Source organism: Zestomonas ipomoeae (assembly GCF_057128665.1).
On the sequence record NZ_JBSKHQ010000016.1, the window covers coordinates 57345 to 114317 of the forward strand.

Consider the following 56973-nt stretch of genomic DNA (forward strand, 5'->3'; position numbering starts at 1 on the left):
CGCTGTCCCGCCTGCAACGGACGCGGCACCGCACGCGCCAGCAGCGCCTGCTGCAAGGCCGGCGGCAGCGCGGCATACCAATGGCCGGCCAACAGGCGTTCGTGCATTTGCGCTGTATTCATCGCCACCCTTCATCGTCGCCACAGAGTTTGTCGGCTAGCCGACAGAGCCGCGGCCGGCGGGCCGTCGATCATGACCGGGCCTGCGTGCTCATTCCAAGGACCCTTCCATGAAGAATCTAGTCGACCACCTTAGCCAATATGCCGCCTACCATCGCGACCGGCGCAATATCGCCACGCACTTTGTCGGTATCCCCCTGATTGTGCTGGCCGTCGCCGTGCTGCTGTCGCGCCCCGGCCTGCCAGTGGCCGGGCTGTGGCTGTCGCCGGCGGCACTGGTCGCGGCGGCCAGCGCCGTGTTTTACCTGCGCCTGGATCTGTGCCTGGGCCTGGCGATGGCGGTGCTGCTCTGGCTCAGCCTGTGGTGCGGCGCGGTGCTGGCGGTGCAGGCCACGCCGGTATGGCTGAGTGGCGGGTTGGCGTTGTTCGTGATCGGCTGGGTCATCCAGTTCGTCGGCCACTACTACGAGGGGCGCAAGCCGGCGTTCGTCGACGATCTGATGGGCCTGCTGGTCGGCCCGCTGTTCGTGGTCGCCGAGCTGGGCTTTGCACTCGGCCTGCGCGGCGAGCTGCGACAGGCCATCGAAGCACGGGTCGGCCCGACCTGCATTCGCCAGAAAAACGCGACCGTCTGAGTAGCGACATGAACGTGTCGATCTGCGACAAGCCCCACCGCAAGACTGTCTAGTCGGCCAACTTTCTGGCGAAAAGTCCCTGAATTGCCGCTGGTCGGCCGCTACACTCAGCGGCCGACCATCAGCCAGCGCCGTTCCCGCCATGCCGCACGCCGCCCCGCAGATCCTGATTGCCACGCCCGACCCGCAGTTGGCCGCGTTGCTCGCCCGCCAGGTCGGCGAAGTGCGTGGCGACGTGCAAGTGCTCAACGCCAGCGACTGTCCGGCGGCCTTGGCGCAGTGCCGCCAGCGCCTGCCGGAACTGCTGATCGCTGACGAGCAGTTGCCCGGCCACGGCGGTCTGGAATTGCTCCGCCTGCTGCGCCGAGAAGACGGCGGCGACGCGTTGCCCTTCATCCTGATCAACGCACCGATGGACGCCGCCAGCGTGCGCGCCGCGGTGGCGTTGTCCCCGGCCGCCTACCTGGGCAAGCCATTGGGGCTGAACAAGCTGCGCCACCACCTGACACGCCTGCTCGGCGCGACCCCGAAAAACCCGGGCGCCGCCCCCTCCACCAGCCTGGCCGACTACCTGGATGCGCTGCGCGAGCGCGGCTTTTCCGGCGCGCCATTGCTGGCCGACGTCGCCAGCGCCATCCAGCAGTGCCTGGATGCCAAGCAGAACCACCTCGGCGACCTGCAACGGCTGCCGGTGGCCGACGAGAAAAGCGATGCGCGCCTGGCATCGGCACGTACCGCCAACCTGCTGCTGAGCCTGACCCTGGAACGCCAGACCAAGCTGGCCGACCCGCGCCTGGCCAGCCTCGCCGTCGCCGCCTGGCGCCAGGCGCAGCGCACCGCCGAGTTGGCCGCCTGGCTGGCCGACGAACTGGCCATCGATGCCCGCCGCTGCTACACCGCCGGGCTGTTGCACAACATCGGCGAACTGGCGCTGCTGCGCTGCCTGCAACGCTGGCAGGATGCCGGCGGCACGCTCGGCGAAAGCGAACTGCACCAGGTCATGCAGGAACGCGCCGCCGCCTTTGGCTCGGCACTGCGCCTGCACTGGCGCCTGCCGATCGCCCTGCGCGAGCAGATCGCCGCCGCCTACACCCTCGGCAGCGGGGTCTACTCCCGCGAGGCGCTGGTGCTCAACCTCACCCGCCAGGTGCTGACCCTGCCCAGCCATCGCGCGCCGCTGTCGCTGCAGGACGAACGCGCCCCGCGCCTGCTGCGCATTCGCCCCGACCTGCTCGACCGCCTGCCGCTGGACAGCCTGCCCGCGGCCAGCTGAGCCGTGCCCGTGGGTTGCGGTTGAGCGACGCGAAGCCCAACGGCCTCTCGGCTCTCAATGCCGCACCAGCATCAGATGAGCGAAGATCAAGGTGCCCACGCCCCAGGCACCATTGAGCATGAAGCCGATGAGAAAACGCCCCGGCAAGGCCGTCAGGTCGAAGCCCAGGCCCTTGAGCGGGAACACCACCAGCAGCGCCACGCTGGTCAGGGCGATACCGCCGAACAGCAAGCCCTTGAGCCAGGGTAGCGGGCGCCCGCCGTGCCAGCGCAAGGCAGCCACCAGCACCATGCCCCAGACGCCACCCCAGAAACAGGCGGACAGCCAGGCCGGCACCTTCAGCGGGGCAGTGGCAGCGATGGAAAAGGGCGCGAACGGCACCACGCCATAGGCGTGCAACAGGCCGAGCAGCGGTTGATGAAAGAAGATCACCGCGAGAAAACCGGCGACGAACGCCAAGAGCCAACGTTGCATGGCAGTCCCTCCTGCAAAGACCCGACTATAGACCCGCCGGCGCCGGGCCTCGGCGTGCTGACCGCGCATCGCCATGGAGATTTTGCGCCAGCCGTTGTAACGCCAGGTGGCTATCGTCACTCTAGTGGGACACGCACCGCCAGAGGAGACCTGCTGTGCACGCCATGCTGCCGCTGCTCGACCGGCTCGCATTCCCCGCCCTGCGCCGGGGCCCGCTGGAAGCCCTGCAGATCAACCTCACCTACCGCTGCAACCAGCGCTGCCTGCACTGCCACGTCAACGCCGGGCCGACTCGCACCGAGGCGATGACCGACGAGAGCCTGGCGCTGCTGCATCAGGTGATCGATGCCCACCCGGTGCATACCCTGGACCTGACCGGCGGCGCGCCGGAGATGCACCCGCGCTTTCGCGAACTCGTCCGGCACGCGCGGCGCGAGGGGTTGCGGGTGATCGACCGCTGCAACCTGACCATCCTCAGCGAACCTGGCCAGGAGGATCTCGCCGCCTTTCTCGCCGAGCAGGGCGTGGAGGTCACCGCCTCGCTGCCCTGCTACTCCCGCGACAATGTCGACCGCCAGCGCGGCGACGGCGTGTTCGACGCCAGCATCGCCGGCCTGCGCCAGCTCAACGCCCTGGGCTACGGCCGGGAGGGCAGCGGCCTGCTGCTCAACCTGGTGTACAACCCCCAGGGACCCAGCCTGCCACCGCCGCAGGAGAAGCTGGAGGCCGACTACAAGGCACACCTGGCCGAGGACTTCGGCATCGTCTTCAATCACCTGCTGTGCATCACCAACCAGCCGATCGCCCGCTTCGGCAGCACCCTGGTGAGCAAGGGCCAGTTCAACGACTACATGCAACTGCTGCGCGACAGCTACCGCCCGGAGAACCTCGCCGGCGTGATGTGCCGCTCGCTGCTCAGCGTGGACTGGCAGGGCTACCTGTACGACTGCGACTTCAACCAGATGCTCGACCTGCCGCTCGAGCTGCCGGACCGGCTGATCGGCCGCGAACGCGCGCACCTGCGCGACCTGCTCAACGCGAGCCTGAACGGCAACCCCATCGTCACCCGCGACCACTGCTTCGCCTGCACCGCCGGACAGGGCTCCAGTTGCGGCGGTGCGTTGGGCTGAAGAACACAAATGCATGCCGCCACGGCGCGGTCCCATGGCGGCGGACTCATCCGCCAACGGAGCCTGACCAGGCGAATAAATTCGCCCCTACACGGGATTACGACCATGCACGACGATGTGAAGACCTACTACGGCCAGACCCTGCAATCCTCGGCCGACCTCAAGACTAGCGCCTGCTGCACCAGCGCGGCGCCGCCGGAGCATCTGCGCCGGGTGCTGGCCAAGCTGCACCCGGAGGTGCTGGCGCGCTACTACGGCTGCGGGCTGATCGCCCCGGCGGCGCTGGACGGCTGCCAGGTGCTCGACCTCGGCTGCGGCGCCGGGCGCGACCTGTACTGTCTGTCGGCACTGGTCGGCGAGCATGGTGGCGTCACCGGCATCGACATGACCCCAGAGCAGCTCGACGTCGCCCGCCGTCACCAGCGGTTCCATGCCGAGGCCTTCGGCCATGAGCGCTCCAACGTACGCCTGATCGAGGGCGAGATCGAACGTCTGGACGAGCTGGGCCTGGCCGCAGACAGCTTCGACGTGCTGGTCTCCAACTGCGTGATCAACCTGGTGCCGGACAAGGCGCGGGTATTGCGCGAGGCCTGGCGAGTGCTCAAGCCGGGCGGCGAGCTGTACTTCTCCGACGTCTACGCCGACCGTCGGGTGCCCGCCGAGCTGGCGGCCGATCCCGAGCTGTACGGCGAGTGCCTGTCCGGCGCGCTGTACTGGAACGACTTCCTCGACCTGGCCAAGGCCGCCGGCTTCGCCGATCCGCGGCTGGTGGAGGATGCGCCGATCGAGATCAGCGACCCACGCATTGCCGCACGCATCGGCCATATCCGCTTCTTCTCCGCCACCTACCGATTGTTCAAGCTGGACGGCCTGGAAAGCGCCTGCGAGGACTACGGCCAGGCGGTGGTCTACCAGGGCGGCGTGGCCCACCAGGAACAGGCCTTCCTGCTCGACAAGCACCACCGCATCGAGCGCGGCCGGGTGTTTCCGGTGTGCGGCAACACCTGGCGCATGCTCAAGCACACCCGCTTCGCCCCTTACTTCCAGTTCATCGGCGACTTCTCCACCCATTACGGCATCTTCGAAGGCTGCGGCAGTTCGCTGCCGTTCGACACGGTGGTGCAAGGCGGTGCGGGAACCTGCTGTTGAACCGTGCGGGAGCAGCGCTGCGGGCTCTTTGTTGGGCTTCGCTGCGCTCGACGCCAACCTACACTGCCGGGCGGATATGCAGCCCGACCACGAGCGCCGCGACGCGGCCCCTTTTGTTGAGGAACCGAGAACGCCCATGAACCCGCGCAAACTGCTTCTGTTTGGCCTGATCGCGCTGCTGGTCGGTGCCTTCTTCGTCTTCGACCTCGGCCAGTACCTGAACCTGCAAGCGCTCAAGGCACAACAGGCCGCGCTGGATGCCCAGGTCGCCGCGCACCCCTGGCTGGCGGCCGGGGCGTTCTTCCTCGCCTATGTCGCGGTCACCGCGCTGTCGCTGCCCGGTGCGGCGCTGATGACCCTGCTGGCCGGCGCGCTGTTCGGCCTGTTCGAAGGCTTCGTGCTGGTTTCGTTTGCCTCCACCCTGGGTGCGACCCTGGCCATGCTCAGCAGCCGCTTCCTGTTGCGCGACTGGGTGCAGGCGCGCTTCGGCCAGCGCCTGGCGGGGATCGACGCCGGCGTCGAGCGCGAAGGCGCGTTCTACCTGTTTGCCCTGCGCCTGGTGCCGGTGTTTCCGTTCTTCCTGATCAACCTGGCGATGGGCCTGACCCGCCTGCCGCTGCGCACCTACTGGTGGGTCAGCCAGCTCGGCATGCTGCCGGGCACCCTGGTCTACGTAAATGCCGGCCGTGAGCTGGGCCAGCTCGATTCGCTTGGCGGCATCCTGTCACCCGGTCTGCTCGGCGCCTTCGTCCTGCTCGGGGTGTTCCCGCTGATTGCGCGCAAGCTGCTGGACCTGATCAAGGCGCGGCGGGTGTATGCCGGCTGGCACAAGCCCAGGAGGTTCGATCGCAATTTGCTGGTGATCGGCGCCGGCGCTGGCGGCCTGGTCAGCGCGTATATCGCGGCGGCGGTCAAGGCCAAGGTCAGCCTGATCGAGAAGCACCGCATGGGTGGCGACTGCCTGAACACCGGCTGCGTGCCGTCCAAGGCGCTGCTGCGTTCGGCCAAGCTGGCCAACGAATTGAAGAAGGGCCCGGCCCTGGGTTTCACCGGCGTGCGTGGCGAGGTGGATTTCCCTGCGGTGATGCGGCGCATCCAGCAGGTGATCGCCGATATCGAGCCGCATGACTCGGTCGAGCGCTATACCGATCTGGGCGTCGAGGTGATCCAGGGCGAGGCGAGAATCCTTTCGCCCTGGACCGTGGAGGTGAACGGCCAGGCGCTGACCAGCCGCAATCTGATCATCGCCGCCGGGGCGCGCCCGCTGGTGCCGAAGATCCCCGGCCTGGAGCTGGTGCGCAGTTTCACCTCGGACGATATCTGGAGCCTGCGCGAGCAGCCGCGCTGGCTGCTGGTGCTCGGCGGCGGGCCGATCGGCTGCGAGCTGGCCCAGGCGTTCCAGCGCCTCGGCAGCCAGGTGATCCAGGTCGAGCTGGCCGAGCGCCTGCTGCCCCGCGAGGACGCCGACGCCAGTGAGCTGGTGCTCGCCAGCCTGCGCGCCGATGGCGTGGATGTGCGCCTGCGGCACAGGGCCGAGCGCTTCGAGTTGATCGACGGCGAGCAGCGCATGGTGGCGCGCCGTGTCGATAGCGGCGAAGAGGTGACCATCGCCTTCGATTGCCTGCTGCTGGCGCTCGGCCGGGTGGCCAACGTCAGCGGCTACGGTATCGAGGAACTGGGCCTGGCCCTGCGCGCCAACGGCACCCTGGACACCGACGAATACCTGGCCACGCGCTTCCCCAATATCTATGCCGTCGGCGATGTCACCGGCCCCTACCAGTTCACCCACGTCGCCGCGCACCAGGCCTGGTACGCCGCGGTCAACGCGCTATTCGCACCGTTCAAGCGCTTCAAGGTCGACTACCGGGTGATCCCTGCCTGCACCTTCACCGACCCCGAGGTGGCGCGGGTCGGCCTGTCCGAAGGCGAAGCCCAGGCGCAGGGCATCGCCTATGAAGTGACTCGCTACGGCATCGACGACCTCGACCGGGCGATTGCCGACGAGGCCGCCCACGGCCATGTGAAGGTGCTGACCGTGCCGGGTAAGGACCGCATTCTCGGCGCGACCATCGTTGGCGAACACGCCGGCGAACTGCTCGCCGAATACGTGCTGGCGATGAAGCATGGGCTGGGCCTGAACAAGATCCTCGGCACCATTCACAGCTACCCGACTATGGCCGAGGCAAACAAGTACGCGGCCGGCGAATGGAAGCGCGCCCATGCACCGCAGGGCTTGCTGCGCCTGGTCGAGCGCTTCCACGCCTGGCGGCGCGGCTGATGCGCGGCCTGTCGCTTGCACTGCTGCTGATGGCGCTGGCCCACGGCGCCCAAGCGGACAACCAGCTGGCACCCTGGACATTCGGCTCGCCCACCGGGCAGTGGTCGATACCCTGGCGGCCGGTGGATATCGCCAAGATCGATCCGCCGGTACGCAGCCTGGCCGAGCAGGACGGCCGCAAGGTGCTGCATATCGAAGCCGACGCGGCGGCCGGCGGCCTGCTGCATCCGCTCGATCTACCGGGTGACCGGCCCTGGCGGTTTAGCTGGCAATGGCGCACCGAACGCGCACTCGACAAGGCGCGCTTCGCCACCCGCGAGGGCGACGACTATGCCGCACGGGTCTATGTGCTGCTCGACTATCCGCTCGATACGCTGCCCTTCGTCACCCGGCAGAAGCTGCGCCTGGCGCGCGCCTTCTTCGACCCGGACCTGCCGGCGGCGACTCTCAGCTACGTCTGGGACAACCGCCAGCCACCCGGCAGCCACGCCCGCAGCGCCTATACCGAAACCGTGGAGATGCATGTGCTGCGCGGCCCGGAGGCACCGCTCGGGCAATGGCTCGGCGAGGATCGCGACCTGCGCGCGGACGCCATCGCCGCCTTCGGCAGCGCGCCGCGGCGCATTCTCGGCGTGGTCTTCGCCGCCGACAGCGACAACACCGGCGAATCGGTCGACAGCTCTTTCGCGGCGCCGCGCCTGCAGCTGGCCCAGCCCTAGCCAGCCGGACTCAGGCGACCTGGGCGCCGTCCAGCCGCCGCCTCGGGCTCGCCACGGGACCAGCGATTGGCACGGGCGAAGGTGCCGAAGTCGTTGAAGCGCACGCCCATCTCGCGCATTACCCGGTGTGCCAGCGGCGCGGTCAGCTGGCGAATGTAGAACGGCTCCTTGACCACGAAGTGATGGATCGCATGGGTGCTGCCGAAGTTGAAGCAGAACGCCTGCAGCGGCCATAGCCACCAGGGGTTGAGCACCTGGGTCTGCTGGATCACGTTGCCCGGCTCGACGTCGCCGTAGTAGTGCATGTTGGAACTGACGAAGTGCAGGCAGAAGGTGCGCAGCACGTTGGGGCCGACCAACACCACCACGGCGATGTCCACCAGCTGCATGACCTGCAGCGTGGTCGCCGACCAGGCAATCGGCGCACCCATGGCACCGGCGACGACGTCGAGCAGGTGAAAGCCGAGGAACAGGTACCAGGTGCTCCAGTTGAGTAGCGCCAGCGGCGCGTAGACCCGCAGGGTGCGCCGGAGGATGGCGCGCTTGTGCGCCCAGCTTTTCGCCCGCAGCAGGCGGATCAGCGCGGACATCACGTTGTCGCCGACCATCAGCAGGCGCGCCAGGCCCCAGGGCTCGCCGTTGGTGATGGCGCGCTCCTCCATGTCCGCCTCGGTGCCGGACACCTTGTGGTGGTTGAGGTGCAGGTGGCGGCGAATCCACGGGTTGATGGTGCTCGGTCGCGCCAGCCAGACCAGCGCCAGCATCAGGTTGTGCGGCACCCGGCGTTTGCGGAAGTACATTGAGTGCAGCAGGTCGTGCTCCAGCTCGTGGGTCAGCGAGGCGAAGAAGGCATTGGCCAGCAGGCAGGCCCACCAGGCGATCACGCCGTTCAGGTAGAGCGCGGCGGCGCCGCCCATGCCGGCCAGGGCAAAGGCCAGGATGCCGGCGCCGAGGGCGTCCTGGTGCCGCAGCAGCGGGTAGCGACGACGCAGTTCCTCGCCGTGGGCCATCACCACCTGGCGAATATGCGCCGATCGCTGCTGGTCATTCAGTGGCTCGCGACTTGCGGGGGGTTGGGTCATGCTCGCATCCTCTTGTGGTCGTCGTGCACCGCCGGGTCCCGTTACTGTGCATGGCCACGCCCCAGGCGGCCCGACCCAGGACGCCAACCTGTTGACCGGACACGCCAAGATCATGAGCGCCGAACCGACCACCCTCGCCAGCTGGACCCGCGCCCTGCGCCGGCAGCTCGATGCCCTCGGCCTGGACAGCAGCGCGCTGTGCCGGGACGCCGGACTCGACCCGGCACTGATGGACGACCCCAACGCGCGCTACCCGCTGTCGGCCACCACCCGCCTGTGGCAACTGGCGGTGCAGGCCAGCGGCGACCCGGCGCTGGGGCTGAAGGTCTCGCACTACGTCGGCCCGACCACCTTCCACGCCCTCGGCTATGCCCTGAGCGCCAGCGCCAGCCTGCGCGAGGTGTTCGAGCGCACGGTGCGCTACTACCGGGTGGTCAGCGATGCCTCCGAACTGGCGCTGTGCCGGGTCGGCGAGTACTACGAGTTCCACCTGCGCGTACCGCCGGGCGGGTTGGCGCTGGCCCCGGAGGCGGTGGATGCTTTCGCCGCGATCTACGTGCGCACCTGTCGCAACCGCCTGGGTCGCGACTACGCGCCGCTGGCGGTGCACCTGGGGCGACCGCCGCCGGCCGACCCCGAACCCTGGCACCAGGTGTTCCGCGCGCCGCTGCACTTCGGCGCCGAGGAGACACTGCTGCGGTTCGCCCGCGCCGATTTCGACCGTCCGCTGGAAGATGCCAACCCGGAACTGGCCCGGCACAACGAAGCGGTGCTGCAGCGCACCCTCGAACAGCTGCAACCGCCGACCTGGCAACGCCGGGTACGCGCCTACCTGGAGGCCCGGTTGCCCAACGGCGAGCCCAGCGCCGCAGGGGTCGCCAGCGCGCTGCACCTGAGCCTGCGCAGCCTGCAGCGGCACCTCGCCGACGAGGGCACCCGCTACGAGGAATTGCTCAACGACACCCGCCAGACCCTGGCCCTGCGGCACATGGGCGACCCCCACTGTTCGATCAGCGAGATCGCCTACCTGCTCGGCTTTGCCGACACCAGCAGCTTCAGCCGCGCCTTCAAGCGCTGGACCGGGCAGACGCCCAGCCAGTACCGCGAAACGCTGCGGCGCGGCTGAGGGCTCAGCTCGCCTCCAGTTCGGCGCAGACGCTGAGCAACTGCTCGCGCAGCCAGATGTTCGCCGGGTCCTGGTCGAACGGCAGGCCCCAGAGCATGTCCAGGGTGAAGGCCGGCAGGCCCGGCGGCGGCACCGGGCAGGCACGGGTACGCTCATCGCCGAGCAGCGCATGCACGCGGGTGGGCAGCATCAGCAGCAGGTCGCTGCCGGGAATCAGTTGCAACGCCGCCACATAGCTGTTGGCCCGCGCCGCCAGGCGCCGCGAACGACCCTGCTGCTGCAGCCAACCGTCGATCATGTTGCGTTCGGAGTCCCAGGGCGTGGGGAACACATGGCGGCGCGCGCAGAACGCATCGAGGTCGGCCAGCGGCGGTTGCGCCGCATCCTGCACGCAGAGCAGCTCGTCATGCAGCAGCGTCTGGCTGTGCAGCTCGACGGAGGCGCGGTGCAGGTGCGGGCCGAACCCCAGGGCCAGGTCCAGCTCGCCATCGAGCAACGCCTGCAACGGGATGTCGCGGCCGAGGCGGCTGACCTCCAGGCCGATGGCGTGGCCGTCGCGCTGCAGCCGGCGCAGCAGCGTCGGCAGGATCAGCAGCTCGAAATACTCCGGCGCGCAGATCCTGAAGCTGCGCTGGAGACAGCCTGGATCGAACTCGCTGGCCACCTCCAGGCAGGCATTCAGGCGCTCCAGCGCCTCGCGCACCAGCGGCCGCATGGCCAGGGCCTTTCGCGTCGGCTGCATGCCCTGGCGGGTGACGATGAACAACTCGTCGGCGAAGGCCGTGCGCAGCTTCTTCAGGCAGTAGCTGAGGGTCGACGGGCTGAGGTTGAGCGCCTCGCCGGCGTCGCCGAGGTTCTGCCGCTCGAACACCTCGAGAAACACCAGCAGGTCCTGGAGATCGACTTTGCGCAAGGCGTTGGCAAGCAGCATGGGGAGGTTCCGCGGCGAGTGACCGCGCCGACTATGCCGGATCGTCCGGTGACCGCGCAAAACTTGCCAGACACCTGGCAGCAATCCACGAAGGGCGGATGGAACCCGCCGCTTCCGCAGCAAGGTCCGCGCCATTCTCGGCGCGAAAGCAGACACCTAGGCGTTGTTCAACGCCGTGCGCGGGGTCGCGCGCCAGGCCAGCCAGAGCAGGCCGGCGACGATGGCCGCGGCGCCCGGCCAGCTGTGGGCCGGCGGCAATTGGTGGCTCAGGCCGGCCTGGATCAGCAGCGCGAACAGGGTGCTCAGGTAGCTGTAGGCGAGCAGCGTGGCCGGGGCGATGCGCCGTGCCGCGCGATGCAGCAGCCAGAAGGTGGCCAGGGTGCCAAACAGCGCGAGGAAGCCGAGCCAGGCCAGGTCCCTCGCCTCCAGCAGGCCAAGGCTGCGCCAGCGGCCGCCAGGCAGGCTGAACAGGCCGAGGAACAGCGCGCCGAACAGCAGGTTGCAGCAGGTCGCCCGCGCAGGCTCGCGGGCGACGCCCCAATGCTCGCCGAACCAGTGGCTGAGCGGCGTGTATAGCGCCATCGCCAGGCAGCCGCCGATGAAGATCAGCAGCGGGTAGGCCTCCAGCGAAGCGTCTCCGGCCGGTCGCTGCAGCACCAGCCAGAGCGCACCGCCGGCCGCCAGCAGCGTCGGCAGCAACCGCGCCAGGGCATCGCCGCGACGCAGCAGGCCGGCCTCGAAGGCCAGGCTGAGCAACGGCACGCTGAGGAACAGCAGCGCGGTATTCAGTGCCGAGGTGTACTTCAGCGCCTCGAACAGGCTGGCGAAGTACAGCGCCAGCAGCAGGCCGAGCAGCGCATGCCCGGCCAGCGCCCGGCCGCGCGGCAGGCCCTCGGCACGCCCCAGCAGCAGAGGCAGGAACAGCAGCGCCGAGAGCAGCAGGCGCACGCCGCTGAGCGGCAATGCGTCGACCGCCGGGTCGATCTCGGCGGCGGCGAAGAACGCGGCGGCCACCAGCCAGGCCCAGAGCAGCATGGACAGGTGCGCACGCAGCCCCGACAGGCGACTGCGGGTATTCGACAGGGATTGATCGAGCGAGGACATGAACGACTCCAGACAACGGGATTGACTCCATTAGCGCGCAGCCCTGGGACGGCGGCCAAATCAAAAACCCCAGGGGCCCTTCGAAAAAATGCGAATCGCCACGCCGCGCGAACGCTGCCCTCGACAGCCGCCCGGCGCCACGGCATGGTTACGCCTTCGCGGCCCGCCGTGTGGCCGCCTTCGCGAGTGCCTGCATGACTCTTCGCTCCCGGCCCGCTTGCCGATGCCCGCAATGACCGCCTTCGACCTGTTGCTGGTCGGCGCCGGCCATAGCCATCTCGGCGTCTTGCGCCGCTGGGCTGTCGGCAAACGCCCGCCGGGACGCATCGGCCTGCTCAGCCCAGGCCCTGCGGCCTGGTACTCCGGCATGCTGCCGGGCCTGCTGGCCGGCCGTTACGCCTCCGCCCAATGCCGCATCGACCTGGCCCCGCTGTGCCGCGCGGCCGGCGTCGAACTCTCGATCGGCACGGTGCAATCGCTGGACGCCGATGCCGGCCAGCTGCGCCTGGCCGATGGCAGCGAGCGGCGCGCCACCTGGCTGTCGCTGAATGTCGGCGCGCGGGTTGCCGCTCCCGAGCGCCGCGGCGAGGCCATGCAGGTTTTGGCGGTCAAACCCTTCGCCGAGTTCCTCGCCGGCTGGCAAGGCTGGCGCGAGCAGCCCAAGCGCCTGGCGATCCTCGGCGGCGGGCCGGCGGGCGTCGAACTGGCCCTGGCGCTGGCCGGCCAGGTGCCGCAGCTATCCCTGTTCTGCGCCGGCCCGCTGCTCGTCGGGCAAGCCCCGGGCCTGCGCCTGCGCGCCCTCGGCCATCTGGCCCGGCGCGGGGTCCAGGTTCGCGAGCATTGCCCGATAACCCGCATCGACGAAGACCGCTTGCTCAGCGACAACGAGGCGGTCTGGCATGGCCAACGGCTGCTGCTGGCCAGCGGCGCAGCGGCCTGGCCGTGGCTGGCCGACAGCGGCCTGGCAGGTGATGCCGCAGGCTTCGTGCGCATCGACGCGCAGTTGCGCAGCCACACCCATCCGCAGGTATTCGCCAGCGGCGATTGCGCCAGCCTGCCAGGTACGGCGAAGAGCGGCGTCTATGCTGTCCGCCAGGGTCCGGTGTTGGCCGCCAACCTGGAGGCGGCACTGCGCGACCGGCCACTGCAGGCCTATCGCCCGCAGCGGCGCAGCCTGGCCTTGCTGGCCACCGGCGACGGCGGCGCGCTGCTCGCCTGGGGCCACTGGACGGCCGGTGGGCGCGTATTCGGCTACTGGAAGGACTACCTTGACCGCAGCTTCGTACATCGCCACCAACGGCCGGCTTAGCCCAGCGAAACCAACACACTGCCGCTCCGTTGGGCTTCGCTGCGCCCAACCACAACCTACCGGAACCCGGCAAGCACCGCACCGCCTGCCCCAGGCCCGCGTAGGTTGCGGTTGAGGAGCGCAGCGACGAAGCCCAACGAATTCGCACGGGACAAGCCTCGTCTTCCCGCCTCATCTTGTGCCGACCCGGCAGCGGCATCGGTGCCTGACTATCGCCGATAGAGCAACGCTCTTCCCCAGGCCGCCTAGTCGATGTGCTCGCCGGCTTCTTCCGGCAGGTGCGGGTCCAGCGTGAGCCAGGGCAAGCGGTTGGCGATCCAGATATGGCGGTCCGCCGGCGCCTGCTCCGGGTGGTCCAGGGTGGCCACGGTGACATCCAGGCTGTCCGGGCTCAGGCGGGTGAGCAGCGCCAGTTGTGCGCCGCAATCGCCACAGAAATAGCGCGTGCAACTGGCCGACGAGGCATGCTCGCGCGGCGTGCCGGCGGTCCACTGGAAGGCCTGGCGCGGCACGGTGATCCAGGTGACGACGATGCCGCCGCTGGTACGCCGGCAGATCGAGCAGTGGCAATGGGCGATGTCCCGCAACGGCGCACGGAACTGGTAGCGCAGGCGGCCGCAGTGGCAACCGCCAGTATGGGTATCGGGCATTGGACTTTCCTCTCGGCGACCCCGAACACGGTAGCAACGTCTCTCCCTTTACGCCGCACTTGCGCGACCGCACGGGACTGCCGAAGATGGCCCGTCCCCGCCTGTTCGAGTACCCCCGTGACCGTGCTGTTGCTGGCCCTCTGGCCGTTGTTCGCCCTGATCGTCGGCGGCTACCTGCTGCGCCGCTGGGCCTTTCCCAGCGAGGCTTTCTGGCCCGGCGCCGAGCGCCTGAACTACTTCGTCCTGTTCCCGGCCCTGCTGTTCAGCAGCCTGGCCCAGGCGCCGCTGGACAACCCCGCGCTGCCGCGCCTGGCCCTGGCAGTGCTGCTCGGCCTAGGCCTGGCGTGGGCTGCCCTGCTCCTCGCCAGGCGCCTGTGCGGCTGGTCGGCGGCCCGCTTCGGCGCCATCACCCAGGGCCTGCTGCGCTTCAACACCTACCTCGGCCTGGCCGCCGTCGGCAGCCTGTTCGGCCAGCAGGGCCTGACCCTGGCGGCACTGATGCTGGCGCTGATGGTGCCGACGGTGAACGTGATGTCGGTCTGGGCGTTGACCGCCGAGCGCGGGGTGAACGCCCGCTCGCTGCTGCTGCCGATTGCCCGGAACCCGCTGATCCTGGCCTGCCTGGCCGGCGCGCTGGTGAACCTATCCGGCCTCGGCCTGCCCGGCGGCACGGATCGCCTGCTCGGCCTGCTGGCCGCCGCCAGCCTGCCGCTGGGCCTGCTCTGCGTCGGCGCCGCGCTGCGCCCGCAGGAGCTGTCCGGCGAGGTCGGTGCGCTCGCCTGGAACTGCGCCCTGCGCCTGCTGGCCATGCCGGCGCTGGCTGTCGCCGTAGCCTGGGCGCTGCATCTGCCGGCGCTGGAAAGCAGCCTGCTGGTGCTGTTCTTCGCCCTGCCGACGGCACCCACCGCCTATGTGCTGACCCGCCAGCTCGGCGGCGACAGCCACCTGATGGCGGGCATCATCACGCTGCAGACGTTGCTGGCGGCGGCCAGCCTGCCGCTGGTCATGGGGCTGCTGGGCGCCGCATAGACCCAGGTCAATGCCCGCCCGCCAGGGGCTGCCTAGAATCGCGCGCACGTCCCATTGCCCCGAGCGCGCCATGCACCGCCCCGAACTGCTTTCTCCCTCCGGCACCCTCAAGTCCATGCGCTATGCCTTCGCCTACGGCGCAGACGCCGTCTATGCCGGGCAGCCGCGCTACAGCCTGCGGGTGCGCAACAACGAGTTCGACCACGCCAACCTCGCCCAGGGCATCGCCGAGGCCCATGCCCAGGGCAAGCAGTTCTACGTGGTGGCCAACATCGCGCCGCACAATGCCAAGCTGAGGACCTTCGTCGACGATCTGGCGCCGGTGGTGGAGATGCGCCCGGACGCGCTGATCATGTCCGATCCCGGGCTGATCATGCTGGTGCGCGAGCATTTCCCGCAGATGCCGATCCACCTGTCGGTACAGGCCAACGCGGTGAACTGGGCCAGCGTCGAGTTCTGGCGACGCCAGGGGCTGAGCCGGGTGATCCTCTCCCGCGAGCTGTCGCTGGAGGAGATCGAGGAAATCCGCCAGCGCGTGCCGGGCATGGAGCTGGAGGTGTTCGTCCACGGCGCACTGTGCATGGCCTACTCCGGGCGTTGCCTGCTGTCTGGCTACATCAACCGCCGCGACCCCAACCAGGGCACCTGCACCAACGCCTGCCGCTGGCAGTACCAGGCCCACGGCGCGCAGGAGAACGAGTTGGGCGAGATCGTGCGCCAGGTCGAGCCGACCCTCGGCCTGGGCGCGCCGACCGACGAAGTGTTCCTGCTGGAAGACGGCAGTCGCCCCGGCGACTACCTGGCCGCCCACGAGGACGAGCACGGCACCTACATCATGAATTCCAAGGACCTGCGCGCCGTGCAGCACGTGCCGCGGCTGGTGGCCATGGGCGTGCACTCGCTGAAGATCGAGGGCCGCACCAAGTCCCACTACTACGTGGCGCGCACCGCCCAGGTCTACCGCCGGGCCATCGACGATGCACTGGCCGGCAAGCCGTTCGACCGCGGCCTGATGGACGTGCTCGAGTCCCTGGCCAACCGCGGCTACACCGAGGGCTTCCTGCGCCGCCACGTGCACGACGAGTACCAGAACTACCAGCACGGCAGCTCGCAGATCGAACGCCAGCAGTTCGTCGGCGAACTGACCGGCGAACGACGCAACGGCCTGGCCGAAGTGCGGGTGAAGAACCGCTTCGCGGTCGGCGACCGCCTGGAGCTGATGACCCCGCAGGGCAACCTCGACCTGCGCCTGGAGGCCCTGGAAGACCGCCAGGGCCGGCGCCTCGACGTGGCGCCGGGCGACGGTCATGTGGTCTACCTGCCGCTGCCGGAAATGCCGCTGGACTATGGGCTGCTGATGCGCGACGTCATCGCGGGGTAAGCAGGCAGGCAAGCAGGCCGCCGGTCTAACGGGCTTGCTTCTGCAAGCCCAGCGGTCCTCCATAAGGGCCCGATGCGTGACCCAGGAGGCCCGCCGTAATGGCCCATCCGACCCTCTTCGTCCCCCTGCGGGTGCTTCTTTCCCACACCCCTAGGTTGCGGTTGAGGAGCGTAGCGACGAAGCCCAACGAAACCACCACGCCACATGGCACGCCGCTGCGGGCGCTGCTGTTGCTTTTCCTGCTGGCGCTTGGCGCCTGTCAGCATCGGCCGGTCGCTTTTCACCAGGCCGGTGCGGAGCAGCCGCGTGGCGGGCCGATCGCGGCGTTGCGGGCCACCGCCTGCCCGCGCCCGCTAGACCGCCGCCTGCTCCTTGAGCAGCTCGGCGAAGTGATGCGCCTGCACCGGCGGGCTGATCAGATAGCCCTGGATTTCGTCGCAGCGCTGCGCCTTGAGGAAGTCCATCTGCGCCTGGGTCTCGACACCCTCGGCGACCACCTTGAGCTCCAGGCTATGGGCCATGGCGATAATCGCACGGGTGATGGCGGCGTCCTCGCCGCCGGCCGAGACATCGCGAATGAACGACTGGTCGATCTTCACGTAGTCCACCGGAAAGCGCTTGAGGTAGCTGAGCGAGGAATAGCCGGTGCCGAAATCGTCGATCGCCAGCTTGACGCCCAGCGCGCGCAGTTGGTGGAAGGTGCTGATCACGCTCTCGACGTTGTCCAGCAACTGGCTCTCGGTCAGCTCCAGTTCCAGCAGGCGCGGCGACAGCCCGGTTTCCTCCAGCACCTGGCGCACCAGGCTGGTGAGGTTGCCCTGCCGCAGCTGGTGTACCGACAGGTTGACCGATACGCGAATCTCCGCCAGTCCCTCGCGCTGCCAGTCGCACGCCTGTTGGCAGGCCTGGCGCAGGACGAACTCGCCAATCGGGCCGATCAGACCGGTTTCCTCGGCCAGGCCGATGAAGTCGCCCGGCGGCACCAGGCCGAGCACCGGGTGGCGCCAGCGCACCAGCGCCTCGGCCGCGTCCAGGCTGTCGTCGGCCAGGCGCAGCTTAGGCTGGTAATAGACCTCCAGTTGGCCCTCGTCGATCGCCTTGCGCAGCTGGTTCTCCAGTTGCAGGCGCTCCAGGGTGCAGGCCTGCAGGTTGTCGGTGAAGAACTGGAAGGTGTTCCCTCCGAGGTGCTTGGCATGCTGGGTGGCCATGTTGGCCTGGATGATCAGGGTGGATATCTCGCGGGCGTTGTCCGGCAGCAGGCTGATGCCCAGCGAGGCGCTGACCACCAGTTCATGGCCGCCGACCGTCATCGGCACGCGCAGCTTGGCGAGCAGGCGGCTGGCCAGACGTGCCAGGCTGGAAAGGCTGCCGTAGCCATCGAGGATCACCGCGAACTCGTCGCCGGAGAGCCGTGCCAGGGTGTCGGCCTCCGGCACCGCCTGGGTCATGCGGCGCGCCATCTGCCGCAGCAACTGATCCGCCACCTCGTGCCCGAGGCTGTCGTTGAGCAGCTTGAAGCGATCCAGGTCGATGTGCAGCAGGGCCATGCTGCGGCCGCTCTGCCGCGAGCGCTGGCTGGCCTCGTGCAGGCGCTCCTTGAACAGTACGCGATTGGCCAGGCCGGTCAGTTCATCGTAGTGGGAGAGGTAGCGCAGGCGCTCCTCGGCCTCCCGGCGTGCCGAGAGGTCGGCGAAGAACCCCACGATGTGGCTGACCTGTCCGCGTGAATTGCGCACCACGTTGAGTTGCAGCCACTGGGGGTAGAGTTCGCCGTTCTTGCGCGTCTCCATCAGCTCGCCCTGCCAGCGGTCGTGCTGCTCCAGCTCCTGGCGGATCAGCTGGTACTGGCGGCGCGCCTCGCGGCTGCCGATGAGGGTGGCGACGCTGCGGCCGATGACGTCTTCCTGGCGATAGCCGGTCACCTGGCTGAACGCCTCGTTGACGGCCAGCAGCAGGTAGTCCGGGTCGAGGATGACGATGCCCTCGCTGGCCGCCTCGAACACCGTGGCGGCCAGCCGCTGTTCCTCCTCGCGACGCTTCCAGGCGCTGATATCGCGCCGCGTGCCGAGCATGCGCAGCACGCGGCCCTGTTCGTCGCGCTCCACCGCGCGGCCACGGTCCTCGACCCATACCCAGTGGCCGTCGGTGTGGCGGATGCGGTACTCGACCTGGTAGCCGTCGCTCTTGCCCTTCATGTGCTCGACCAGTGCCCGGCGCAGCAACGGCAGGTCTTCCGGGTGCAGGCGCGGTTTGAGGTGGGTGAGCACGCCGCGCACCTGCGCCTGCTCGAGGCCGAAGATTTCCTGCAGATGGCTGTGGTGCACCTCGTCGGTCACCAGGTCCCAGTCCCATAGCCCCAGCTCGCTGGCCTCCAGGGCCAGGGCCAGGCGCGCCTCGCTCTTGCTCAGGGCGTGGCTGGCGGCATCCAGCTCCAGGGTGCGCTGGGCCACGCGCATCTCCAGCTCGTCATGGGCCTGGCGCAGCTCGCGTTCGGCACGGCGGCGCTGCTCCACCTCGCGCGCCAGTTCCTGGTTGAGGCCCTCGGCCTGGGCCTTGGCGTGCTCCAGGTGTTCGATCAGCGCCTGGTTCTGGAAGCGTTGCAGCAGGCTGCGCTGCACCAGCCGGTTGACCTGCCAGGCCACCACCAGCAGCGCGACGAACAGGATCAGCCCGAGCACGCCCCAGCCACGCTGCAAGGGCTGCTCGCTGGCCAACAGGTAGCCGAGGGTCGGCAGCAGGCAGGGCAGCGCGAAGGACAGGAAGGCCGCGCGACTGACCGCGTAGGCGACGCTGGCCGACAGGATCGCCGCGGCGATCAGCCCGTAGAGCAGGGCCTGCTGCAGGAAGGCATCGGCCGGCACCAGCGCGATGGCGGCGAAGGCCAGGGTCAGGCCCGACGCGCCGGAGCCCAGCAGGAAGGCATGCCGCCAGCGTGGATTGGCCTGTTGCGAGGGCCGCGCGGCATGGAAGGCCGCCACCTGGATCAGGCGCAACACCGCCAGCAGCACCAGCCAGACCATCCAGACGCTCAGCAGCAGGCGATGTTGCGGGCCCCATAGCAGCACGGTGCAGGCCAGGCCGTTGAGCAACATCAGCAGGGTGGGCAGACGCGAGCCCTGGTAGAGCAGCCGGGTGCGCTCGGCGGCGATGTCCGTGGCATAGCGCTCGACGGTCTGCCGAGCGTCGGCGGCCTGCGCGGAAGAATCGGCGGCGGGGGCGGTGGTCATGCGTCGTTGGCTGTTCTTGTATGTGAGCGACTTCACGTTGACGCAGCTTAACCGCCGGCGCGCAGTCGCTCCAAGCCTGGATCATGGCCAATTGCCCAGTGGTCACCCGTTCTTTCGGTGGGAAAAGCCGGCAAAGAGCCTGCCGGCAAGGGTTGCGCAGTAACCGGGGACGCCCCCGGATCAACGCGCCTGATGGGCCGCTAGCAGGCGGCGCTATCGCGGCGGGCGGTATATCGCCGCCGCGCCGTCCTGGTGCGGCGGTCAGCCGCCGGTCTTCATGGTGACGCGGGCATCCACCTTGCCGTTCTCGCCGCGGTCGAGGCTGACTTCGCTCAGGCGCACGCCCTGACTCTGCAGCTCGCTGAACCAGCGCAGCAGGTTGGCGAACGGCGCCTGGGTGAGGCTCACCAGCAGGCCCTCGCCGTCGCTGTCGAAACGCTCGACGGTCAGGCCATGCTCCTTGGCGCTCTGGGTGACCAGGCCCTGCAACTGTTCCGGGGCGAGGTTGACCTGCGGCTGGGCCGCCTGCTGGCGGGCCAGGTCGGCATTGGCCTGGAGATAGGCGTGCAGCTCGCGTTGCTGCTGGTAATAGGCGCGGGCGTCGCCGACGTGGCGGGCGACCGGCTGCCAGAGCATCAGGTAAAGCAGCGCGAGCAGCACGAAGGCGCCAAGCAGGCCGAGGGCCAGACGGTCGCGCGGCGGCAGTTGCTGCCAGCGCTGGCCCAGCGGCGAGCCGGCGGCGCGGGTGAGGACTTGCTGTTTGAGGGTCATCAGGGCCGACATGGCTTAGCTTCCTATCACGACACGGGCGGTCACGCCGTCTTCTTCCCGGTTGGCCGAGCCAAGCTGGACCGCCAGCCCGGCTTCGCTGAGGCGCTTGCGCAGCTGCTCCAGTTCGGCGAAGTCGGACGCGCGCACCTGCATGGCCAGGTCGCCGCGACTCTCGCTGTAGTCCAGCTGCAGCACCGACAGCGTCGGCGTGGCGCCCAGCGCGCCGGCGGCCTGGTCGAGCAATTGCAGGAAGCGCCCGCTGTCGGCGCTGGCCCCCTGGGACAGGTGCTCGTCGAACTGCGCGCGCAGGTTGACGATGCGGGTGTCCTGGGGGAACAGCTCCTTGTACAGCGCCTCGCTGGCGGCGGCGTACTGGTCGCCCTGGAATTGCAGGTACCAACCCTGGGCCAGGTTGAAGCCGAACTGCAGCAGCAGCCACAGGCCGGCCACCGCCAGCAGCGGCTTCCAGGCGGACCAGCCGCCCCCTTCGCTCTGCACGGCGAACTCGCCCTGGGCCAGGTCCACGGCGTGGCTGCGGCCCTCGGCCAGCAATCGGCGCGGTTCGTCCAGTTGCTGGTAGCCATCGAGCGACACCGGCGCCCGGGCACTGCGGCCATGGCCGTGGACCGGCGCTGGGCACTGGCTGGCCAGTTCCGGCCAGGCGGCGGCGGCGAAGGCCATGCGCGTCTCGTCGGCGCCGCCGAGCAGGCCGCGCTCTTCCAGGATCAATAACTGGGTGTCCTCGCGCGGCAGCAGGTCGGCGTCCATATGGATGGCGCCGACCGCCAGCCCGGCCGCCTGCAACTGGCGCAGCCAGCCGGCCAGCAGGTCGCGGCGCACGGCGATGACCCGGTAGCGGCCGTCCTCCAGGCGCTCGCCCAGAGCCAGATGCAGTTGTTCGACGTCCTCGGCCAGCAGTTCTTCCACCGCGTAAGGCAACGCCTGACGCAGCCAGCGCTCCTTCTGCGTCGGCAGGGCGACGGCGAAAGCGCTGCAGACTTCGGCTGGCAGCACCAGGGCAATCTCGCGACCGTGGGCGGCGGCGGCGCAATCGGCCAGCGTCAGCCAGGCCCCCGGGCCTTCGCTCGGCAGCCAGTACAGCGGGCGCTCGGTGTCGAGGGCGGGGCCGCCGTCAGGCGGTAGGAACAGGCAGTCCATGGAGGTCATCCTTCTTTATTTTTCGTTGCCGCAGGTCGTAGCGCCGGCTGGCCGAGGTTGCGCTGCACGATGTGCACCGTGCCCTTGCTGTCGCGTTGCAGGGTGCTGGTCAGCACCTGGTGGCGGTCGACCACCTGCACGTCGCTGACGACCTGGAAATACTGGCTGCCGACGGCCAGGCCGTCGCTCTTCATGCCGGTGCCGGCCAGCGCCGGCTGGCTCATGAAGGTCTGCACGTCCTTGTAGCCTTCCTTGCCGCGCCCGGCCACCAGTGCCTGCGCCGATCCCGGCGTGAGCCCCTCGGCGAGGGTGGCGAGCACCATGGCGCTGGCGGTGTTCACATTGAGCTTGGCGTCGGCCGGCAGGGCGCTGACGTAGGGCAGCAGCTTGCGGTAATCCTCGTCGCGCATGCCGAGCAGCAGGCGCAGCTCGGAAACGTCGGTCATCGGCCCGTTGGCCGGGCGATAGGGCGGATCGAGCAGCAGGTACTGGTTGTCCTCTGCGCCGTATTCGCCGCTGGGTTCCTGGTTACCGTCGAGCCAGTCGACCAGGCGTTCTGCGTAGGGCTGGTCGATCTCCAGGTGCCGCAGCAGGCGACGGAAACGCTCCAGCGCCGGCTGGTTGACCTGCTCGCCGCGCACCAGGCTGTTGAGGTTGAAGCGCCCGGACAGGTCCTCGATGCGCACGGCGATCTCGCCCTGCTCGATGGGGAAGACCGGCAGCGGCTTGGCCCAGGGTTCCTGCAGGTGGTCGACCGGCTGCTGCGGGTTGCTGCCCGGCGCCTTGAGGTCGCGTTGCAGGATGCCGCCGGCCAGCACCTCGCCGCCGAGGGCGTAGTGCATCGCCTGGCGTGCGTCGATCTGGTTGGCGGTGGCGCGGATCGCCAGTTGCTGGCGGGCGATCAGCCCGGCGCAGACCACGGTGACGATGGCCACCACCAGCAGCACGGTGATCAGCGCCACGCCGCGCTGTCGGCGGCTCATGGCTTGGTCCCCCCGGGTGTTTCGATGGGCGGCTCGGCGGGCGGCTGCTCGGGCTGGTCCGGATTGTTCGGATCGTCCAGATTGGGGATGTCGCCGGTCTGGCTGGCTTCCGGCTCGTCGGGCAGCCGCAGCAGGCGCACCAGCTTGCCGTAGCGGCGGTGTTCCAGGGTCAGTTCCAGCGCTTGCGGCAGGCCGCCGTCCTCGGCGCCGGCATCGCGATTGCCCTGCACCGGCCAGTCGTCGTGCCAGGTGCCGTTCTTGTCGAGATAGCGCAGTTCCAGGCCGACGATGTCGTCGAGCACTTTCTGCACCCGTGGCTGGCTGTCCACCGCCGGGTCCAGCACCACCCAGTAGACCCGCTCCAGGGTATTGCCGGCCAGCCGCCAGCGCACCCGCTGCAACTGCGAGCGCTGCACCCCGGTCGGGTTGCGCCAGCCGCTGCGGGTCAGTTCGAAGGCTGCGCTGCCATCCAGCGCCTTGCTTTCGCCGAGAAACACCGGGCGCTCGTCGCCGTAGCCATCGCGCACCGCCCGCGGACTGGCCTGCAGTACGTCGCGCTCCAGGCTCCAGAACGCCCGCGCCAGTTCGCGCAGGATCTGCTCCTGGCTGCGCGTGGCCTCGTCGCTGCGCAGCACGCTGTCGAGCATGCGGTAGGTGCCCAGGCCAAGCAGGGCGAAGATGGCGATGGCGATCAGCAGCTCCAGCAGGGTGAAGCCGCGCTGTCTCTGTGCACGGCTCATTGGCGCACCCCGAGGAAGCCGGTCAGGCTGATGGCGGCGCGCTCGCGCGGCGGCGCGCCCCGGCCGCGCTCAGGACGCGGCGCCACCCATACGGTGACGCGGCGCATGGCCGGGTCGCTGGTGGCCTCGATCTCGGTCTGGATTTCCCAGCGACGTCCGGCGTACTCCAGCTCGTCGTCGTCGCGGCCGGGGCTGGGGGTCGGCTGGGTCAGCTGCAACTCGGTGATATGGTTGTCGGCGATCCAGCCGGCCAGGGTCTTTTCCTCCAGACGCATGGCGTTGTTGAGGCTGCGGCCGGCGGAGGTCAGCACCACGGCGGCGACGGTGGCGAAGATCGCCAGCGCCACCAGTACCTCCAGCAGGGTGAAGCCCCCCACGCGGGCGGGCGACGTGGCTGCCAAGGGGCGCGCCGTTTCGGGGGCGTGGCCCGCTCCTACGGCGCTCATTTGCGCTCCTTGGCCGGCTCGGCCCTGGGCAGCTGGAAGCCATCGCTGACCAGCTCATAGGCGGCGCCCTTGCTGCCGCGCTCGCCGATGGTCAGGCGAAACGGCGACAGCTCGCCGCTGGAGAGGATCAGCAACTGCGGTTCCGGCAGTTTCTTCGGTTTGTCTTCGCTGGATTTCTTTTCGCCGCGATTGCTCAGGCCGGGCTGGTCCTCTTCCTCGTCCCTGACCGGTGCCGCCAGCTTCAGCGGCTCGCCGTCCAGTTCGAGGTCCAGGCGCGCCCAGGTCGGCAGGCGGTGTTCCTTCTGTCCGCTGGCAGGTGTCCAGCGTCCGTCGCTCTCGTCGTAGGCGAGCACGCGGTAGCTTTCCGGACGAATCAGCAGGCCGTACTCGCGGTTGTCCAGCACCGCCTCGTCGGCGAGCACGCCGATCAGCGCCGCCAGCCGCTGCGCTTCGTCGCGCATTTCGCGGGTCGCGCTGGAGTTGCCGGTGGACAGTACCGCCAGGCTGACCAGCACGCCGAGAATGACCAGCACCACCAGCAGCTCGATCAGCGTGAAGCCGTGCAGCCGGCGCGGCGCCAGGGCCGGGCGTCTATGCAGCAGGGCGCCGAACGTCGCTACCAGCGGTGCGCGCATCAGCCTTCCCAGTTACCGATGTCGCTGGCGGTATCGCTGCCGCCTTCCTTGCCGTCGGCGCCCAGCGAGTACAGGTCGAAAGCCCCGTGGGTGCCCGGCGCGAGGTACTGGTAGGGGTTGCCCCACGGATCGACCGGCAGGCGCTTGAGATAGCCGTCCTTGTTCCAGTTGCGCGGCTGCGGGTTGCCGGAGGGCTTCTTCACCAGTGCTTCCAGCCCCTGCTGGGTGCTCGGGTAGCTGCCGTTGTCCAGCTTGTACATGTCCAGGGCGGCGGAGATGGCGTTGATGTCGCCCTTGGCCACCGTGACCTTGGCCTGGTCCGGGCGGTTCATGACCTGCGGCACCACCAGCGCGGCGAGAATGCCGAGGATGACCACCACCACCATGATTTCGATCAGCGTGAAGCCTGCTTGACGTTGTTTCACTCGTTTACCCCACCAATTGGTTAAGAGAAAGGATCGGCAGCAGGATCGCCAGCACGATCACCAGTACCACCGCGCCCATGAAGACCAGCATGAACGGCTCGAACAGGCCCACCAGCAAGGCGATCTGTGCGCCCAGGTCGCTTTCCTGGTTGCGCGCGGTGCGGGCCAGCATCTGATCCAGTTCGCCGGATTTTTCTCCGCTGGCGATCATGTGCAGCATCATCGGCGGAAATTCCTTGGTGGCGTCCAGCGCCCGGGTCAGGCTGCTGCCCTCGCGCACCTTCTGCGCCGCCTCCACCACCTTGTCGCGGATGCGCAGGTTGGAAATCACCGCCGAGGCGATGGACAGCGCTTCCACCAGCGGCACGCCGCTGCGCGAAAGGATCGCCAGGGTCGAGGCGAAGCGCGCCGTGTTGGTCGCCCGGGCCAGCCGGCCCACCAGCGGAATGCGCAGGATGAACGCGTGCCACTTGCGCCGCAGGGTCTCATCGCGCAGCGCCACGCGCATACCCAGCACGGCGGCGATGATCGCCAGCACCACCAGCCAGCCCCAGGCCTTGACGAAGTCGCTGAGGGCGATCAGCCCGCTGGTCAGCCCCGGCAGCTCCTGGCCGGTGTTGACGAACACCTTGACCACGTCCGGCACCACGTAGCCGAGCAGGAAGCCGACGATGGTCAGCGAGGCGACCATCAGGATGATCGGATAGAGCAGCGCCAACTGGATCTTCTGCCGCGACTGCTGGCGCTGTTCGGTGTAGTCGGCCAGTTGGTCGAGCACCAGGCCGAGGTGGCCGGCATGCTCGCCCGCCGCCACCGTGGCGCGGTACAGCTCGGGGAAGGCCGAGGGATATTCCTTCAGCGCCGCCGCCAGGCTATGGCCTTCCATCACCCGCGCGCGCACGGCGAGCAGCATGGACTTGATCTTCTGCGAGGTGGATTGCGCGGCGGCGGCGCGCAGCGCCTCCTCGATCGGCAGCGCCGCCTGCACCAGGGTCGCCAGTTGCCGGGTCACCAGCGCCAGGTCGCGGGCGGACAAGCCATGGCCGAAGCTGAAGCCACCCGTGCCACGCTCCTCGCGGGCCTTGGCCTGCTTCACCTCCAGCGGCGACCACTGTTTTTCCCGTAGCAATTGGCGCGCCTGGCGCGGGCTGTCGGCTTCGAGCAGGCCCTTGTGCTGGCGCCCCTTGGCGTCGAGGGCGATGTATTCGAACGCCGCCATCAGCGAACCACGCCTGGCAACTCACGGCATTGCCGGGCCATTCGAAGGTGCCGCATGTTCATTCCTCCCTGGTTACCCGCAGCACTTCTTCCAGGGTCGTGACCCCTTCGCGGACCTTGCGCATGCCATCGTCGCGAATGCTCGGCCCGAGCAGGCGCGCGTGGCGGGTCATTTCCTGTTCCGAGGCACGGTTGTGGATCAGCGTGCGCATCGGGTCATCGAACACCACCAGTTCATAGATACCGGTCCGGCCGCGATAGCCGAGTTGCCGGCACTCGTCGCAACCCTTGGCGTGGTAGAGGGTCGGCGGCGGCGCCTCGGGCTCGATGTTGAGCATCTTGCATTCCGCCGCGTCGGCCAGGTACGGCTGCTTGCAGGCCGGGCAGAGCACGCGTACCAGGCGCTGGGCGAGCACGCCAAGCAGCGAGGAGGACAGCAGGAACGGCTCGACACCCATGTCCACCAGACGGGTGACCGCGCCGATGGCGCTGTTGGTGTGCAGGGTTGAGAGCACCAGGTGACCGGTGAGCGAGGCCTGCACGGCGATCTCGGCGGTTTCCTGGTCGCGGATCTCGCCGACCATCACCACGTCCGGGTCCTGGCGCAGGATGGCGCGCAGGCCGCGGGCGAAGGTCATGTCGACCTTGGTGTTGACCTGGGTCTGGCCGATGCCTTCCAGATGGTATTCGATGGGGTCCTCGACGGTGAGGATGTTGCGCGAGCCGTTGTTGAGGGTTACCAGGCTGGCGTACAGCGTGGTGGTCTTACCGGAACCGGTGGGGCCGGTGACGAGAATGATGCCGTGGGGCTTCTGCACGGTTTCCTGCATCAGCTGGCGGTCCCGCGAGCTCATGCCCAGGTGGGTCAGGGTCAGCCGGCCGGCCTGCTTGTCGAGCAGACGCAGCACCACGCGCTCGCCGTTGGCCGACGGCAGGGTGGACACACGGATGTCCACCTCGCGGCCGCCGACCCGCAGGGAGATGCGACCGTCCTGCGGCACGCGCTTCTCGGCGATATCCAGCTTGGCCATCACCTTGATCCGCGACACCAGCAGCGCCGCCAGCTCGCGCTTGGGCTGCACCACCTCGCGCAGCACGCCGTCGATGCGGAAGCGGATCACCAGGCGCTTCTCGAAGGTCTCGACGTGGATATCCGAGGCGTTTTCCTTGATCGCCTCGCCGAGGATGGCGTTGATCAGGCGAATGATCGGCGCATCGTCCTCCTGCTCCAGCAGGTCCTCGGTTTCCGGCACCTGGTCGGCGAGGCTGGCCAGGTCCATGTCCGAGCCCAGGCCCTGAACCATCTGCATGGCGGCGGAAGAGTCGTGCTGGTAGGTGGCCGACAGCGCCTGGTCGAAGGTCTCGGCGTCGACCCAGTCCAGCGCCAACCGCGTCCCGGCGAAGCGCTGCGCCTCCTGCAGCGCCATCAGCGGCGCGCCCTCGCGGGCACACACCCGCACCTGGCCCTCCAGCTCGCGCAGCAGCACGCCGTGGCGCTTGGCAAAGGCGAACGGCAGCCGCCGCCAACCGATCGGCGCGGCGGACTGCGCGTCCAGTTCGGCAAGCTCGGTGGAAGAAGACATAGGCAAGATCCAAATAGATAGAAGGGCCGGTTCCCTGACCGGCGGACATACTAACCGCGAATGCGCTTTAAAGCGCAGATGCCCAAACGGGTCAACTGGCTTTTCGGGCAGCGAGTCGCACAACCAGTGATGGACAGCGCACAGCGGTGGGTGTTCCAGTCGATAGGTAGGCAGCGGCCGGCAGGGCGACCGGCGGAAAATAGGGCATGCCGGCCGGCGGAAACAGCGCACAAATCCATCCGTGCGGCCAGGTTTGTTGAACAGTTGCGCACCGGTTCCCAGCGTACCGCGGGTGCAGCCGGTATCGTTGCCCATCCCGCGCAAAGCTGGCCATGCGCCAGCTTTGTTCGACTCGAACAATAATTCCTAGGAGTGCATACCGTGCCGGCCAATGGCAGGAGCCCGACGCGCTGGTCGCAACAGCATTTAGCCTCGGCCTTGTGCCTGCTCTGCCTGCTGCTGATGGGCCTGAGCCTGGCCTGGCAGGGCGCGCAGTGGTGGCGGCTGATGCAGGCGCCGATCACGGTCGCCCCGCCGGTGCGCACGCTGGCGGCAAGCGCGCCGCCGTCCCTGGACCGGCTGCAGTTGCTGTTCGGCATGCCGGGCGTTTCGCAGAGTCGCGAAGCGCCGCCGACCACGTTGCAGCTGACGCTGTTGGCCAGCTTCATGAATGCCGAGCAGGCCGCCGCGTTGATCGCCCCCGCCGGTGGCCGGGCACGCCGGCTGACCGTGGGCGACGAGGTCAGCCCCGGCGTGCGCGTGCAGGCGGTATTCAAGGACCACGTGCTGCTCAGCCGCAACGGCGTGCAGGAGCGGCTGAACTTCCCGCAGCGTCGCTCCAACCCGCTGGTGCCGGCGATCGTCGATAATGTCGATCCCTATGCCGCGCCCGATGAATTCCAGCCGCCGCCGATGGAGAACTTCTCCTACGCGGCGGAACCCGACTATCCCCCGAGCACACCATGAGCCGTCTTCTTTTGCCGTTATCCCGCGCCGTGGCGCTGGCCATTTGCTGCCTGGCCGGCGTTCAGCCGAGCCTGGCCGAGCCCACCGCCCCCGTGGCACAGCAGCAGGACGAGCGCTGGACCATCAATATGAAGGACGCGGACATCCGTGACTTCGTCGAGCAGATCTCGCTGATCAGCGGCCAGACCTTCGTTGTCGACCCGCGGGTGAAGGGCCAGGTGAGCGTGATTTCCCAGGCTTCGCTGAGCCTGTCCGAGGTTTACCAGCTGTTCCTCTCGGTGATGGCCACCCATGGCTTTTCGGTGATCCCCCAGGGTGAGCAGGCGCGCATCGTGCCCAACGCCGAAGCCAAGGCCGAGGGCGTGCCCAACGGTCTGCTGAGCGGCCCGGACGCTCTGGAGACGCGAGTCATCCAGGTGCAGCAGCACGCGGTCAGCGAGCTGCTGCCGCTGATCCGCCCGCTGATTCCGCAGTACGGCCATCTGGCGGCGGTGACCTCGGCCAACGCGCTGATCATCAGCGACCGCCAGGCCAACATCGCCCGCATCGAAGAAATCGTGCGCACCCTGGACAAGGCCAACCAGAGCGATTACACGCTCTACGACATGCGCTACGGCTGGGTGCAGGACGCCGCCGAGGCGCTTAACAACAGCATTGCCCGTGGCCAGGCCAAGGGCATGGGCAGCGCCACGGTGATCGCCGACAGCCGTACCAACCGGCTGATCCTGATCGGTCCGCCGGAGGCCCGGGCGAAGCTGCTGAACCTGGTGCAGGCGCTGGACATCCCCTCCTCGCGCTCGGCCAACACCCGCGTCATCCGCCTGCGCTACAACGACGCCAAGACGCTCGCCGAAACCCTCGGCGAAATCGGCGACTCGCTGAAGAACAGCAGCGCCGGCGGCGAAAGCACCGGTGCCAAGCCCCGGGAGATGCTGATCCGCGCCGACGAGAGTCTCAATGCGCTGGTGATCCTCGCCGACCCGGATACGGTGAGCATGCTCGAGGAAATCGTGCGCCAGCTCGACGTGCCGCGCGGCCAGGTGCTGGTGGAAGCGGCCATCGTCGAGATTTCCGGCGACATCAACGATGCCCTCGGCGTGCAGTGGGCCATCGACGGGCGCGGCAACGGCAACGCCGGCCTCGGCGGAGTCAACTTCAACAACGCCGGGCTCTCGGTGGGCACGCTGCTCGGCGCGCTGAGCAACGACAAACTGCCGGACAAGCTGCCCAGCGGCGCGCTGGTCGGCGTCGGCAACGGCCGCTTCGGCGCGCTGATCACGGCGCTGTCGGCCAATACCAAGAACAACCTGCTGTCCACCCCGAGCCTGCTGACCCTGGACAACCAGGAAGCGGAAATCCTGGTCGGCCAGAACGTGCCGTTCCAGACCGGCTCCTACACCACCGGCGGCGACGGGGCCAACAACCCCTTCACCACCATCGAGCGCAAGGACATCGGCGTGACCCTCAAGGTCACCCCGCATATCAACGAGGGCGCCACCCTGCGCCTGGAGATCGAACAGGAAATCTCCTCGCTGGTGCCGGCGCCGGAAGGCATCAACGTCAGCGACATCATCACCAACAAGCGCTCGATCAAGAGCACCATTCTCGCCGACGACGGCCAGGTGATCGTGCTCGGCGGCCTGATCCAGGACGACGTCACCAAGAGCACCGCCAAGGTGCCGCTGCTCGGCGACCTGCCGCTGCTTGGCGGGCTGTTCCGCTCCAAGCAGGACAGCCGGGTCAAGCGCAACCTGATGGTGTTCCTGCGTCCGACCGTGGTGCGCAACGGCGAGGCCATGGCCGCCCTGAGCCGGCAGAAATACGGCGACATCCGCGTGCTCGGCGGCCAGCGCGACGCCGCGCCGAGCATCCTGCCGAGCGACCCGATGCAACTGTTCCAGCGCAACGAGGCACCCGCGGCGGAGATCGACCTGCGCCAGAGCCAGGCGCCGGTGCCGGCGCAGGAGCCGGTGGTGCAGACGCACCCGGTGCCGACCCCACCGCCGGTGCAGACCGCACCGCTGCCGCCCTCGCACACCCTGGTGGAGAAGCCGAAGACAGTGGAGCCGGAAACCCTGGGCAATGGCCAGGGCGGCGACGAGCCCGTGCAACTGGCCATGGCCACTCCCGCCCCGGTGGCGGCACCGGCCAAGGCACAGGAGCCGGCCAAGCGCTATTTCGTGCAGTTGACCGAAGGTAGCAGCGAGGCGTTCATGCAGGCGCTGATCGAACGCAATCCGGGCCAGCCACTCCGCCTGCTGCGCACCCAGCGCAACGGCGAGCCGTGGTTCCGCATGGTCTATGGCGATTTCGCCGATGCCAAGGCGGCGCAACAGGCCGCGCAGCAACTGCCCAGCCAGTTGCCTCAGCGTGAGGTGCGGGTGATCAGCGAGTAGCGCCTCGGCGGGCGGAATGGGCCAGGTGCGGGTAGGCATGCCCCACCTGGGTTCCGGCTTCTCGACCGGAACGACGACGACCTGAGGGTCGATGCTCGATGATCCATCCCCATCTCCCTCGCCATTTCCGCAAATGCAGGAGTCCACGGAAGCAGGATGACATCCACTCGTTGGGCTTCGTCGCTGTGCTCCTCAACCGCAACCCATGGGACAAGCCCCAATCGGTAGGCTGGGTTGAGGGGCGCTCTTTCCCGAAGCCCAGCCCGCACAATTCCTGCGATCACGACTTCACTTGAGTCCTGGCGCGGCGACCGCAAAAGCGGTGTGGGAACAGCGCAGGCGATCTACCCGTCGCCCATTTCACGAACGCGAAGGTCGAGCGAATCCATCAGGCAATCCCATGCGTAGACGGGCTTCGTCACGCCCTCGAGAAAGGTGGCCTTGATACCGGACAGGCGAGTTTGGGTGTTGTGGTAAGTGCGCCGGCTGCTTTCCGCGTTTCGGTGTGCGTTTTGGTTTCGCCCTGCCGGGGAACGCTTCTTTTTCTTTGCCTACGTTCAGTGAGGTGCCGGTAGGTGCAAGCAGCGGCCGCCAGCCACCCCGAGAACCAGCCATGCATTAGCGCTGCTCGCCAACTGCCTGAAACCAATTTGCCAGTCCGGTTTCACAACGGCCTTGCCCCAAACAAAACGCGGCGCAAAAAAAATCGGTAACCCAGAACCTGCGGTTACCGATACAAAAATGTGCAGCACATCCAGTACTGCACACGCTCACATGGAGTCTTACAGCTTGCTGACGTCGACGTTGTCGATGAACAGCGACTGGGCGCGCTGGGTGCCCAGCAGCAGCAGGTCGACACGTTTCAGGGTGCCGGCCGGCAGCTGCACGTCGCGCTGCAGGGTGCCCCAGCTGCCGCCGCGCGCGGCCAGTTGGCCGAGGGAGATGTACTGGCCGCGACGGTTGGCGTCCTCGACATACAGGTAGCCGTAGACCACGCCGCTGACGCGGCTGTCGCGACCCAGGGCGAGGTCGGCCTTGACGCGGTATGTCTGGCCGCCTTCGACGCTGGCGAGCAGGCTGACGCTGGCACCGGCGCCGTCATAGCGGCGGCTGTGAACTTCCAGGGCCTGGCGACCGCCTCGGGCGAAGCTGGTCGGGCGCACGCTGCCGTAGAAGCCGGCCCAGCCACCGATGCCGCTCTCGAAGTCGTAGGTCACGCGGCTCGGCGTGGTCGGGGTGGTGGGGTTGGTCGGCGTGGAGGTGGTGCCGACTTCCACCAGGGAGACTTCGTCGGCCAGCAGGCTGGCGCCGCTGTCGGTCCACAGGGCGACGTACAGGGTGCGCGCATTGCTGCCCTTGAAGGTGAAGGCCTTCTCCAGGCGGGTGAACTCGTTGCCGGTGATCGACACGCGCACGCCCTGCTCGGCGGAGTAGGTCAGGCGACCATCGCTGCCTTCCTCGAGAATCGCCAGACGAGCGTATTCGCGACTACCGCGGGTCTTGAGCATCAGCTTGCCGCCGAGACGGTACTGGGTACCGGCTTTCAGGCCGCTGACCGGGGTGACCAGGGCGTCGAAGGCACGGGCCTCGAGCTGGCCGGCGTTATCGCGGCAGCTCTGGGCGACGTTGACCAGGCTCAGCTCGGACTGGTTGAACAGCGAGCGCCAGCCATCCAGGGTACGGAAGTCGCCGTTGCCGACCAGCCCCTTGAGGTCGGCCTTGCTGCACCACGGCAGATCGGTCGGCGGGTTGGTGCCGCCGTTGTCCGGGTTGTCCGGATTGTCGGTGACCGGCACCTTGGTCTGGCGGAAATCGCCGATCTGCACGCGCATGGTGTTCAGCGCGCGCACCGCATCGGCGCGACCTTCCATGCCGCACGGCTGGTTGGAGCACTCGGCGGTGGTCAGTTTCGGGTTGGAGAAGAACGGCGCCTGGGTACGCGCACCGAACACATGGGGGTAGGCCATGATGGTGCTGAACTGGCCGCTGACGCCGTAGCCACGGCTCCACTCGTGAGTGCCGCTGTGGCCGCCGTTCTGGAAGTAGCCCTCCTGCTGGTCCTGCTCGTAGGAATGGCGCAGGCCCATGTTGTGGCCGGCTTCGTGGGCGAAGGTATTCAGCCCGCAGTCGACGCCCACCAGGTTGTAGGGCATGTCCTTGGCCCAGCTGTAGAACTTGTCGCTGTTCTTCTCGCCGGTGCCCATGTAGCCGATGCCGCAGGTGATGTAGCCATTGCCGGCGTTGGCCGACAGGTTGATCAGGCTGACCACGTCGGCGCCGTATTGCTCGCGCAGGCGCTGGACCTGGGCGTCATCCTTGAAGCGGCCGAGGTTGTTGCCGGTCACGTCGGGGTAGGAGGCCCAGTCCAGCAGCTGTTTGTGCACCAGGCGCAGGCGCATGTCGATACCGCTCTTCTGGTAGGCGGTATTGGCGTATTCGATATAGCTGGCGATGCGCGCATCGATGTCCAGGCCGTTGCGACTCTCGGTAGCGCCCTTGGTGTAGAGCACCATGATGTCGACGGTCTGCGGGGCGGCGCTCGCCGCGCCAGTGGCCAGGCTAAGCGCCAGGCCGGATAGCCAGAGGCTAGGTTTCATGGGGTTGTTTTCCTTATAAGAGGTATTCACTCGCCCGACTCCACGGCTGGACGTTTCGGTGGTTCTCAGCCCTGGGCCGGCGGAGCCAGCGGCGGCAGCTCGCGCGGGTCGTAGTCGACCTGGTCGTTGGGATCGCTACGCTGGGCGATCTCGTTCTCGTCGGTGATCACGGCCTTGCCGGTGCGGTTGTCGACGATCACCGAGTAGCTGCCTTCCAGCGTCGCCACGGCGATGTGGGTCTGCTTGGCGCCACGCACGACGGTGAGGGTTTCCGCGTCGTTGCCGTTGAGCAACTCACCCTGCCAGACGGCGCTGCCGCCGGTATTGCGGGTTTCGCTGAGCCGGGCTTGCAGTGGCTGCTGGTGGCCGGGCAGGGCCAGTTCCAGGGTCTGGCCGACGCTAAGGTCTTCCAGGGCCGCCGGCTGCAGCTCGGTGTAGTACACCGGGATGCCGTTTTCTTCACCCTCGCTGAGCTGCTCGGCCTGCCACAGGCTCAGCTGCGCCGCCGGGGCGCGGGCCGCCACGGGTTGCAGCGGCAGGGCCGCCGGATCGGCAGTCGTCGCCGGCACCGCACTGGGGAGTGGTTGCGCCGAGGACAACGGGGTGGGGGACTGGCTTGCCGCCGGGTTGGCTACTGCAGCTTGCTGGGGCCGGCCATCCTGCGCCGCCGGCAGCAGCATGAAGCCGATCAGCGCGCCGCCGGCCAGGGCAGCACCGCCGCCCAGGATCCAAAACTTCGCCATTCACTTGCCTCCTGTTTAATTTGAACGCTCGTGCAACTTCCCGGCCGCAGTCTATGCGTAGCGGCCGAGCGCTGCGGTGCTTGGATCACAATTGCGAAGCGCCGTGCCCCGGGCAAAGCCCGGAAATCCTCACCCTGTCGCATTTGCTGCGGAATTGCCTCACAGCGACATGCCAGCCGCTCGATCCGGCGCCTGCTATACCAATCAGTGAGTCCATTTCGCAGTTGGCGCGCAGGAGTGACGGTGAGCAGCAGCATCGGTTTTCGCCTCAACGTGCTTTTCGTCCTGTTGGTGACCCTGCTGCTGGCGGGGTCGGGCGGATTCGCTTATTGGCGGCTGAGCACCCAGCTGACCCAGGACTACCGGCAGGCCGGCGAGGCCATGCGCCAGCGGCTGGAGATCAATCTGATCAACCCGATCTGGAACCTCGACCCGCAGGCGGTGCAGGAAAACCTGGCGGCGGAGATCCAGCCGCCGGTAGTCGGGGTCGCGGTATATCTCGATTCCGGCGAGTTGATGGCCAGCAGCGGCAAGCTGGCGGCGTCGACCGCACCGGATACCGAACTGGATCGCCTGGAATTCCCGCTCTATGGCCGCGGCTTCAACGAGCGCCAGGTGCTCGGCCGGGTCGAGGCGCTGCTGTCGCCGGCCGGCCTGCGGCGCACCCTGCGCGTGCAGATCTGGCAGCGCCTGGCGGAAATCCTCGCCCTCGACGTGCTGCTGGTGGCGGCGCTGTCGCTGAGCCTGCGCTTCCTGGTGGTCAAGCCACTCACTGCCCTGCGCGATGCCCTGCACCAGGCAGCGGCCCACCGCGGCCCGGCCGAAGCCCTGCTGCTGCCGGTCGAGCGTGCCGACGAGTTCGGCGATGTGGTGCGCGGCTTCAATCGCATCGTGCAGCGCCTGGCCGAGGACCTGGACGCGGGGCATCGCGCCGAGCTGGAGATCCGCGAAGCCTACGATCACCTCAAGCAGACCCAGGCGTCCCTGGTGCAGGCGGAGAAGCTGGCGGCCCTCGGCGGCCTGGTAGCCGGGGTCGCCCATGAGATCAACACGCCGCTGGGCATCAGCCTGACCAGCGCCAGCCTGCTCGGCGAGGAAACCCGCCGCTTTGCCGAGCAATTGCAGGGCGGCCAGTTACGCAAGTCGGAGCTCGAGCAGTACCTCAATACCGCCCGCGAAAGCGTCGAGCTGATCCTCGCCAACGCCCAGCGCGCCGCCCACCTGGTACACAGCTTCAAGCAGGTGGCGGTGGACCAGACCAGCGAGGCCAGACGCGAGTTCGACCTGGCCGAATACCTCGACGAAGTGATCGAGAGCCTCCGCCCGGCCTACAAGCGCCTGCCGGTGCAGGTGCTCAGCGAGTGCCCGGCCGATATCCGGCTCGACAGCTACCCCGGCGCACTGGCCCAGGTGATCACCAACCTGCTGGTCAACGCGCTGACCCATGCCTTTCCCGACGGCGCGCCGGGGCAGGTCCGCATCGCGGCTCGACGCGACGGCGACGCGGTGCAACTGACCTTCGCGGACGACGGCCAGGGCATCGCCGCCGCACACCTGCCGCACATCTTCGAGCCGTTCTTCACCACTCGGCGGGGGACCGGTGGCAGCGGCCTCGGTCTGCACGTGGTCTATAACTTAGTGACAAAGCGCATCGGCGGCGAAATCAGCGCAGCCAGCACGCCGGGGCAAGGGACCCGCTTCAGCCTGCGACTGCCCTTGGTCGCACCGCAGTCGAACGAAGGGCGTGCCGTATGAAGAACGAATCCCTGGACGATACCGCCAACTGGCTGCTCGACGACCTGGAGGAGTCGCCCGCCGTGCCGGGCCTGGCGCCCTGGCGGGTGCTGATCGTCGACGACGAACCCGACGTGCACAAGGTGACCCGCCTGGCGCTGCGCGGCATCGAGTACAAGGGGCGCGCCCTGGAGCTGCTCAGTGCCTATTCCGGCCAGGAGGGCTTCGCCCTGCTCGACGCCCATCCGGATATCGCGCTGATCCTGCTCGACGTGGTGATGGAAACCGAGAACGCCGGCCTGCAGTTGGTGCGCCGGGTGCGCGAGGAACTCGGCAACGGCCTGGTGCGCATCGTGCTGCGCACCGGCCAGCCGGGGCAGGCGCCGGAGCAGGAGGTGATCCTCACCTACGACATCAACGACTACAAGGCCAAGACCGAGCTGACCGTGCAGAAGCTGTACACCACGGTCATCGCCTCGCTGCGCGCCTACGAAAGCCTGCTCTCGGTGGAGCGCAGCCGCCAGGGCCTGAGCAAGATTCTCGAAGGCTCCACCAACCTCTATCAGCAACGCTCGCTGCGCGAGTTCGCCTCCGGCGTGCTGGGGCTGGTGGGTGCGGTGCTGGATGTCGGCACCCACGGCATTCTCTGCGTGCGCGAGCAGTGCGCCGACGAGCAGGGCGGCCTGCAAGTGCTCGGCGCCACTGGCGGCTTCGCCGAGCTGGAGCGCCACGATCAGTTGCCCATCGACCACCCGCTGTACGCGAAGATCAGCCAGGCGCTCAGGGACCGCAACAGCCTGTTCGACCATCCCCATGAGGTGCTCTACATCCCGACCCGCGCCAACTGCGACTTCGCCCTCTACTTCAGCCCGCCACGGCCGCTGACCGAGGTCGACAAGGCGCTGCTGGAGGTCTTCTGCAGCCGCATCTCGGCGGCCTTCGACAACCTCTACTACCACATGCAGATGCAGAAGGCGCAGGAGGCCACGGTGGTGGCCCTGGCCGACCTGGCGGAGTACCGCGACAGCGACACCGGCGAACACGTGCTGCGGGTGCAGCGCTGGACCTCGCGCACCGCGAGGCGCATGGCCGAGCGCGGCGACTACCCGGAGCTGCTGACCCCGCGCTTCCTCGAACTGGTGGGCATGGCCAGCATCCTGCACGATGTCGGCAAGGTCGCCACGCCCGATCACATCTTGTTCAAGCCCGGCCAGCACGACGACGAGCAGCGCGAGATCATGCGCCAGCACGCCAGCATCGGCGCGGCCATCCTGCAGCGCTCGGCGCGCCTGGTAGAGGGGCAGAGCTACCTGTCGCTGGGCGCCGAGATCGCCGGCGGCCACCACGAATTCTTCGACGGCAACGGCTACCCGGCCGGCCTGAAGGGCGATGCCATCCCGCTGTCGGCGCGCATCGTCACCGTGGTCGACGTGTTCGATGCGCTGCTGCACAAGCGCCCCTACAAGGAGCCCTGGCCGCCGCACGAGGCCATCGCCTACATTCGCGAGCGCGCCGGCAGCCAGTTCGATCCCAAGGTGGTGGCGGCGTTTCTCGAGGTCATCGCCACGGAGCACCCCGAAGCCCGCGGCGACTGAACCGCGCTCCGCCAAGGGCTTGCCGTGCCGGGTGGTGCTTCCCGTATTTCTTCGCGCTTCTCGATCCGCCTCCGGGCTGTCACCCAAAGTAGCAGCACCTCGCTCCACGCCCTGCCCCCGGCCATGGAAATCCCGCTTCGCATACGCCCGACCACCCCAAGGGGTGAGCCATCAAATCGCCCCTTCAGGCAATTATGGCGACCGGCACGGCTCATTAGCATGGGGCTCTCACGCACACCCTGCTCAGGAGAGCCGCATGACAAGAAGAACAATGCGCGGAATCTTCCAGCCTCACGCGCTGGCTGCCGCCGTTGCCCTGGGCTGCACCGCCCAGGCCCACGCCATCACCTTCAACATCGGGGAAATCGAGGGGCAATTCGATTCGCAGCTGTCGATCGGCGCCAGCTGGTCGGTGCGCTCGGCCGACCCGGACTTCGTCTCGGTCGCCAGCGGCGGCCAGGCCTCGTCGCGCACCAACGACGACGGCCGCCTGAACTTCAAGAAGGGCGAGACCTTCTCGAAGATCTTCAAAGGCGTGCACGACCTGGAACTGCGCTACGGCGACAGCGGCGCCTTCATCCGTGGCAAGTACTGGTACGACTTCGAGACCAAGGACGAGCACCGGTTGTTCTATGACATCGACGACCACAACCGCAAGGAGGCGGCGCAGGCCTCCGGCGCGCAGATCCTCGATGCGTTCCTCTACCACAACTATTCCATCGACGGCCTGCCGGGCAACGTGCGGGTCGGCAAGCAGGTGGTCAGCTGGGGCGAAAGCACCTTCATCGGCAACAGCATCAACTCGATCAACCCGATCGACGCCGCCGCCCTGCGTCGCCCCGGCGCCGAGCTCAAGGAAGGCCTGATCCCGGTCAACATGCTCTACCTCTCGCAGAGCCTGACCGACAGCCTGTCCGTGGAAGCCTTCTACCAGCTGGAGTGGGACCAGACCGTCGCCGACAACTGCGGCACCTTCTTCTCCACCGGCGACCCGATTGCCGACGGCTGTGAGGATCGGCTGGTGGTATTCGGCCCCGACCTGCCCCCGGGCCAGTCCGCCAACAGCTTCGGCACCAACCTCTACGTGCCGCGCGCCGGCGACCGCGACGCCCGCGACAGCGGCCAGTACGGCGTGGCCCTGCGCTGGTTCGCCGAGTCGCTGAACGACACCGAGTTCGGGCTCTACGCGTTGAACTACCACAGCCGCGGCCCGGCTTTCAGCTTCACCCGCACCACCGCCGCCAACCCGGCCGCCCTGGGCTTCATCGGCGCCGCGCCGACGGCCAACTACTTCCTCGAATATCCCGAGGATATCCGTCTCTACGGCCTGAGCTTCCAGACCAACGTCGGCGGTACCGCACTGTCCGGCGAGCTGAGCTACCGGCCAAACATGCCAATGCAGATCAACAGCACCGACCTGACCTTCGCCGCGCTCGGCCTGCCGGTGTCACCGGTGTTCACCAGCGGCCATTCGACATACGCGCCGGGCGCGGAGATCACCGGCTACGAGCGCAAGCCCTTCACCCAGGCCCAGATCAGCGCTGTGCATACCATCGACCGCGTGCTCGGCGCCAGCCGCGTCGCCCTGGTCGGCGAGGTCGGCTACAACCACATCAGCGGTATCGGCAACGATGTCGGCGATCTGCGTTTCGGCCGCGACTCGGTGTTCGGCATCGGCGAATTCAACGGCGTGCCGGGCATCACCTGCGCGGGCTTGAACAGCGCCAACCCCGACGAGTGCAACGACGACGGCTACTACACCACCAACTCCTGGGGCTACCGCCTGCGCGCCAATGCCGAGTACAGCAACGTCTTCGCCGGCATCAACCTGACCCCGAGCATCGCTTGGTCCCATGACGTCGACGGCTACGGCCCGAACTTCAACGAGGGCAGCAAGGCCATCAGCCTCGGCCTCAACGCCGACTACCGCAACACCTACACCGCCAGCCTCAGCTACACCGACTTCTTCGGTGGCGAGTACAACACCAGTACCGACCGCGACTTCGTCGCCCTCAGCTTCGGCGTCAACTTCTAAGCGCGGACTAAAAGGACAGGAACATGAGAACCACCCACTACCTGCAACTCGGCGCCCTGGCGCTGTCCCTGCTGGCCGGCAATGCGCTGGCCGCGGTTTCCACGGAAGAAGCCGCCAAGCTCGGCACCACGCTCACCCCGCTCGGCGCGGAAAAAGCCGGCAACACCGATGGCAGCATTCCCGAATGGACCGGCGGCCTGCCGACCAACGCAGCGCCGATGTCCGCCAACGCCTTCCTCGGCAACCCCTTCGCCAACGAGCAGCCGCTGTTCACCATCACCGCCGCCAACGCCGAGCAGTACAAGGACAAGCTTTCTCCCGGCCAACTGGCGATGTTCAAGCGCTACCCGGAGAGCTACAGGATTCCGGTGTATCCGACCCATCGCACCGCCGCCGTGCCGCAGGAAATCTACGACGCGGCGAAGAAGAGCGCGCTGAATACCCAGCCGATCGACGGCGGCAACGGCCTGGCCAACTTCGCCGACAGCCGCTACTACGCCTTCCCGATCCCGCACAACGGCGTGGAAGTGGTGTGGAACCACATCACCCGCTACCGCGGCGGCAACGCCCGGCGCCTGATCACCCAGGCCACCCCGCAAACCAACGGCTCCTACACCATGGTGCACTTCGAGGACGAGGTGGCCTTCCCCACCGAAGTGAACGACCTCGATCCGCAGAAGGCCGCCAACGTGCTGCTGTTCTTCAAGCAGCGGGTCACCGCCCCGTCGCGCCTGGCCGGCAACGTGCTGCTGGTCCACGAGACCATCGACCAGGTCAAGGAACCGCGCCTGGCCTGGGTCTACAACGCCGGCCAGCGCCGCGTGCGCCGCGCCCCGCAGGTGGCCTACGACGGCCCCGGCACCGCCGCCGACGGCATGCGCACCTCGGACAACTTCGACATGTTCTCCGGCGCCCCGGACCGCTACGACTGGAAGCTGGTGGGCAAGCGCGAGATGTACATCCCCTACAACAGCTACCAGCTGGAACAGCCGACGCTGAAGTACGACGACATCATCAAGGCCGGCCACATCAACCAGGACCTCACCCGCTACGAACTGCACCGCGTCTGGGAAGTGGAAGCCACGGTGAAGAGCGGCGAACGGCACATCTACGCCAAGCGTCACCTGTTCTTCGACGAAGACAGCTGGCAGATCGCCCTGGCCGACCACTACGACGGCCGCGGCCAGCTTTGGCGGGTCGGCGAAGGTCACGCCGTGTCCCACTACCAGCAACAGGTCCCGACCTATTCCCTGGAAGCGCTCTACGACCTGATCGCCGGCCGCTACATCGCCCTCGGCATGAAGAACGAAGAGAAGCGCGGCATCGAATTCGGCTTCAAGGCCAACTCCGCCGACTACACCCCGGCCGCGCTGCGCAACGCCGGCGTGCGCTGATCCCTCCCACCCGACACGCCCCGCCCAGCGGGGCGCTGTCGTTTGCGCCCTCGTTATGACGGCGTATCAGTTTCAGCCATCGTGCTTTTCCCCTGGCCGGCACAGGTCTAGGCTGCTCACGCTGATAACAAGAACTTCGCGAGAGCCGCCATGCCCTGCTCCAGCCCTGGTCCCGCAACCACCAGTGCTTCCCTGTCCGGCGTGCCGCGCCTGCCCCCCGCGCACCTGCCGCGCCCGCGCCTGCTGGATCGCCTGCACAGCGAGGATTACCGCCTGCGCCTGCTCTGCGCGCCTGCCGGTTTTGGCAAGAGCGTGCTGCTCGGCGAATACCTGCGTCAGTTGCCAGCCGGCAGCCGTATCGCCTGGCTGAGCCTGGCAGGCCAGCCACTCGCGCCTGAGCAATTGCTGCACCGCCTGGCCGATACCCTGGGCGAGGCGCTGCCGACACTGCCGGTGGAACAGGCCCTGCTCCAGTTGATCGGCCGTCAGCCGCTGTGGCTGGTGCTCGACGACTATCCGCACAACGCCCCCGCCGAACTGGACGCCTGCGTCGACCAATTGCTGGCCCAGCCACTCGATCAGCTGCACCTGATGGTCAGCACTCGCCAACGCCCGGACTGGAACCTGCCGCGCCTGTTGCTGGCCGGCGAGCTGCTGGAGCTGGACGCCGCCCAGTTGGCCTTCACGCGCGACGAGCTGGCCCAATTGGTCGCGCTGCTGCAGCCGTCGGCGGGTGTCCACACGGTGGACGAACTGTGGCGGGAGACCGAAGGCTGGTGTGCCGGCGCGCGCCTGTTGTTATGCGGCGACACGGCCCAGCGCGGCATCGCCAGCGGCGGCCAGTGGCTGCAGGACTACCTCGAGCACGAGTTGCTCAATCGCCTCAGTGCCGAAGAGGCCGAGCGTCTCTATGCGCTCGCGCAACTGCCCAAGGTATCCGCCGAACTCTGCCAGTACCTGTGGGAAGAAGAGGACGGTGCCCAGCTGTTCCAGCGCCTGCTGCGCCGCCAGGCATTCTTCCTGCCGCTCGACGAACACGGCATCTGGTTCCGCATGCTGCCAGCCGTGGCACGGCTGCTGGGCAGCCGGCTAGGCAGCGCCGCCGCCACCCAGCTGCACCTGCGCGCCTGCCGCATGTTCAGCGCCGCCGGGCAGATCGAGGATGCCATCGAGCAGGCACTCTGCGCCGGTCAGCCGGAGGTGGCGGCCAACTACCTGGAGCGCCTCAGCGAGGAATGGCTGACCGGCGAGCAGCACCTGGCGCACCTGTTGCGCTGGCGTGAGCGGTTGCCGGAGACCCTGCTGGAGAGCACGCCGCGGCTGCTCTGCCTGAATGCCTGGGCGCTGTTGCTGAGCTGGCAGCTGGACCAGGCCGAGCATTGCATCGACAAGCTGGCGCGTTTCCTGCCGCAGCCCACCGCGGTACGCAACCGCAAGTTGCTGGCCAACTACCAGGCACTGCGCGGCATGCTCGCCGCGTTGCGCGCCAACAACGGCGCCAACAGCGCCCGCAAGCACTGTCAGGCGGCCCTGGAGCATTTGCCGGACAGCCACTGGATGCCGCGCCTGCTGTGCTACTCGACGTTGTTGCGCGTGGCCCTGGCCACCGGCGACGTGCATAGCGCGCCCGACCTGCTTCGCCCAGCGGTGGAGCTGGCCCGGCGCCAGGGCAGCCTGCTGTTCGAGGCGCTGCTCAACCTCGACCATATTCGCCTGCTGCTGCTGCGCGGCGAGCTGCCGCGGGCGCAGAGCCTGATCGAACAGAGCCTGGCCCTGCTGGCCCGGCGCAAGACCACCGACAGTCTGCTGCTCGGACGGCTCAACCTGTTGCAGGCCGAGGTGCACCTGCTGCAAGGCCGCTACGCCGAGGCCGAGCAGAACGCCGGCCTGGGCCTGCAGCAATGCCGAGAATGCGCCGACCCCTTCGCCCTGCACGGCTACCTCGGCCTGGCCGAACTCAGTTCGCGCCGCGGCGAGTTCGACCAGGCCTTCCTGCACCTGCGCGAGGCCGAGCGACAGATGCACTGCGGCCAGGTCTGGCGGCTCTGCTACCGCGGCGTGCAGTTGCTGCAGAGCATGCGCGTTCTCGCACGCCAGGGACGCTGGGAACGGGTGACGCCGATTGCCGAGCGCATCCACCGGCATTTCTCCGGTGCCCAGCCGTGGATGGCGCCGCTCGACTATCCGGCGCTGCCGCTGCGCAACCGGCTGCTGCAGGCACGTGCCCTGCTGCACGCGGGGGGCCAGGCCGAACAGGCCCATCGCCAGCTACAGGCGCTGCTGGTCGACTGCCTGGCCGTGCAATTCCAGCCGCTGGCCTGCGAAACCCGCCTGGCGCTGGCAGAAGCCGGACGCCAGCTCGGCCTCGGCGATGCCCCTGGCCATGAACGCGAGGCCCGCGAGCAGGCCCGGGGCCTCGGCCTGCACGGCCTGTTGCAGGACTGGCCGAGCGCCGACGAACAGGCTTCTACGCCGCCCGCCGCACCGCCCAAGGGAACACCGACGGAAAACGCCGGTCTGCTAAGCCAGCGTGAACAGGCGGTGCTGCAGTTGCTGGCGGAAGGCTTTTCCAACCAGGAAATCGGCAGCTATCTCTTCATTTCGGTCAACACCGTGAAAACCCATACCAAGAAAATCAACAGCAAGCTCGGCGTGCGTCGGCGCACGCAGGCGGTGATGCGCGCCAAGACCCTGGGCCTGCTGGTCTGACACCGAGCGAGACGGCGATCGGAAATTAGTTGACCTAGTAGTCAGGAATACGTTTAGCTACAGCGCCTCGCCCAGGGGCCGACGCCGTGCGCTTGAAAGTAATACTTAAATAACAAACAGTTAGCCTTATATAGAGGAACTTCATAAGGCTTCCGGCGGATGCGCGGCGATCTGATGGACGGCCATTCACACAAGGGATGGCACGATCACCGGGAAAACACCCCGGAATGGCCCGCAGCCCCGTCACCATGGGACTTTCCCGCCACCGACGGGAACACCCGGTCACTAGGTGACTTGTAGTTATCCCGCTGTTTCCTTTCAGAATTCCTTGAAGGGCGTTGGGTTCAATTGCAAAATGCCGCCCCCGCCGGTTCGTTTGGACCTGCCGTGCGGTTTGTGCTGATCCCTCAGCCCGTGCACCAGCGTAGTGCGCGGGTCAATTAAAACGATCACGCAGGAGAAAACGACGTGCACATCGGTGTTCCTCTCGAAACACACACCGGCGAGACGCGGGTAGCCGCGACTCCGGAAACCATCAAGAAACTGATCGGCCAGGGCCATCAGGTGACCGTCCAGAGCAATGCCGGCGTCAGCGCCAGCATTCCGGACAGCGCCTATGAAGCCGCTGGCGCGACCATCGGCAGCGACGCCGCCGCCTTCGGTGCCGACCTGGTGCTCAAGGTGGTGGCGCCGAACGAAGCCGAGCTGGCGCTGATGAAGCCCGGCGCGGTGCTGGTCGGCATGCTCAACCCGTTCAACAGCGAGAACATCGCACGCATGGCCGAGCGCGGCATCACCGCCTTCGCCCTCGAAGCCGCACCGCGCACTTCCCGCGCGCAAAGCCTCGACGTGCTGTCCTCGCAGGCCAACATCGCCGGCTACAAGGCGGTGATGCTGGCGGCCAACCACTACCCGCGCTTCATGCCGATGCTGATGACCGCCGCCGGCACCGTGAAGGCCGCCCGCGTGCTGATTCTCGGCGCCGGTGTCGCCGGCCTGCAGGCCATCGCCACGGCCAAGCGCCTGGGCGCGGTGATCGAGGCCTCGGACGTGCGTCCGGCGGTGAAGGAGCAGATCGAGTCCCTCGGCGCCAAGTTCGTCGACGTGCCGTTCGAGACCGACGAGGAGCGCGAGTGCGCCCAGGGCGTTGGCGGCTATGCCCGGCCGATGCCGCAGTCGTGGATGGAGCGCCAGGCCAAGGCGGTGCACGAGCGCGCCAAGCAGGCCGACATCGTCATCACCACCGCGCTGATTCCGGGCCGCAAGGCGCCGGTGCTGCTGAAGGAAGAAACCGTGCAGCAGATGAAGCCCGGCTCGGTGGTCATCGACCTCGCCGCGGCCCAGGGCGGCAACTGCCCGCTGACCGAGGCCGAGCAGATCGTGGTCAAGCACGGCGTGACCATCGTCGGCTACAGCAACCTGGCGGCCCTGGTGCCGGCGGATGCCTCGGCGCTCTACGCGCGCAACCTGCTGGACTTCCTCAAGCTGGTCCTCGACAAGGACGGCCAGTTCCACGTCAACCTGGAAGACGACATCGTCGCCGCGTGCCTGATGTGCCGCGACAACCAAGTCGTCCGTACCAACGGCTAAGGGGAGAAGCGGATATGGATCTGATTTCCGACGGCATCTACAACCTGATCATCTTCGTGCTGGCTATCTATGTCGGCTACCACGTGGTCTGGAACGTCACCCCGGCCCTGCACACGCCGCTGATGGCGGTGACCAACGCGATTTCCGCGATCGTCATCGTCGGCGCCATGCTCGCCGCCGCCCTGACCGTGACCCCGCTGGGCAAGGCAATGGGCACCCTGGCCGTGGCCCTGGCCGCGGTCAACGTGTTCGGTGGCTTCCTGGTCACCCGGCGCATGCTGGAAATGTTCAAGAAGAAGGCGCCCAAGGCGCCGGTGGAGAAGCACTGACCATGAGCATGAACCTGATCACTGTTCTCTATCTCGTTGCCTCGGTGTGCTTCATCCAGGCGCTCAAGGGCCTGTCGCACCCGACCACCTCGCGTCGCGGCAACGCCTTCGGCATGATCGGCATGGCCATTGCCGTGCTGACCACCGTCGGCCTGATCTACAAGCTCGGCGCCGAGCTGGCCACCGCCGGCATTGCCTATGTCATCGTCGGCCTGCTGGTCGGCGGCACCGCCGGCTCGATCATGGCCAAGCGCGTGGAAATGACCAAGATGCCCGAGCTGGTCGCCTTCATGCACAGCATGATCGGCCTGGCCGCGGTATTCATCGCCATTGCAGCGGTTGTGGAGCCGCAGTCCCTGGGCATCGTCGCCGCGCTGGGCGACGCCATTCCCAAGGGCAATCGCCTGGAACTGTTCCTCGGCGCGGCCATCGGTGCCATCACTTTCTCCGGTTCGGTGATCGCCTTCGGCAAGCTGTCCGGCAAGTACAAGTTCCGCCTGTTCCAGGGCGCCCCGGTGGTGTTCAAGGGCCAGCACCTGGTCAACCTGGCGGTCGGCCTGGCCATCGTCGGCCTGGGCCTGTACTTCACCTTCACCGGTGATATCCGCGCCTTCGCGGTACTGGTGGCGCTGGCCTTCATCATCGGCGTGCTGATCATCATCCCCATCGGCGGCGCCGACATGCCGGTGGTGGTGTCGATGCTCAACAGCTACTCGGGCTGGGCGGCGGCCGGTATCGGCTTCTCGCTGAACAACTCGATGCTGATCATCGCCGGTTCGCTGGTGGGCTCCTCGGGTGCGATCCTCTCCTACATCATGTGCAAGGCGATGAACCGCTCGTTCTTCAACGTCATCCTCGGCGGCTTCGGGGGCGATGCCGATGCCGGTGCCGCCACCGGCGGCAGCCAGGAACAACGTCCGGTGAAGTCCGGCTCCGCCGACGACGCCGCGTTCCTGCTGACCAACGCCGACACCGTGATCATCGTGCCCGGCTACGGCCTGGCGGTGGCCCGTGCCCAGCACGCACTGATGGAGCTGGCGGAGAAGCTGACCCACCTGGGCGTGACCGTGAAGTACGCCATCCACCCGGTGGCCGGCCGCATGCCGGGTCACATGAACGTCCTGCTGGCCGAGGCCGAGGTGCCCTACGAGCAGGTGTTCGAGATGGAAGACATCAACTCCGAGTTCGGCCAGGCCGACGTGGTGCTGGTGCTCGGTGCCAACGACGTGGTCAACCCGGCGGCGAAGAACGATCCGAAGTCGCCGATCGCCGGCATGCCGATCCTCGAGGCCTACAAGGCCAAGACCGTGATCGTCAACAAGCGCTCGATGGCCAGCGGCTACGCCGGCCTGGACAACGAGCTGTTCTACCTCGACAAGACCATGATGGTCTTCGGCGATGCCAAGAAGGTGATCGAGGACATGGTCAAGGCGGTCGAATAATCGTCCGTGGCATGACCTGAAGAACCCCGGCCCGGTGCCGGGGTTTTTTTTGTTTGCGCGCGCGGGGCTCAGCGCAGGCTGGCCAGCACCTCGAAGCTGTGCAGGCGATCCTCGAAGTCATACAGGTCGCTGATGAAGATCAGCTCGTCGGCCTGGGTCTGCTCCAGCAGCACCTCCAGCCGCGCGCGGATCTTCTGCGGCCCGCCGATCAGCGCCAGGCCGAGGAACTCACCGACCGCCTGCTGCTCATGGGGTTGCCAGAGCCCCTGCATGCTCGCCACGGGCGGGCGCTGCACCAGGCTGTGGCCGCGGATCAGGGCGAGGATGCGCTGGTAGGCGGAGGTCGCCAGGTATTCGGCACGCTCGTCGCTGTCGGCGGCGATCAGCGGCACGCCGAGCATCACGTAGGGCTGCTGCAGGACTTCCGAGGGCTGGAAGTTTTCCCGGTACAGGCGGATCGCCTCGTGCATGTAGCGCGGCGCGAAGTGCGAGGCGAAGGCATAGGGCAGGCCCTTGGCCGCCGCCAGCTGGGCGCTGAACAGGCTGGAACCGAGCAGCCAGATCGGCACCTGGCTGCCAGCGCCAGGCATGGCGATCACCCGCTGGCCGGGCCGGCGCGGGCCGAGCAGATACTGCAACTCCTCGACCTCGGCCGGAAAGTCGTCGGCGCTGCCTAGCCGATCGCGACGCAGCGCCTGCGCGGTGTACGGGTCGGCGCCGGGCGCACGGCCCAGACCGAGGTCTATTCGGCCTGGGTAAAGCGCGTCCAGGGTGCCGAACTGCTCGGCGATCACCAGCGGCGAGTGGTTCGGCAGCATCACCCCGCCGGCACCGACGCGAATGCACGAGGTGCCGCCGGCCAGATAGCCGATGAGCACCGCGGTGGCGGAACTGGCGATGCCATCCATGTTGTGATGCTCGGCCACCCAGAAACGCTCGAAGCCGAGGCGCTCGACATGCTGCGCCAACGCCAGCGAATTGCGCAGCGCCTGGGCTGCGCTGCCGTCGTCGCGAATCGGGGCGAGATCGAGGGTGGAAAAGCGGATTTGGTCGAGGAGAGACATGGCGGACCTTGCGCAGGGAGTTCGACGGGTCGACCACACGGACAGCGTGCCCGCTCGCCTTGGCCGAAGAGTGAACGTAGCCTATCAGCCTCGCCAGCGGGCATCGACGAACGGATGGGTGGAGAGCCGGAGCCCGAATACAAGGATATTCGCGATGCCCACAAACCTGTTGCCCCGCATGCTGTATGCCTTGCTTGGCCTCATGCTGCTGCTCTATCTGCTCCCATGGGGCCTGTACTTCTGGAGCGTGCAGACGTTCCCCGACAATCGCATGCCTGCGGCCTTGGCGCCGCCCCTACTGGTCGATGCCTATAAGCTCTCGCTGGCCGATAACCCTGGACGAGAGCTGCAACCACAGACGCCCTGGAGCGTGCTGCTGTGGCTATCGCGCGCGCAAGGACCATCTGACCAACCCGACGGCTTCAGCCTCGCCAATCAGGCCGCGCGCGCGTTGCTGCGGCGCCAGCCGCAGCAAGAAGGCAAGCTCTCCTGGCACCTTCGCGGGGCAGCAGCAGCCATCTGGGTCACCCGACACTGGAACGCTGACGACGCAGCTTCGACCGCGTTACAGGAAGGCTTTTTCGGACCGCAAATGCAGGGCCTGGATTCCGCTTCGCTGGCGCTGTTCGACATGCCGGCCGACCGACTTGGTCCTTCCGAGGCGGCCGTCCTGGTCACGTTGCTCAAGGGCCCAAGCTACTTCCGCTGCTCGCCAGAGCGACTGAGCAGACCCGCCAGGATGCTGACGGCAAAGCTGGCGCCGGGAGCGCCCTATGCACCTCGCCTCGCCGCCGGGTTCAGCGCGGGCTGCCTCAGCCAACAGAGCAATGCCGCGTCCGGCTAACGCAGCCGGTCGCCGCAGCGGCCTGGCAACAGGATAAAAATCATCGAAAACACACCTGAGGCAGTCGAATAACCTGACTGTTCTGCCAAGACGGCACCGGCTCCGGCTGATGAACGCGGCTCCGCGGAGGAAAATCCTGTCGCACGACGCCGGCTCGGGAAAAACTCCGGAAAAGCGCCTGGCAAAGCCTGACTGTACCTTTTCATCAGTTGCAAACTGTACTGGTCGCACGCCCGTTTTTGGGGCGTAACGGCAATTTTGGGTAGAAAAAACGCACCAAGGTTGCACAAAACCGATACAGTTGCTTCGAACGGTAACAGTACAGTTGCGCAAAATGCGAACCGCCACTGGAGCAATTTCGAGCAGCTGTGACTGTAGAGTCGCGGGGCCGATCCGGATAATGGTTACCAGATCAGTAACCAATGCCGCCACAAGCGGAAGGAAGCCCACCATGGAACGTACCCTCAGTTCCGACCTGTTTTTCGAAGACACTCAAACCAACCAAGCCCCGCTGCCGCTGCGCGTCGTCGGCACCCTGCTGCTCTGGCAGCGCCGCCTGTCCAGCCGCCACCAGTTGGCCCGCCTGGATTCGCGCCTGCTGGCCGATGCCGGCATCAGCGAAGCCCAGCGCCAAGCCGAGCTGAGCAAGCCCTTCTGGCGTTGAGCCAGTGGCCGGCCACCTAGGCCAGCCAAGCGTTTTCCAAACCCCTGTCGTCGGGCAACCGCGACGGGGGTTTTTTATTTTCCATCACAAGGTTAAAACCACCGGCTTTCAGCCGGTGAGCTTTAGCGCCACCATGCGGGGCTGGAGGGCAAGCGCATGGACTACAGATATGGCAGCCATACGGTCTATCAGATCGAGTATCACTTTTTATGGGTGACCAAGTACCGATACAAGGTGCTCAGCGGTGAGGTGGCTGAGCGCTTACGAGAGCTGGTGAGGCAGACGTGCGAGGCGTTTGAAATTCGGATTGTGAAGGGTGTGGTGAGCAAGGATCACGTGCACATTCTGGTGAGCAGTCCGCCGAATTTGGCGCCGAGCGAGATCATGAGGCGGCTCAAGGGGCGTACGGCGAGTAAGCTTTTCGAGGAGTTTCCCCATCTGAAGAAGCGCTATTGGGGTCAGCATTTTTGGGCACGCGGGTACTTCTGCGCGACGGTTGGGCAGATGACGGACGAGATGATCAAACAGTATCTGGAACATCAATTTGAGCCGAACCCGAACGACAATTTCAGGATGGAGCCGGACTGATCCGACGCGTCGTTCAGTCGACGCGTATCCGGACTTTCAGTCCGTAAGTCACTAACCCACCGACTTCAGTCGGTGGTTGTTGAGTGGCATCAATCGGCCCCTGCGCGCTGCCGTATCGCTGCAACAGCTACGGCCCGTTCGATAGTTACAGTTCGCTCACAGCAGCAACTGAGCCAGCACAATTGCCGCTGGCTGTGACTGCTGGTCTTCGCCCGTCGGCGCGACCATGGTTACCCATACCGCCAGCCCCGCCCCGCGCGGGAAGGACTCCGCCATGGAGCGCACCCTGAGCCGTGCCAACATCCATTTCCTCCACTCCGCCTCGGAACTGCCGACTTTGCTGAAGCTCTGGCAGCAGCGCCTGCGCACCCGTCGCCAACTAGCCCGCCTCGACGAGCGCGCCCTCGCCGACATCGGCCTGAGCGGCGCCGAGCAGCGCGCCGAACTGGCCAAACCGTTCTGGCGCTGACGGCCGGCGTGGCACTTGTTAGGCTTGGAGGCATGACGGGGCCGGACCGGCCCCGTCACAGCCAAGGACAACGACTGCCATGCTTCGCCCCTCTTCGCTCTGCCTGCTGGCCCTGATGCTGACCGCCGGTCCGGCGTCGGCATCGAGCTTCCTCGCCACCACCGATACCCTCGGCAATGCCCTGGCCGAAAGCGCGGAGGCGAGCACCGACCTCAGCTCCTCGCTGCGCGACAGCAAGATCGTACGCGCCGCCCGCGACGATGCCGCCAGCTTCGTCGCCAGCGACGGCGCCGTGCGGGGCGTGCGCCTGCAAGCCGCATTCGCCCACCTGCCCCAGCAGGCACCGCAGCTGCGCGCCAGCGACCGGGAGCTGGCCGAGGCGATTCTCGCCCGTTGACGCGCGCGGCGAATCTGCCAAATCCGTCACTCTCCCGGGGCGGCAGCCGCTGGCTGGCCGAAGGCCGTTCGGCTAGCCTTGGCGCCGCTGAACCGGACCGGCCATCGCCCCGTCCAATCGATACCCGCCCTTCGGAGAGACCCATGCGTAGTTCCCTGCTCGCCGTTACCAGCGCCCTGCTCCTGCTGGCCGGCACCGCCCAAGCGCACAGTGTGGTGGCCACCAGCAACATCCTGGTGCGCGCCCTCGACCGCAGCATCGATTTCACCTCCGACACCACCACCTCGATCCGCGACATGAAGGTGGTGCTCGCCGCCCGCGAAGATGCCGCCAGCTATGTCGCCAGCCAGGGAGCGATTCGCGGCGCCAAGCTCGAAGCCGCCTTCGCCGTCCTGCGCAGCCAACTGCCGGAAGCCCGCGAAGCCAGCGACCAGGCCCTGGCCGAAGCCATTCTCGCCCGCTGATGCGCCACTGCGCCTGGCTGCTGGCCGGCCTCCTGACGTTGGCCGCTGGCGGCAGCCAGGCCCAGTTGCGCCTGACGCTGGACGACGACGACCTTTCCACCGCCCAGCGTCAGGCCAGCCGGGCCCTGCTCGACGAGGCCCTGCAAGCGCTACCGCCGCGCCTGCGCGAGCGCCTCGACCTGACTGTCGAGGTGCGCTGGAGCGAGCGCCTGCCCGCCAACGCCTACGGCAGCGCCAGCCGCTTCGGCGGGCTGCTGCTCAATCGCGGCCTGCTGCCGGCGCTGGCCGACGGCAGCGCGGCCCGCCTGGAAACCGGACGCCCGCACCGCACCCTGCGCCGTGAACTGCTGGCCACCCTGCTACATGAACTGATCCACCTCTATGACCGCGCGCGCCTGTGGCCCGCCACCGAGGCCCACCTGATACGCCGCTGCGGCCGCCAGCACTCCAGCCTCGGTGAAGTCGGCCTGCCTGAGGTCTGCCGGGGCCAGACCGACCGCCGCTTCACCCTCAGCGACGACCCTCGCCTGCTCGACCTGGCCGGCTGGCCACAGCGGGTCGGGCAGCGCGGCGCCCGCGAACGGGACAACCGGCAGTTGGCGCGCAGCCCGGATGTCTACGAACTGAGCAGCCCGCTGGAGTTCGTCGCGGTCAACCTAGAATACTTCCTGCTCGATCCCAGCTACGCCTGTCGGCGTCCGGCGCTATTCCGCTACTTGCGCGCGCATTTCGGCTGGGCGCCCGCCGCCCGAGAAACCTGCGCCGATGGTTACGCTTATCTGAATGCCGGCCGCGACTTCGCCCGCCAGCCGCTGGGCAGGATCGATCCCGAGCGGGTATACCAGGTGCATTACCTGTTCGCCGAAGCCAACCAGAACTGGGCCAGCCGCTGGGGCCACAGCATGTTGCGCCTGGTGATCTGCGCCCCTGGCCGGCCACGCGGGCCGGACTGCCTGCTCGACCTCGACCAGCATCTGGTGCTGTCCTACCGCGCGTTCGTCGGCGACCTGCAGCTCTCCAGTTGGAAAGGCCTGACCGGGGTCTACCCGTCGCGGCTGTTCGTGCTGCCGCTGGACCAGGTGATCGACGAATACACCAAGGTCGAGCTGCGCAGCCTCGCCTCGGTGCCGCTCAGGCTGGACCGCAATGAACTGGAAGCATTGGTCGAGCGTGCCGCCGAGCAGCACTGGAGCTACGACGGCCGCTACTACTTCCTGTCCAACAATTGCGCGGTGGAAACCCTCAAGCTGCTGCGCAGCGGCACCACTGCCGCCGAGCTGAACACCCTCGACAGCATCCTGCCCAACGGCCTGCTGGAACTGCTCGACGCTCGCGGGCTGGCCGACCGCAGCGTGCTGGACGACCCCGCCGAGGCGCTGCGCCTGGGCTATCGCTTCGACTCCTTCCGCGACCGCTACCAGGCCATGTTCGCCGTGCTGCGCGAGCGCTTGCCGGTGCCGCAACAAGAGGTCGAGGACTGGCTGAGCCTGCCGGCGGCCGAGCGCCGCGTCTGGTTCGCCCGCGCCGACCTGCGCGCCAGCGCCGCTCTGTTGCTGCTGGAGCAGGCCGCCCTGCGCCGGCAATTGCTGCTGGCTCAGGACGAACTCAAGCGGCGCTACCTGGATGGCCAGGAACCGGGCGGCCAAGGGCTCGGAGAGGCCGATGCCACGCTGGCGGAAATCCTCGCCAACAGCGGCTTTCTCAGCCGCCCGGCCGAGCTGCTGGAAAGCGGCTACGGCCTGCCCCAGGCCAGCGAGTGGCAGCGCCTGGAGCAGCAAACCACCGAGCGCCAGCAACTGCTGCGGCGCCTCAGCGACGACCTCGATCAACAGGTACGCGGCCTGCTGGCGCCGGCACGGCTGGCCGAGCTGACAGCGGGCGAAGCCAACCTCAAACGCATCGGCGCGCACCTGCGCACCCTGCACCGGGCCGCTGGCGGCTTGCAGCTGCCCTGATCGAACTCCTGCGCCGCGCGGCCCTCTGAACAGGACCGCACGCGCAAAGGAGACCCGAGATGAAGAAGCATGCATCTGCCGTCTGGCAAGGCAACCTGAAGGAAGGCAAAGGCAGCCTGAGCACCCAGAGCGGCGCCCTCAAGGACAATCCCTACGGTTTCAATACCCGCTTCGAGGATCAACCCGGGACCAACCCGGAGGAGCTGCTCGGCGCGGCCCACGCCGGCTGCTTTTCCATGGCCCTGTCGATGCTGCTCGGCCAGGCCGGTCTGACAGCCGAACGCATCGAGACCCGCGCCGATGTGCATCTGGACAAGCTCGACGACGGCTTCGCCATCACGGCCATCGACCTCACCCTCAGGGCGCGGATTCCGGGCGCGGATGAGCGCCAGTTCCAGCAGATCGCCCAGCAGGCAAAGGAGGGCTGCCCGGTTTCCAAAGTGCTCAACGCCAAGATCAGCCTGAACGCCAGCCTGGACACCTGAGCCCCCGTTGTGTGGCGGCCGCTGGCGGAATACCGCCTACGGCCGCCGCGGGAACGGCGAAACTCCGCCCACACCCGGCGTGCCGGACACGCCTTCACTCCCTCGCCCTTCATCGTAAGCCCCGCTCCAGAGCCTCGCGCTAACAACCAGCCAGCCTGGCACAGTAACTGCCTTGGCCCCTCTGCTACCTCGCCGCCAACCGGCATAGAACAAGAACGATCAGAGGATTGCCCATGCCCAGCCCATTTCGCGTAACGGCTTTCGCCACCGCCATTCGCCCGCTCGCTCGAGACAAACCGATGCGCCACTAGGCACGCCCTACAGCGCTATGCGCAGCCCGCCCGCGGGCTGCGCCGTACCCCATTCGACCGCTATCCGCCGCTCGCCCCTGGGCTGGCGGGGCGCCGATGTGCACGTCCATCCACGGAGAGACCACAATGAGAAAGACCGCTCTGGCCCTGGCCATTGCTACTGCCCCACTGAGCCAATACGCAGCCGCCGAGTTCATTGCCGACAGCACGGCGCGGCTGGATCTGCGCAACTTCTACTTCAACCGCGACTTCCGCCAGGACAATGCCAGCCAGGCGAAGAGCGAGGAGTGGGCGCAAGGTTTCCTGCTGCGCATGGAATCCGGCTACACCGAGGGCACGGTCGGCTTTGGCCTCGACGCCCTCGGCATGCTCGGGATCAAGCTGGATTCCGGCGACGGTACCGCGGGTAGCCAATTGCTGCCGGCGGACCGCTCCGGCGGCTCGCAGGACAACTACGCCGAGCTGGGCCTGACCGCCAAGGCCAGGGTGTCCAAGAGCGTGCTCAAGGTCGGCACCCTGCAACTGAAGAACCAGGCGATCACCTCCAGCGACGGGCGCCTGTTGCCGCAGGTATTCAAGGGCGGCTACCTGAACGTGCTGGAAGTCGACGGCCTCAGCCTGGAAGCCGGCCACCTCACAGAGGTCAACCATCGCCACTCCACCGATTACCAGGACATGGCGCTGACCACCGGCGGGCGGCGCGGCATCACCGTCAGCGGCGGCAATCAGGCCGATCGCTTCGACTTCCTCGGCGGCAGCTACAAGATCACCGACAGCCTCACCGGTGGCTACTACTACAGCCGGCTGGAAGACCTGTACAAGCAACACGCAGTGAACCTGGTGCACGTACTGCCGCTGGCCGACAAGCAGTCGCTCAAGAGCGACCTGCGCTATGCGCGCTCCACCGACGATGGCCACAGCAACGTCGACAACCGCGCGTTCGGTGCGATGTTCACCTACGGCCTGGGCGGCCACGCCTTCGGCCTCGGCTACCAGCGCATGAGCGGCGACACCGGCTTCGCCTATGTCGACGGCACCGACCCGTACCTGATCAACTTCGTGCAGATCGGCCACTTCGCCAACCAGGACGAGCGCTCCTGGCAGGCACGCTACGACTACAACTTCGCGGCGCTGGGCATTCCCGGCCTGACCTTCATGACCCGCTACCTGAGCGGCGACAACGTCGATCTCGGCGCCAATCGCTCGGAGGGCAAGGAGTGGGAACGCAACAGCGAGCTGATGTACGTGTTCCAGGATGGCCCGCTGAAGAACCTCGGCCTGCGCTGGCGCAACGCCACGGTGCGCTCCAACTTCGCCCCGGACATCGATGAGAACCGCCTGATCGTCAGCTACTCGCTGCCCATCTGGTAAGGCGCCGCTCCACGCAGAAACCAAAAGGCCGGCCCGATTGACGGGCCGGCCTTTTTCATTTCCCAGCTCTCAACCCGCGCGCTGCGGCGCCGGCTGCTGCTGGGTGATGCAGTGGATGTTGCCGCCGCCGAGCAGGATTTCGCGGCCCGGCACCAGCACCACGCGGTGCTCGGGGAACACCCGCTGGAGAATGGCCTCGGCCTCGGCGTCCTTCGCGTCGTCGAACTTCGGCGCAATGATGCCGCCGTTGACGATCAGGAAGTTGACGTAGGAGCCGGCCAGGCGGATCGACGGATCGCGCTCCTGGGTGTCGGCGGCCAGGTCGACCCCGGCGCACTCTTCGTCGCTGGCGTAGATCGGCCCCGGAATCGGCATGCGGTGGATGGTGAGGGCGCGGCCCTTGGCGTCGCAGGCTTCCTCCAGCACCTTCAGCGCCGCCTGGCAGCGCGGATAGTTGGGGTTCTGCGGGTCGTCGGTCCAGGCCAGCAGCACTTCGCCGGGACGCACGAAGCAGCAGAAGTTGTCGACGTGGCCATCGGTCTCGTCGTTGTACAGGCCGTCCGGCAGCCAGATCACCTGCTCGATGGCAAGGTGCTCGCGCAGCACGTCCTCGATCTGCTCACGGGACAGGTGCGGGTTGCGGTTCCTGTTCAGCAGGCATTCCTCTGTGGTGATCAGGGTGCCTTCGCCGTCGACGTGGATGGAGCCACCTTCCAGCACGAAGCCTTCGGTGCGGTAACGGGCGCAGCGCTCGATCTCGAGGATCTTGCGCGCCACCTGGTCGTCGCGGTCCCACGGCCAGTACAGGCCGCCATCGAAGCCGCCCCAGGCGTTGAAGGTCCAGTCCACGCCGCGCACACCGCCGTGATCGTCGATGACGAAAGTCGGCCCGGTATCGCGCACCCAGGCGTCGTTGTTGCTGATTTCCACCAGGCGAATGTTGTCGTGGTCCAGGCGCGCGCGGGCGTTCTCGAACTGCGCGGCGGAGACGCCGATGGTCACCGACTCGAACTCGGCGATGGCCTTGGCCACGGCAGTGAAGGCGGCCTGCGCCGGTTTGCCGCCGAGGCGCCAGTTGTCCGGGCGCTCGGGCCAGATCATCCAGGTCTGGCTGTGGGGTTCCCACTCGGCGGGCATGCGAAAGCCGTCGGCGCGGGGTGTGCTATTGAGGGTTTTCATGCGTGAGGCACCTGCTGCAAAGGCGGTCAATCGTAGGAGCGGGCCATGCCCGCGAAACCTCTTGTGCTTCGCGGCAT

General features: G+C 67.6%; 49 protein-coding genes (1 of these 49 cut by a window edge). 29 read left to right on the plus strand and 20 right to left on the minus strand.

All coding sequences use genetic code 11. The annotated features are described in order from the left end of the window. Positions 1–122 carry the 5' portion of a Crp/Fnr family transcriptional regulator gene (locus ACWKV7_RS16895; RefSeq protein ID WP_483858858.1) on the minus strand. 559 nt of this gene lie to the left of the window's left edge, so the window shows 122 of its 681 coding nt (coding positions 1–122); its start codon is at positions 120–122; the stop codon falls past the left edge of the window. A gap of 107 nt (positions 123–229) precedes the next feature. On the opposite strand from ACWKV7_RS16895, the gene ACWKV7_RS16900 reads away from it, so the two are divergent. Both ACWKV7_RS16900 and ACWKV7_RS16905 read left to right on the plus strand, forming a co-directional pair. Then, positions 230–754, plus strand: coding sequence for an Mpo1 family 2-hydroxy fatty acid dioxygenase (locus ACWKV7_RS16900; RefSeq protein WP_483858859.1), 525 nt, complete (start codon positions 230–232; stop codon positions 752–754). 142 nt (positions 755–896) lie between these two features. Beyond that, the gene (locus tag ACWKV7_RS16905; protein ID WP_483858860.1) at positions 897–2027 is read left to right on the plus strand and encodes an HDOD domain-containing protein; all 1131 of its coding nucleotides are present in this window, start codon (positions 897–899) and stop codon (positions 2025–2027) included. Positions 2028–2081: 54 nt separating this feature from the next. On the opposite strand, the gene ACWKV7_RS16910 is transcribed toward ACWKV7_RS16905, so the two are convergent. Then, positions 2082–2501, minus strand: a complete 420-nt coding sequence (locus tag ACWKV7_RS16910; RefSeq protein WP_483858861.1) for a hypothetical protein — start codon at positions 2499–2501, stop codon at positions 2082–2084. Between the two features lie 164 nt (positions 2502–2665). On the opposite strand from ACWKV7_RS16910, the gene arsS reads away from it, so the two are divergent. The 4 genes from arsS (at position 2666) to ACWKV7_RS16930 (ending at position 7777) form a co-directional block, all read left to right on the plus strand. Then, the gene (gene arsS, locus ACWKV7_RS16915; RefSeq protein WP_483858913.1) at positions 2666–3631 is read left to right on the plus strand and encodes an arsenosugar biosynthesis radical SAM (seleno)protein ArsS; all 966 of its coding nucleotides are present in this window, start codon (positions 2666–2668) and stop codon (positions 3629–3631) included. Between the two features lie 105 nt (positions 3632–3736). Continuing rightward, entirely contained in the window at positions 3737–4780 is a 1044-nt protein-coding gene (locus ACWKV7_RS16920; protein ID WP_483858862.1) for a methyltransferase domain-containing protein, read from the plus strand. 136 nt (positions 4781–4916) lie between these two features. Further along, positions 4917–7058 (plus strand): FAD-dependent oxidoreductase, encoded by a 2142-nt coding sequence (locus ACWKV7_RS16925; RefSeq protein WP_483858863.1) that lies wholly within the window; start codon positions 4917–4919, stop codon positions 7056–7058. After that, a complete protein-coding gene (locus ACWKV7_RS16930) occupies positions 7058–7777 on the plus strand; it encodes a DUF3047 domain-containing protein (protein ID WP_483858864.1) in 720 nt (239 codons plus the stop codon). Before ACWKV7_RS16925 ends, ACWKV7_RS16930 begins: the two co-directional genes overlap by 1 nt. On the opposite strand, the gene ACWKV7_RS16935 is transcribed toward ACWKV7_RS16930, so the two are convergent. Continuing rightward, positions 7774–8859 (minus strand): fatty acid desaturase, encoded by a 1086-nt coding sequence (locus tag ACWKV7_RS16935; RefSeq protein ID WP_483858865.1) that lies wholly within the window; start codon positions 8857–8859, stop codon positions 7774–7776. The genes ACWKV7_RS16930 and ACWKV7_RS16935 overlap by 4 nt on opposite strands. A gap of 112 nt (positions 8860–8971) precedes the next feature. On the opposite strand from ACWKV7_RS16935, the gene ACWKV7_RS16940 reads away from it, so the two are divergent. Further along, complete coding sequence (locus tag ACWKV7_RS16940) at positions 8972–9985, plus strand: AraC family transcriptional regulator (protein WP_483858914.1); 1014 nt, start codon at positions 8972–8974, stop codon at positions 9983–9985. A gap of 4 nt (positions 9986–9989) precedes the next feature. On the opposite strand, the gene ACWKV7_RS16945 is transcribed toward ACWKV7_RS16940, so the two are convergent. Both ACWKV7_RS16945 and ACWKV7_RS16950 read right to left on the minus strand, forming a co-directional pair. After that, positions 9990–10916, minus strand: coding sequence for a LysR family transcriptional regulator (locus tag ACWKV7_RS16945; RefSeq protein ID WP_483858866.1), 927 nt, complete (start codon positions 10914–10916; stop codon positions 9990–9992). A 156-nt stretch (positions 10917–11072) separates the two neighbouring features. Then, on the minus strand, positions 11073–12020 hold the full coding sequence (locus tag ACWKV7_RS16950; protein ID WP_483858867.1) for a DMT family transporter: 948 nt from the start codon (positions 12018–12020) through the stop codon (positions 11073–11075). A 232-nt stretch (positions 12021–12252) separates the two neighbouring features. Here ACWKV7_RS16950 and ACWKV7_RS16955 point away from each other — a divergent pair, with 232 nt between their 5' ends. Then, a complete protein-coding gene (locus tag ACWKV7_RS16955; RefSeq protein WP_483858868.1) occupies positions 12253–13329 on the plus strand; it encodes an FAD-dependent oxidoreductase in 1077 nt (358 codons plus the stop codon). A gap of 245 nt (positions 13330–13574) precedes the next feature. On the opposite strand, the gene ACWKV7_RS16960 is transcribed toward ACWKV7_RS16955, so the two are convergent. Beyond that, positions 13575–13979, minus strand: a complete 405-nt coding sequence (locus ACWKV7_RS16960) for a GFA family protein (protein WP_483858869.1) — start codon at positions 13977–13979, stop codon at positions 13575–13577. Positions 13980–14096: 117 nt separating this feature from the next. On the opposite strand from ACWKV7_RS16960, the gene ACWKV7_RS16965 reads away from it, so the two are divergent. Together ACWKV7_RS16965 and trhP are read left to right on the plus strand one after the other, a co-directional pair. Next, a complete protein-coding gene (locus ACWKV7_RS16965) occupies positions 14097–15008 on the plus strand; it encodes an AEC family transporter (RefSeq protein ID WP_483858870.1) in 912 nt (303 codons plus the stop codon). Between the two features lie 70 nt (positions 15009–15078). Further along, complete coding sequence (gene trhP / locus ACWKV7_RS16970) at positions 15079–16389, plus strand: prephenate-dependent tRNA uridine(34) hydroxylase TrhP (RefSeq protein ID WP_483858871.1); 1311 nt, start codon at positions 15079–15081, stop codon at positions 16387–16389. A gap of 353 nt (positions 16390–16742) precedes the next feature. Here the strand turns inward: trhP and ACWKV7_RS16975 are convergent, their stop codons facing one another. The 10 genes from ACWKV7_RS16975 to gspE form a co-directional block, all read right to left on the minus strand. Beyond that, complete coding sequence (locus tag ACWKV7_RS16975) at positions 16743–19616, minus strand: EAL domain-containing protein (RefSeq protein WP_483858915.1); 2874 nt, start codon at positions 19614–19616, stop codon at positions 16743–16745. A gap of 261 nt (positions 19617–19877) precedes the next feature. Next, positions 19878–20390 (minus strand): type II secretion system protein M, encoded by a 513-nt coding sequence (locus ACWKV7_RS16980; protein WP_483858916.1) that lies wholly within the window; start codon positions 20388–20390, stop codon positions 19878–19880. Between the two features lie 12 nt (positions 20391–20402). Further along, complete coding sequence (gene gspL / locus ACWKV7_RS16985; RefSeq protein ID WP_483858872.1) at positions 20403–21545, minus strand: type II secretion system protein GspL; 1143 nt, start codon at positions 21543–21545, stop codon at positions 20403–20405. 5 nt (positions 21546–21550) lie between these two features. Further along, complete coding sequence (gene gspK, locus ACWKV7_RS16990; RefSeq protein WP_483858873.1) at positions 21551–22528, minus strand: type II secretion system minor pseudopilin GspK; 978 nt, start codon at positions 22526–22528, stop codon at positions 21551–21553. Next, on the minus strand, positions 22525–23268 hold the full coding sequence (gspJ, locus tag ACWKV7_RS16995) for a type II secretion system minor pseudopilin GspJ (RefSeq protein ID WP_483858874.1): 744 nt from the start codon (positions 23266–23268) through the stop codon (positions 22525–22527). Before gspJ ends, gspK begins: the two co-directional genes overlap by 4 nt. After that, positions 23265–23714 carry a type II secretion system minor pseudopilin GspI gene (gspI, locus tag ACWKV7_RS17000; protein WP_483858875.1) on the minus strand — a complete coding sequence of 150 codons (450 nt, stop codon included), beginning with the start codon at positions 23712–23714 and terminating at the stop codon, positions 23265–23267. Before gspI ends, gspJ begins: the two co-directional genes overlap by 4 nt. After that, positions 23711–24349, minus strand: coding sequence for a type II secretion system minor pseudopilin GspH (gene gspH / locus ACWKV7_RS17005; RefSeq protein WP_483858876.1), 639 nt, complete (start codon positions 24347–24349; stop codon positions 23711–23713). The genes gspI and gspH overlap by 4 nt, the downstream gene beginning before the upstream one ends. Then, positions 24349–24735, minus strand: a complete 387-nt coding sequence (gene gspG, locus ACWKV7_RS17010; RefSeq protein WP_483858917.1) for a type II secretion system major pseudopilin GspG — start codon at positions 24733–24735, stop codon at positions 24349–24351. The genes gspH and gspG overlap by 1 nt, the downstream gene beginning before the upstream one ends. Before the next feature lie 43 nt (positions 24736–24778). Continuing rightward, a complete protein-coding gene (gene xcpS, locus ACWKV7_RS17015; protein WP_483858877.1) occupies positions 24779–25993 on the minus strand; it encodes a GspF family T2SS innner membrane protein variant XcpS in 1215 nt (404 codons plus the stop codon). Positions 25994–26051: 58 nt separating this feature from the next. Beyond that, the gene (gene gspE / locus ACWKV7_RS17020; protein WP_483858878.1) at positions 26052–27575 is read right to left on the minus strand and encodes a type II secretion system ATPase GspE; all 1524 of its coding nucleotides are present in this window, start codon (positions 27573–27575) and stop codon (positions 26052–26054) included. A gap of 381 nt (positions 27576–27956) precedes the next feature. Here gspE and ACWKV7_RS17025 point away from each other — a divergent pair, with 381 nt between their 5' ends. Then, a complete protein-coding gene (locus tag ACWKV7_RS17025; RefSeq protein WP_483858879.1) occupies positions 27957–28541 on the plus strand; it encodes a type II secretion system protein N in 585 nt (194 codons plus the stop codon). Next, positions 28538–30937, plus strand: a complete 2400-nt coding sequence (gene gspD / locus ACWKV7_RS17030) for a type II secretion system secretin GspD (RefSeq protein WP_483858880.1) — start codon at positions 28538–28540, stop codon at positions 30935–30937. The genes ACWKV7_RS17025 and gspD overlap by 4 nt, the downstream gene beginning before the upstream one ends. 782 nt (positions 30938–31719) lie before the next feature. On the opposite strand, the gene mep72 is transcribed toward gspD, so the two are convergent. Then, entirely contained in the window at positions 31720–33534 is a 1815-nt protein-coding gene (gene mep72 / locus ACWKV7_RS17035) for a biofilm-associated metzincin protease Mep72 (protein WP_483858881.1), read from the minus strand. A gap of 65 nt (positions 33535–33599) precedes the next feature. After that, entirely contained in the window at positions 33600–34277 is a 678-nt protein-coding gene (gene bamI / locus ACWKV7_RS17040) for a biofilm-associated metzincin protease inhibitor BamI (protein ID WP_483858882.1), read from the minus strand. A gap of 243 nt (positions 34278–34520) precedes the next feature. Here bamI and ACWKV7_RS17045 point away from each other — a divergent pair, with 243 nt between their 5' ends. The 8 genes from ACWKV7_RS17045 to ACWKV7_RS17080 all read left to right on the plus strand — a co-directional run bounded on the left by ACWKV7_RS17045 (position 34521) and on the right by ACWKV7_RS17080 (position 47105). Further along, positions 34521–36032, plus strand: a complete 1512-nt coding sequence (locus tag ACWKV7_RS17045) for a sensor histidine kinase (protein ID WP_483858883.1) — start codon at positions 34521–34523, stop codon at positions 36030–36032. Beyond that, positions 36029–37606 carry a DUF3369 domain-containing protein gene (locus tag ACWKV7_RS17050; RefSeq protein WP_483858884.1) on the plus strand — a complete coding sequence of 526 codons (1578 nt, stop codon included), beginning with the start codon at positions 36029–36031 and terminating at the stop codon, positions 37604–37606. Before ACWKV7_RS17045 ends, ACWKV7_RS17050 begins: the two co-directional genes overlap by 4 nt. 256 nt (positions 37607–37862) lie before the next feature. Then, positions 37863–39641, plus strand: coding sequence for a DUF1302 domain-containing protein (locus ACWKV7_RS17055; RefSeq protein ID WP_483858885.1), 1779 nt, complete (start codon positions 37863–37865; stop codon positions 39639–39641). A gap of 23 nt (positions 39642–39664) precedes the next feature. Next, positions 39665–41035 carry a DUF1329 domain-containing protein gene (locus ACWKV7_RS17060; RefSeq protein ID WP_483858886.1) on the plus strand — a complete coding sequence of 457 codons (1371 nt, stop codon included), beginning with the start codon at positions 39665–39667 and terminating at the stop codon, positions 41033–41035. Positions 41036–41185: 150 nt separating this feature from the next. Further along, positions 41186–43744, plus strand: coding sequence for a LuxR C-terminal-related transcriptional regulator (locus ACWKV7_RS17065; RefSeq protein ID WP_483858887.1), 2559 nt, complete (start codon positions 41186–41188; stop codon positions 43742–43744). Positions 43745–44212: 468 nt separating this feature from the next. After that, a complete protein-coding gene (locus ACWKV7_RS17070) occupies positions 44213–45334 on the plus strand; it encodes a Re/Si-specific NAD(P)(+) transhydrogenase subunit alpha (protein ID WP_483858888.1) in 1122 nt (373 codons plus the stop codon). Positions 45335–45348: 14 nt separating this feature from the next. Continuing rightward, complete coding sequence (locus tag ACWKV7_RS17075; protein ID WP_037054628.1) at positions 45349–45663, plus strand: NAD(P) transhydrogenase subunit alpha part 2; 315 nt, start codon at positions 45349–45351, stop codon at positions 45661–45663. Between the two features lie 2 nt (positions 45664–45665). Further along, entirely contained in the window at positions 45666–47105 is a 1440-nt protein-coding gene (locus ACWKV7_RS17080) for an NAD(P)(+) transhydrogenase (Re/Si-specific) subunit beta (protein ID WP_483858889.1), read from the plus strand. A gap of 68 nt (positions 47106–47173) precedes the next feature. On the opposite strand, the gene ACWKV7_RS17085 is transcribed toward ACWKV7_RS17080, so the two are convergent. After that, on the minus strand, positions 47174–48169 hold the full coding sequence (locus tag ACWKV7_RS17085) for an LLM class flavin-dependent oxidoreductase (RefSeq protein WP_483858890.1): 996 nt from the start codon (positions 48167–48169) through the stop codon (positions 47174–47176). Between the two features lie 154 nt (positions 48170–48323). Between ACWKV7_RS17085 and ACWKV7_RS17090 the strand changes: the two genes are divergently transcribed. The 9 genes from ACWKV7_RS17090 (at position 48324) to ACWKV7_RS17130 (ending at position 55717) form a co-directional block, all read left to right on the plus strand. Further along, positions 48324–49013, plus strand: coding sequence for a transglycosylase domain-containing protein (locus ACWKV7_RS17090; protein ID WP_483858891.1), 690 nt, complete (start codon positions 48324–48326; stop codon positions 49011–49013). A 451-nt stretch (positions 49014–49464) separates the two neighbouring features. After that, a complete protein-coding gene (locus tag ACWKV7_RS17095) occupies positions 49465–49677 on the plus strand; it encodes a DUF1127 domain-containing protein (RefSeq protein ID WP_483858892.1) in 213 nt (70 codons plus the stop codon). Between the two features lie 156 nt (positions 49678–49833). After that, a complete protein-coding gene (tnpA, locus tag ACWKV7_RS17100) occupies positions 49834–50265 on the plus strand; it encodes an IS200/IS605 family transposase (protein WP_483858893.1) in 432 nt (143 codons plus the stop codon). A 274-nt stretch (positions 50266–50539) separates the two neighbouring features. Beyond that, positions 50540–50734 (plus strand): DUF1127 domain-containing protein, encoded by a 195-nt coding sequence (locus ACWKV7_RS17105; protein ID WP_483858894.1) that lies wholly within the window; start codon positions 50540–50542, stop codon positions 50732–50734. A 79-nt stretch (positions 50735–50813) separates the two neighbouring features. Next, the gene (locus ACWKV7_RS17110; protein ID WP_483858895.1) at positions 50814–51131 is read left to right on the plus strand and encodes a DUF2388 domain-containing protein; all 318 of its coding nucleotides are present in this window, start codon (positions 50814–50816) and stop codon (positions 51129–51131) included. A gap of 143 nt (positions 51132–51274) precedes the next feature. Beyond that, on the plus strand, positions 51275–51595 hold the full coding sequence (locus tag ACWKV7_RS17115; protein ID WP_483858896.1) for a DUF2388 domain-containing protein: 321 nt from the start codon (positions 51275–51277) through the stop codon (positions 51593–51595). Next, the gene (locus tag ACWKV7_RS17120) at positions 51595–53550 is read left to right on the plus strand and encodes a DUF7844 domain-containing protein (protein WP_483858897.1); all 1956 of its coding nucleotides are present in this window, start codon (positions 51595–51597) and stop codon (positions 53548–53550) included. Before ACWKV7_RS17115 ends, ACWKV7_RS17120 begins: the two co-directional genes overlap by 1 nt. A gap of 59 nt (positions 53551–53609) precedes the next feature. After that, complete coding sequence (locus ACWKV7_RS17125) at positions 53610–54035, plus strand: OsmC family protein (RefSeq protein ID WP_483858898.1); 426 nt, start codon at positions 53610–53612, stop codon at positions 54033–54035. Positions 54036–54472: 437 nt separating this feature from the next. Further along, a complete protein-coding gene (locus ACWKV7_RS17130; protein ID WP_483858899.1) occupies positions 54473–55717 on the plus strand; it encodes an OprD family porin in 1245 nt (414 codons plus the stop codon). Between the two features lie 69 nt (positions 55718–55786). Here the strand turns inward: ACWKV7_RS17130 and aguA are convergent, their stop codons facing one another. After that, the gene (aguA, locus tag ACWKV7_RS17135; RefSeq protein WP_483858900.1) at positions 55787–56896 is read right to left on the minus strand and encodes an agmatine deiminase; all 1110 of its coding nucleotides are present in this window, start codon (positions 56894–56896) and stop codon (positions 55787–55789) included. Positions 56897–56973 lie beyond the last annotated feature (77 nt).

Bases quoted from the DNA above. Each gene is read 5' to 3' on its own strand.
- ACWKV7_RS16905 (WP_483858860.1), top strand. From the start codon at position 897: ATGCCGCACGCCGCCCCGCAGATCCTGATTGCCACGCCCGACCCGCAG.
- ACWKV7_RS16900 (WP_483858859.1), top strand. From the start codon at position 230: ATGAAGAATCTAGTCGACCACCTTAGCCAATATGCCGCCTACCATCGC.
- ACWKV7_RS16950 (WP_483858867.1), bottom strand. From the start codon at position 12,020: ATGTCCTCGCTCGATCAATCCCTGTCGAATACCCGCAGTCGCCTGTCG.
- gspL (WP_483858872.1), bottom strand. From the start codon at position 21,545: ATGGACTGCCTGTTCCTACCGCCTGACGGCGGCCCCGCCCTCGACACC.
- ACWKV7_RS17085 (WP_483858890.1), bottom strand. From the start codon at position 48,169: ATGTCTCTCCTCGACCAAATCCGCTTTTCCACCCTCGATCTCGCCCCG.
- ACWKV7_RS17065 (WP_483858887.1), top strand. From the start codon at position 41,186: ATGCCCTGCTCCAGCCCTGGTCCCGCAACCACCAGTGCTTCCCTGTCC.
- gspD (WP_483858880.1), top strand. From the start codon at position 28,538: ATGAGCCGTCTTCTTTTGCCGTTATCCCGCGCCGTGGCGCTGGCCATT.
- ACWKV7_RS16930 (WP_483858864.1), top strand. From the start codon at position 7,058: ATGCGCGGCCTGTCGCTTGCACTGCTGCTGATGGCGCTGGCCCACGGC.
- ACWKV7_RS17105 (WP_483858894.1), top strand. From the start codon at position 50,540: ATGGAGCGCACCCTGAGCCGTGCCAACATCCATTTCCTCCACTCCGCC.
- ACWKV7_RS17130 (WP_483858899.1), top strand. From the start codon at position 54,473: ATGAGAAAGACCGCTCTGGCCCTGGCCATTGCTACTGCCCCACTGAGC.
- ACWKV7_RS16925 (WP_483858863.1), top strand. From the start codon at position 4,917: ATGAACCCGCGCAAACTGCTTCTGTTTGGCCTGATCGCGCTGCTGGTC.
- ACWKV7_RS16955 (WP_483858868.1), top strand. From the start codon at position 12,253: ATGACCGCCTTCGACCTGTTGCTGGTCGGCGCCGGCCATAGCCATCTC.
- gspI (WP_483858875.1), bottom strand. From the start codon at position 23,714: ATGAGCGCCGTAGGAGCGGGCCACGCCCCCGAAACGGCGCGCCCCTTG.
- ACWKV7_RS17110 (WP_483858895.1), top strand. From the start codon at position 50,814: ATGCTTCGCCCCTCTTCGCTCTGCCTGCTGGCCCTGATGCTGACCGCC.
- ACWKV7_RS16935 (WP_483858865.1), bottom strand. From the start codon at position 8,859: ATGACCCAACCCCCCGCAAGTCGCGAGCCACTGAATGACCAGCAGCGA.
- ACWKV7_RS17055 (WP_483858885.1), top strand. From the start codon at position 37,863: ATGACAAGAAGAACAATGCGCGGAATCTTCCAGCCTCACGCGCTGGCT.
- ACWKV7_RS16960 (WP_483858869.1), bottom strand. From the start codon at position 13,979: ATGCCCGATACCCATACTGGCGGTTGCCACTGCGGCCGCCTGCGCTAC.
- ACWKV7_RS17125 (WP_483858898.1), top strand. From the start codon at position 53,610: ATGAAGAAGCATGCATCTGCCGTCTGGCAAGGCAACCTGAAGGAAGGC.
- gspK (WP_483858873.1), bottom strand. From the start codon at position 22,528: ATGAGCCGCCGACAGCGCGGCGTGGCGCTGATCACCGTGCTGCTGGTG.
- gspJ (WP_483858874.1), bottom strand. From the start codon at position 23,268: ATGAGCCGTGCACAGAGACAGCGCGGCTTCACCCTGCTGGAGCTGCTG.
- gspE (WP_483858878.1), bottom strand. From the start codon at position 27,575: ATGTCTTCTTCCACCGAGCTTGCCGAACTGGACGCGCAGTCCGCCGCG.
- ACWKV7_RS17115 (WP_483858896.1), top strand. From the start codon at position 51,275: ATGCGTAGTTCCCTGCTCGCCGTTACCAGCGCCCTGCTCCTGCTGGCC.
- ACWKV7_RS17080 (WP_483858889.1), top strand. From the start codon at position 45,666: ATGAGCATGAACCTGATCACTGTTCTCTATCTCGTTGCCTCGGTGTGC.
- gspG (WP_483858917.1), bottom strand. From the start codon at position 24,735: ATGGTGGTGGTGGTCATCCTCGGCATTCTCGCCGCGCTGGTGGTGCCG.
- ACWKV7_RS16920 (WP_483858862.1), top strand. From the start codon at position 3,737: ATGCACGACGATGTGAAGACCTACTACGGCCAGACCCTGCAATCCTCG.
- trhP (WP_483858871.1), top strand. From the start codon at position 15,079: ATGCACCGCCCCGAACTGCTTTCTCCCTCCGGCACCCTCAAGTCCATG.
- arsS (WP_483858913.1), top strand. From the start codon at position 2,666: ATGCTGCCGCTGCTCGACCGGCTCGCATTCCCCGCCCTGCGCCGGGGC.
- ACWKV7_RS17050 (WP_483858884.1), top strand. From the start codon at position 36,029: ATGAAGAACGAATCCCTGGACGATACCGCCAACTGGCTGCTCGACGAC.
- gspH (WP_483858876.1), bottom strand. From the start codon at position 24,349: ATGCGCGCACCGCTGGTAGCGACGTTCGGCGCCCTGCTGCATAGACGC.
- ACWKV7_RS16975 (WP_483858915.1), bottom strand. From the start codon at position 19,616: ATGACCACCGCCCCCGCCGCCGATTCTTCCGCGCAGGCCGCCGACGCT.
- tnpA (WP_483858893.1), top strand. From the start codon at position 49,834: ATGGACTACAGATATGGCAGCCATACGGTCTATCAGATCGAGTATCAC.
- aguA (WP_483858900.1), bottom strand. From the start codon at position 56,896: ATGAAAACCCTCAATAGCACACCCCGCGCCGACGGCTTTCGCATGCCC.
- bamI (WP_483858882.1), bottom strand. From the start codon at position 34,277: ATGGCGAAGTTTTGGATCCTGGGCGGCGGTGCTGCCCTGGCCGGCGGC.
- ACWKV7_RS16945 (WP_483858866.1), bottom strand. From the start codon at position 10,916: ATGCTGCTTGCCAACGCCTTGCGCAAAGTCGATCTCCAGGACCTGCTG.
- ACWKV7_RS16940 (WP_483858914.1), top strand. From the start codon at position 8,972: ATGAGCGCCGAACCGACCACCCTCGCCAGCTGGACCCGCGCCCTGCGC.
- ACWKV7_RS17090 (WP_483858891.1), top strand. From the start codon at position 48,324: ATGCCCACAAACCTGTTGCCCCGCATGCTGTATGCCTTGCTTGGCCTC.
- ACWKV7_RS17095 (WP_483858892.1), top strand. From the start codon at position 49,465: ATGGAACGTACCCTCAGTTCCGACCTGTTTTTCGAAGACACTCAAACC.
- ACWKV7_RS17075 (WP_037054628.1), top strand. From the start codon at position 45,349: ATGGATCTGATTTCCGACGGCATCTACAACCTGATCATCTTCGTGCTG.
- ACWKV7_RS17120 (WP_483858897.1), top strand. From the start codon at position 51,595: ATGCGCCACTGCGCCTGGCTGCTGGCCGGCCTCCTGACGTTGGCCGCT.
- ACWKV7_RS16910 (WP_483858861.1), bottom strand. From the start codon at position 2,501: ATGCAACGTTGGCTCTTGGCGTTCGTCGCCGGTTTTCTCGCGGTGATC.
- xcpS (WP_483858877.1), bottom strand. From the start codon at position 25,993: ATGGCGGCGTTCGAATACATCGCCCTCGACGCCAAGGGGCGCCAGCAC.
- mep72 (WP_483858881.1), bottom strand. From the start codon at position 33,534: ATGAAACCTAGCCTCTGGCTATCCGGCCTGGCGCTTAGCCTGGCCACT.
- ACWKV7_RS17060 (WP_483858886.1), top strand. From the start codon at position 39,665: ATGAGAACCACCCACTACCTGCAACTCGGCGCCCTGGCGCTGTCCCTG.